This is a genomic window from Pseudomonas sp. Y5-11 (genome assembly GCF_022368695.1).
Taxonomy (GTDB): domain Bacteria; phylum Pseudomonadota; class Gammaproteobacteria; order Pseudomonadales; family Pseudomonadaceae; genus Aquipseudomonas; species Aquipseudomonas parakoreensis.
On sequence record NZ_CP058974.1, the window covers coordinates 3,905,523 to 3,963,193 of the forward strand.

The 57,671-nt window shown below is 57.1% G+C and carries 47 protein-coding genes (2 of these 47 cut by a window edge); 21 read left to right on the top strand and 26 right to left on the bottom strand.

What is annotated here, in order from left to right:
• Together HXW87_RS17220 and HXW87_RS17225 are read right to left on the bottom strand one after the other, a co-directional pair.
• A protein-coding gene (locus tag HXW87_RS17220) for a glucose/quinate/shikimate family membrane-bound PQQ-dependent dehydrogenase (protein WP_047294429.1) crosses the window boundary here: on the bottom strand, positions 1 to 1,295 show its 5' portion. It extends 1,111 nt beyond the left edge of the window; 1,295 of the gene's 2,406 nt are visible here — the first part of the coding sequence; it begins with the start codon at positions 1,293 to 1,295; its stop codon lies beyond the left edge, outside the window.
• Between the two features lie 367 nt (positions 1,296 to 1,662).
• A complete protein-coding gene (locus HXW87_RS17225) occupies positions 1,663 to 2,532 on the bottom strand; it encodes a LysR family transcriptional regulator (RefSeq protein WP_239776918.1) in 870 nt (289 codons plus the stop codon).
• Between the two features lie 182 nt (positions 2,533 to 2,714).
• Here HXW87_RS17225 and HXW87_RS17230 point away from each other — a divergent pair, with 182 nt between their 5' ends.
• The gene (locus HXW87_RS17230; protein WP_041063962.1) at positions 2,715 to 3,482 is read left to right on the top strand and encodes a TSUP family transporter; all 768 of its coding nucleotides are present in this window, start codon (positions 2,715 to 2,717) and stop codon (positions 3,480 to 3,482) included.
• Positions 3,483 to 3,533: 51 nt separating this feature from the next.
• Here HXW87_RS17230 and HXW87_RS17235 read toward each other — a convergent pair whose 3' ends face one another.
• The 9 genes from HXW87_RS17235 to HXW87_RS17275 all read right to left on the bottom strand — a co-directional run bounded on the left by HXW87_RS17235 (position 3,534) and on the right by HXW87_RS17275 (position 12,318).
• Positions 3,534 to 3,977: a TspO/MBR family protein gene (locus tag HXW87_RS17235; protein WP_047294693.1), complete on the bottom strand. Its 444-nt coding sequence runs from the start codon at positions 3,975 to 3,977 to the stop codon at positions 3,534 to 3,536.
• Between the two features lie 56 nt (positions 3,978 to 4,033).
• Positions 4,034 to 6,223, bottom strand: a complete 2,190-nt coding sequence (locus tag HXW87_RS17240; RefSeq protein ID WP_239776929.1) for an ATP-binding protein — start codon at positions 6,221 to 6,223, stop codon at positions 4,034 to 4,036.
• A 158-nt stretch (positions 6,224 to 6,381) separates the two neighbouring features.
• On the bottom strand, positions 6,382 to 7,920 hold the full coding sequence (locus tag HXW87_RS17245) for a cryptochrome/photolyase family protein (RefSeq protein WP_239776931.1): 1,539 nt from the start codon (positions 7,918 to 7,920) through the stop codon (positions 6,382 to 6,384).
• A gap of 25 nt (positions 7,921 to 7,945) precedes the next feature.
• The gene (locus HXW87_RS17250) at positions 7,946 to 8,251 is read right to left on the bottom strand and encodes a DUF6482 family protein (protein ID WP_047294422.1); all 306 of its coding nucleotides are present in this window, start codon (positions 8,249 to 8,251) and stop codon (positions 7,946 to 7,948) included.
• Between the two features lie 14 nt (positions 8,252 to 8,265).
• Positions 8,266 to 8,976 (bottom strand): SDR family NAD(P)-dependent oxidoreductase, encoded by a 711-nt coding sequence (locus HXW87_RS17255; protein ID WP_239776940.1) that lies wholly within the window; start codon positions 8,974 to 8,976, stop codon positions 8,266 to 8,268.
• Positions 8,973 to 9,515 carry a DUF3833 domain-containing protein gene (locus tag HXW87_RS17260; protein ID WP_239776942.1) on the bottom strand — a complete coding sequence of 181 codons (543 nt, stop codon included), beginning with the start codon at positions 9,513 to 9,515 and terminating at the stop codon, positions 8,973 to 8,975. Before HXW87_RS17260 ends, HXW87_RS17255 begins: the two co-directional genes overlap by 4 nt.
• A gap of 106 nt (positions 9,516 to 9,621) precedes the next feature.
• A complete protein-coding gene (gene folE / locus HXW87_RS17265; RefSeq protein ID WP_047294417.1) occupies positions 9,622 to 10,182 on the bottom strand; it encodes a GTP cyclohydrolase I FolE in 561 nt (186 codons plus the stop codon).
• A 238-nt stretch (positions 10,183 to 10,420) separates the two neighbouring features.
• A complete protein-coding gene (locus HXW87_RS17270; RefSeq protein WP_095669172.1) occupies positions 10,421 to 11,545 on the bottom strand; it encodes an alkene reductase in 1,125 nt (374 codons plus the stop codon).
• Positions 11,546 to 11,640: 95 nt separating this feature from the next.
• Positions 11,641 to 12,318, bottom strand: a complete 678-nt coding sequence (locus HXW87_RS17275; RefSeq protein WP_239776950.1) for a type 1 glutamine amidotransferase domain-containing protein — start codon at positions 12,316 to 12,318, stop codon at positions 11,641 to 11,643.
• 196 nt (positions 12,319 to 12,514) lie between these two features.
• Between HXW87_RS17275 and HXW87_RS17280 the strand changes: the two genes are divergently transcribed.
• On the top strand, positions 12,515 to 13,108 hold the full coding sequence (locus tag HXW87_RS17280) for a TetR/AcrR family transcriptional regulator (protein ID WP_095669313.1): 594 nt from the start codon (positions 12,515 to 12,517) through the stop codon (positions 13,106 to 13,108).
• A gap of 44 nt (positions 13,109 to 13,152) precedes the next feature.
• Here the strand turns inward: HXW87_RS17280 and HXW87_RS17285 are convergent, their stop codons facing one another.
• From HXW87_RS17285 to HXW87_RS17330, 10 genes are all read right to left on the bottom strand, one after another.
• Positions 13,153 to 14,058, bottom strand: a complete 906-nt coding sequence (locus tag HXW87_RS17285) for an amino acid ABC transporter substrate-binding protein (protein WP_239776952.1) — start codon at positions 14,056 to 14,058, stop codon at positions 13,153 to 13,155.
• Between the two features lie 48 nt (positions 14,059 to 14,106).
• Positions 14,107 to 15,447, bottom strand: a complete 1,341-nt coding sequence (gene potE / locus HXW87_RS17290) for a putrescine-ornithine antiporter (protein WP_131670424.1) — start codon at positions 15,445 to 15,447, stop codon at positions 14,107 to 14,109.
• Between the two features lie 67 nt (positions 15,448 to 15,514).
• The gene (locus HXW87_RS17295) at positions 15,515 to 16,942 is read right to left on the bottom strand and encodes an efflux transporter outer membrane subunit (protein ID WP_121185443.1); all 1,428 of its coding nucleotides are present in this window, start codon (positions 16,940 to 16,942) and stop codon (positions 15,515 to 15,517) included.
• On the bottom strand, positions 16,943 to 20,152 hold the full coding sequence (locus HXW87_RS17300) for a multidrug efflux RND transporter permease subunit (protein WP_041063938.1): 3,210 nt from the start codon (positions 20,150 to 20,152) through the stop codon (positions 16,943 to 16,945).
• Positions 20,149 to 21,234 carry an efflux RND transporter periplasmic adaptor subunit gene (locus HXW87_RS17305; protein ID WP_306453281.1) on the bottom strand — a complete coding sequence of 362 codons (1,086 nt, stop codon included), beginning with the start codon at positions 21,232 to 21,234 and terminating at the stop codon, positions 20,149 to 20,151. Before HXW87_RS17305 ends, HXW87_RS17300 begins: the two co-directional genes overlap by 4 nt.
• Before the next feature lie 223 nt (positions 21,235 to 21,457).
• Positions 21,458 to 22,648, bottom strand: a complete 1,191-nt coding sequence (locus HXW87_RS17310) for a cation:proton antiporter (RefSeq protein WP_239776966.1) — start codon at positions 22,646 to 22,648, stop codon at positions 21,458 to 21,460.
• A gap of 115 nt (positions 22,649 to 22,763) precedes the next feature.
• Positions 22,764 to 23,183 (bottom strand): DUF6691 family protein, encoded by a 420-nt coding sequence (locus HXW87_RS17315; RefSeq protein ID WP_121185434.1) that lies wholly within the window; start codon positions 23,181 to 23,183, stop codon positions 22,764 to 22,766.
• A 2-nt stretch (positions 23,184 to 23,185) separates the two neighbouring features.
• Entirely contained in the window at positions 23,186 to 23,620 is a 435-nt protein-coding gene (locus tag HXW87_RS17320) for a YeeE/YedE family protein (protein WP_095669180.1), read from the bottom strand.
• A gap of 40 nt (positions 23,621 to 23,660) precedes the next feature.
• Complete coding sequence (locus HXW87_RS17325) at positions 23,661 to 24,770, bottom strand: ArsO family NAD(P)H-dependent flavin-containing monooxygenase (protein ID WP_239776977.1); 1,110 nt, start codon at positions 24,768 to 24,770, stop codon at positions 23,661 to 23,663.
• 85 nt (positions 24,771 to 24,855) lie between these two features.
• Positions 24,856 to 25,779: a LysR family transcriptional regulator gene (locus HXW87_RS17330; protein ID WP_239779166.1), complete on the bottom strand. Its 924-nt coding sequence runs from the start codon at positions 25,777 to 25,779 to the stop codon at positions 24,856 to 24,858.
• Between the two features lie 201 nt (positions 25,780 to 25,980).
• Between HXW87_RS17330 and HXW87_RS17335 the strand changes: the two genes are divergently transcribed.
• Positions 25,981 to 26,193 (top strand): 4-oxalocrotonate tautomerase family protein, encoded by a 213-nt coding sequence (locus HXW87_RS17335; RefSeq protein ID WP_095669182.1) that lies wholly within the window; start codon positions 25,981 to 25,983, stop codon positions 26,191 to 26,193.
• Between the two features lie 46 nt (positions 26,194 to 26,239).
• Positions 26,240 to 26,953, top strand: coding sequence for an SDR family NAD(P)-dependent oxidoreductase (locus tag HXW87_RS17340; protein WP_239776979.1), 714 nt, complete (start codon positions 26,240 to 26,242; stop codon positions 26,951 to 26,953).
• Between the two features lie 37 nt (positions 26,954 to 26,990).
• Here HXW87_RS17340 and HXW87_RS17345 read toward each other — a convergent pair whose 3' ends face one another.
• On the bottom strand, positions 26,991 to 27,650 hold the full coding sequence (locus HXW87_RS17345; RefSeq protein WP_041063919.1) for a carbonic anhydrase: 660 nt from the start codon (positions 27,648 to 27,650) through the stop codon (positions 26,991 to 26,993).
• Between the two features lie 374 nt (positions 27,651 to 28,024).
• Here HXW87_RS17345 and HXW87_RS17350 point away from each other — a divergent pair, with 374 nt between their 5' ends.
• From HXW87_RS17350 to HXW87_RS17365, 4 genes are read left to right on the top strand one after another with little or no spacing between them, the layout of a single operon-like run.
• Positions 28,025 to 28,648, top strand: coding sequence for a hypothetical protein (locus tag HXW87_RS17350; RefSeq protein ID WP_023102086.1), 624 nt, complete (start codon positions 28,025 to 28,027; stop codon positions 28,646 to 28,648).
• Positions 28,641 to 30,515: a helix-turn-helix domain-containing protein gene (locus HXW87_RS17355; protein ID WP_033727105.1), complete on the top strand. Its 1,875-nt coding sequence runs from the start codon at positions 28,641 to 28,643 to the stop codon at positions 30,513 to 30,515. The genes HXW87_RS17350 and HXW87_RS17355 overlap by 8 nt, the downstream gene beginning before the upstream one ends.
• Before the next feature lie 13 nt (positions 30,516 to 30,528).
• Positions 30,529 to 31,515 carry an ATP-binding protein gene (locus HXW87_RS17360; RefSeq protein ID WP_004577540.1) on the top strand — a complete coding sequence of 329 codons (987 nt, stop codon included), beginning with the start codon at positions 30,529 to 30,531 and terminating at the stop codon, positions 31,513 to 31,515.
• Between the two features lie 29 nt (positions 31,516 to 31,544).
• The gene (locus HXW87_RS17365) at positions 31,545 to 32,942 is read left to right on the top strand and encodes a TniQ family protein (RefSeq protein WP_157404876.1); all 1,398 of its coding nucleotides are present in this window, start codon (positions 31,545 to 31,547) and stop codon (positions 32,940 to 32,942) included.
• A 7-nt stretch (positions 32,943 to 32,949) separates the two neighbouring features.
• Here the strand turns inward: HXW87_RS17365 and HXW87_RS17370 are convergent, their stop codons facing one another.
• From HXW87_RS17370 to HXW87_RS17380, 3 genes are all read right to left on the bottom strand, one after another.
• Entirely contained in the window at positions 32,950 to 34,179 is a 1,230-nt protein-coding gene (locus HXW87_RS17370) for a hypothetical protein (RefSeq protein WP_004577538.1), read from the bottom strand.
• A 550-nt stretch (positions 34,180 to 34,729) separates the two neighbouring features.
• Positions 34,730 to 35,563 (bottom strand): hypothetical protein, encoded by an 834-nt coding sequence (locus HXW87_RS17375; RefSeq protein ID WP_004577537.1) that lies wholly within the window; start codon positions 35,561 to 35,563, stop codon positions 34,730 to 34,732.
• Between the two features lie 4 nt (positions 35,564 to 35,567).
• Positions 35,568 to 36,134: a hypothetical protein gene (locus HXW87_RS17380; protein ID WP_004577536.1), complete on the bottom strand. Its 567-nt coding sequence runs from the start codon at positions 36,132 to 36,134 to the stop codon at positions 35,568 to 35,570.
• A gap of 555 nt (positions 36,135 to 36,689) precedes the next feature.
• Between HXW87_RS17380 and HXW87_RS17385 the strand changes: the two genes are divergently transcribed.
• On the top strand, positions 36,690 to 37,385 hold the full coding sequence (locus HXW87_RS17385) for a hypothetical protein (RefSeq protein WP_004577304.1): 696 nt from the start codon (positions 36,690 to 36,692) through the stop codon (positions 37,383 to 37,385).
• 172 nt (positions 37,386 to 37,557) lie between these two features.
• Positions 37,558 to 38,328, top strand: a complete 771-nt coding sequence (locus tag HXW87_RS17390; protein WP_004577305.1) for a DUF6602 domain-containing protein — start codon at positions 37,558 to 37,560, stop codon at positions 38,326 to 38,328.
• A 112-nt stretch (positions 38,329 to 38,440) separates the two neighbouring features.
• Here HXW87_RS17390 and HXW87_RS17395 read toward each other — a convergent pair whose 3' ends face one another.
• Positions 38,441 to 39,544 carry a site-specific integrase gene (locus tag HXW87_RS17395; protein ID WP_239776980.1) on the bottom strand — a complete coding sequence of 368 codons (1,104 nt, stop codon included), beginning with the start codon at positions 39,542 to 39,544 and terminating at the stop codon, positions 38,441 to 38,443.
• Between the two features lie 87 nt (positions 39,545 to 39,631).
• On the opposite strand from HXW87_RS17395, the gene HXW87_RS17400 reads away from it, so the two are divergent.
• From HXW87_RS17400 to HXW87_RS17450, 11 genes are all read left to right on the top strand, one after another.
• Positions 39,632 to 40,594, top strand: a complete 963-nt coding sequence (locus tag HXW87_RS17400; protein WP_004577307.1) for a DNA-binding protein — start codon at positions 39,632 to 39,634, stop codon at positions 40,592 to 40,594.
• Between the two features lie 241 nt (positions 40,595 to 40,835).
• The gene (locus HXW87_RS17405) at positions 40,836 to 42,218 is read left to right on the top strand and encodes a hypothetical protein (RefSeq protein WP_023102082.1); all 1,383 of its coding nucleotides are present in this window, start codon (positions 40,836 to 40,838) and stop codon (positions 42,216 to 42,218) included.
• Positions 42,215 to 44,173, top strand: a complete 1,959-nt coding sequence (locus tag HXW87_RS17410; protein ID WP_004577309.1) for a hypothetical protein — start codon at positions 42,215 to 42,217, stop codon at positions 44,171 to 44,173. Before HXW87_RS17405 ends, HXW87_RS17410 begins: the two co-directional genes overlap by 4 nt.
• Positions 44,170 to 46,896 (top strand): DEAD/DEAH box helicase, encoded by a 2,727-nt coding sequence (locus HXW87_RS17415; protein WP_004577310.1) that lies wholly within the window; start codon positions 44,170 to 44,172, stop codon positions 46,894 to 46,896. The genes HXW87_RS17410 and HXW87_RS17415 overlap by 4 nt, the downstream gene beginning before the upstream one ends.
• Before the next feature lie 365 nt (positions 46,897 to 47,261).
• Entirely contained in the window at positions 47,262 to 48,785 is a 1,524-nt protein-coding gene (locus HXW87_RS17420) for a hypothetical protein (RefSeq protein ID WP_023102079.1), read from the top strand.
• Between the two features lie 12 nt (positions 48,786 to 48,797).
• Entirely contained in the window at positions 48,798 to 49,298 is a 501-nt protein-coding gene (locus tag HXW87_RS17425) for a hypothetical protein (protein WP_004577312.1), read from the top strand.
• Between the two features lie 14 nt (positions 49,299 to 49,312).
• The gene (locus HXW87_RS17430; RefSeq protein WP_004577313.1) at positions 49,313 to 49,819 is read left to right on the top strand and encodes a hypothetical protein; all 507 of its coding nucleotides are present in this window, start codon (positions 49,313 to 49,315) and stop codon (positions 49,817 to 49,819) included.
• A 3-nt stretch (positions 49,820 to 49,822) separates the two neighbouring features.
• Positions 49,823 to 52,936 (top strand): AAA domain-containing protein, encoded by a 3,114-nt coding sequence (locus tag HXW87_RS17435; RefSeq protein ID WP_239776982.1) that lies wholly within the window; start codon positions 49,823 to 49,825, stop codon positions 52,934 to 52,936.
• A 720-nt stretch (positions 52,937 to 53,656) separates the two neighbouring features.
• Positions 53,657 to 54,943: a Druantia anti-phage system protein DruA gene (locus HXW87_RS17440; protein ID WP_228379868.1), complete on the top strand. Its 1,287-nt coding sequence runs from the start codon at positions 53,657 to 53,659 to the stop codon at positions 54,941 to 54,943.
• Between the two features lie 255 nt (positions 54,944 to 55,198).
• A complete protein-coding gene (locus tag HXW87_RS17445) occupies positions 55,199 to 56,629 on the top strand; it encodes a hypothetical protein (RefSeq protein WP_104443851.1) in 1,431 nt (476 codons plus the stop codon).
• On the top strand, positions 56,626 to 57,671 hold the 5' portion of the coding sequence (locus HXW87_RS17450; RefSeq protein WP_004577317.1) for a hypothetical protein. Its footprint extends 847 nt past the window's final position; only the first 1,046 of its 1,893 coding nucleotides appear in the window; its start codon is at positions 56,626 to 56,628; its stop codon lies beyond the right edge, outside the window. Before HXW87_RS17445 ends, HXW87_RS17450 begins: the two co-directional genes overlap by 4 nt.

The window sequence follows — 57,671 nt, forward strand, 5'->3', positions numbered from 1 at the left end:
GAGCTGCCCATCGGCAGGAACACGGTGTTGGTCGCCGGGTCGTAGGACATCGGCGCCCAGCTGTTCGGCGTGCTGCGCACATACGTGCTGCCATCGGCCGGGGCCTTTTTATCCTGCGGATTGCCCGGGTCGAACGCCCAGCGCATGGCGCCGGTGATCACATCAAAACCACGGATCACGCCACCCGGCATGTCGGTTTGCACGTTGTCGGCCACACGACCGCCGACCACCACAGTGGTACCGGCCATCAACGGAGCGGAGGAGAGCTGATAGTAGCTGTCCGGCACATCGCCCAGACCGGCCTTCAGATCAACCTGGCCATTGTTGCCGAAACCCTGGCAGAACTCGCCGGTGTCGGCATCGACCGCGATCAGGCGAGCGTCGATGGTGTTGGTCAGCAGACGGCGCTGGCAATTGGCGGCAGGCGCCGGTTTGGCTTCAATGATGCTCGAATTGCTTGGCTGAGCGATGGCTTTGGTGGCATCGAAATAAGCCATGCCACGGCAACGCTGCCAGACTTTCGATTTGGCGTTGATCGCGTTCTTCCACAGCTCTTTGCCAGTGTCAGCATCCAGCGCGATCAGGTTGTTGTGCGGGGTGCAGATGAACACCTTGTTGCCGATCTGCAGCGGGGTGAGCTGGTCTTCGGCACCGTTGCCATCGCTCTCGGCGACGTCACCGGTGTGGTAGGTCCACGCCACTTTCAGTTTGTCGACGTTGTTGCGGTTGATCTGGTCCAGCGCAGCAAAGCGGCTGCCGCCTTCGGTATTACCGTAATGCGCCCAGTCTTTTTGCGCCTTGTCTGGCTCAACCGGGGTCAGGCCCGGGCCCGTGCCGGTGGCAGCGACAGTCGGATGCGCGACGAACATGTTGCCGGCAGCCACCGCCAGCCCCACGGCCAGGACAGCGGCAACGCCGTAAGCGCCACGCCCCGGCACGCCACCGTTGGCGCGCTTGAGCAGCGGGTAGACCAGCGCCACCACCAGGCCTACGGCGCTGAACATGAACAGGCGGGAGAACACCGGCCAGAACACCAGCCCGGCATCGCTCACCGCCCAGATTGCGGTGCCCACCAGAAATGCCGCGAACAGCCAGGCGCCGGCCGTCTTGAAGCGAGCGATCAGCAAACCGGAAACGGCCATCACCAGACCGCCCACGAGGAAGTACCACGACCCTCCCAGGCTGACCAGCTTCACTCCGCCAGCCGCAAGTGCCAGGCCGAGCAGGGCGATGATCACCCCCAGCCCGACCAGAATGAATTTTGATATGCCCGAGAGGCGTTGACTCTGCTTCACGTTGAATGTCCCGTTGAAATGAGGCGTGCATTATATAGTTAGGTAACTACCTAGTTAAATCACTAATTCAGAATGAGGCATAGATCAACGCGGCTACGCGGGTTTGCGGGCAGTCCTGAGCGCTCACGGGACCGGCAAGGGCTGATCGAGCGTGAGGCAAAGTCGCAATTACGTCTGGTTGAATGGGATTTTTGACAGGTGTCAATCAACAGGAGGGAGAGTGAATCGATAAACGCCGATTCGACGTGCCAGGCATCAACCGACGTACGGCTGCTGCCGTTTCGACTCACGAGAACGAAGGCAAAGAAAGGACAACACGCCTGGCAGGCACTGAGATCAGTGGGCGCGCAAAACTGTAAAAATGACGTCAGACGTCCTTGAATTCCTCTACGAGCAGCTCCGCAAATTTTTCTTTTGCTCGATGAGGTCCACTGTTTTTATTCCATATAAAATAATTCTGTATTGGGTGCAGGTCGTCAAATACATGGCCGCTTATGTCACCGATCCTGCGAAACTGTTCAAAAACGCCTCTGGGCACTAACGAAACACCCGCTCTAGAGCTGACACACCCAAGAATGGTGCCGTAACTGGCGATGCTTGTTACAGGACTAACAACACCATGCGCTTGCAGCCAGTTTTCCAGCGCCTTTCTATAAGGACAGCCTTCAGGCCACATGAATATATCTGTGCCACTCAAGTCCTGCGGATTATGCACGTGCCCCGCAGCTGAAGAGGCAATCAATACCAGTTCTTCCATGTAGATTTCGATACTTTCAATATCAGGATGATCCGGATTGACAGCAATGATGGCACCGTCGAGTTTATGATCAACCACATCATTCAATAACTGCGACCAGTCACCTGTGCTGAACTGCATTTGCACAGACGGATAGAGTTGATGAAACTTTGAGAGCAACTTGGGCAGTCTGCCGGTGGCCGATGACTCTATTGCCCCGATCTTCAAGAGTCCTGACGGCGCCGCCGCAGGATCGAGCGCTCTTTGTGATTCCTGGCATAAAGACAGGATTTTGTTTGCGTACCCAAGAAATAATCTACCGGAAGGGCTGATAACAAGCCCCCGGCCTTTCCTGATAAACAAAGATACCCCAAGTTCTTTTTCCAGAAGTTTGATTCTGTTGGTAATGTTGGACGGCACACAGTGCAGTAATTCAGAGGCGCGAATGATACTTCCGTGATCCGCTACAGTCTTGAACATAGTAAGTTGAGAAAGCTCCATGCCATTGCTCACTTATGATGAATGATTTGATCACTATAAGTCACTTGTTGAAACCCATCAAGTCACCTATTTTTCAAAGTCTGATCTGATTGTTGAAATTTAAATCAGCGGGTTAGCGGGAAATGATCCGGAGATTTTCATGTTGCTTTGCGAAGAGTTTCAGTCCCGAAAGGATCTCCTGAATGGATTTTGAACAAGCGTTGTTCGCTTTAGGCTTTTTTGCATTCTGTGGTGGTTTGATAGATGCAGCGGTAGGTGGTGGCGGGCTTGTACAGCTGCCAGCACTTTTGCATGCGCTTCCTCAATATAGTTTGGCAACCGTATTTGGGACCAATAAGCTGGCGGTTCTTGCGGGCAATCTTTCTTCGATATACAGCTATACCAAAAGAATAAAAATTGTCTGGAAACTGATGCTGCCCACCATGCTGTCGGCATTCGTTTTTGCGTTCATTGGCGCGTTTTCAGTGTCAATCGTTCCCAAAAAAATCATGGAGTTCGTTGTTTTTTTTGTTTTGATAGCGATGGCGATCTATACGTTCGCGGAAAAAAGATTAGGCCTGATCAGCACTGAATTTCATTGCGGAACAAAGGAAATTGCGTGGGGCATTTTTTTTGGTGGCTTGATTGGTTTTTATGACGGCGTCTTCGGTCCGGGTAGCGGCAGCCTTCTGCTATTCATTTTCGTCAAATATTTTGGCTTTGATTTTTTAAATGCCTCCGCCTCCGCAAAGCTGGTCAATCTGGGCACGTTCTGCGCGGCGCTCATGTTTTTTGTACCAACGGGAAATGTTCTGTGGGCGGTAGGTGGCGTCGTAGCACTGTGCAATATTGCCGGCTCCCTGACTGGAGTTTTTCTGGCACTGCGGTATGGCAGTGGCTTTATTCGGATCTTTTTCCTGATTCTGCTGGTTTTCCTGATTGGCAGAATGGGGCTGTCTCTATTTTCATAGATGAAATCCAACCCCTTCAGCACTCCAATGAACATTGGCTGTTGCGCTTGATCACCCACGGTTGTTGCGCAAAATCGAGAAATTCAACGCCGCTGCCACACACAACCAGGCCAGATAAGGAAACAGGATCAGCCCGGTGATCACATCCAGGCGCATCGCCAGAAATACCATTGCCGCGACTACCAGCCACAACACCAACAGAATCACCATGGCGGCCAACACCTGATGCGCGCCGAAGAACACCGGCGTCCACAGCGTGTTCAAGGCGATCTGCGCGGCCCATAGCGCCAACACGGTCTGACTGCCGGGAATCAGGCTCAAGCGATAACCGGCCCAGGCCAGCAATAGATAGATAATCGTCCAGGCCACCGGAAACGCCCAATTGGGTGGGGTAAATCCGGGTTTATTCAGCCCTTCGTACCATGGCCCGGGTTTGAAAATCACCCCGGTACTTGCCGCAGCGCCGCACGCGATCAGAAAAATCAGAAACGTCACCATTTTTCACTCCTTGGCCGCAGCCACTCTCTCTGGATTCATACCGCCGCAGCGGATTATTCGGACTTCGTTGCCAGCAGGTCACTGACCCGCGCCACCAGCGTGTCGACGGCAAACGGCTTGGTCAGCACCTGCATGTTCGGGCCCAATTGACCGGCACCAATCACCGCGTTTTCTGCGTACCCGGTAATGAACAGGGTCTTCAGATTCTGGCGGATTTCCCGGCCGGCATCGGCCAGTTGCCGACCGTTCATGCCACCCGGCAAGCCGACGTCGGTGATCAGCAAGTCGATGTGAATGTCGGAGCGCAACATCTTCAGCCCGACCACGCTGTCAGCGGCCTCTATCAAGGTGTAGCCGAGATCGCCGAGCACGTCAGTCAGCAACGCACGCACCGTAGGCTCGTCGTCTACCACCAGAATGGTCTCGCCTGCCTTGGGCAAGGCGGCCGGCGCGTTGCCCTTGTGATCCTGATTCGGCACCGGTTCGCCATGGTAGCGAGGCAGATAAATGCACATTTCTGTGCCCCGGCCGACCTGCGAATGCACGCGCACCTGGCCGCCGGATTGCTTGGCGAAACCATAGATCATCGACAGTCCTAGCCCCGTGCCCTGGCCCAACGGTTTGGTGGTGAAGAAGGGGTCGAAGGCCTTGGCGATGACATCGGCGGTCATGCCGGTGCCGGTATCGGTCACGCACAGGCACAGGTATTCGCCCTCTGGCATGTCCAGGGTGCGCGCAGTCTCGCCGTCCAGCGTGCGGTTGGCGGTTTCGATGGTGATGCGCCCACCGTCCGGCATCGCATCGCGCGCGTTGATGCACAGATTGAGCAGAGCATTCTCCAACTGGCTGGCATCCACCAGCGTTGGCCAAAGCCCCGGCGCGGCGCGGGTTTCCAAGACGATGCTGGGGCCTACCGTACGCTGGATCAGTTCGGTCATGCCGGTCATCAGCGTGTTGACGTCGGTGGGACGCGGATCGAGGGTCTGGCGTCGGGAGAACGCCAGCAGCCGGTGGGTCAGGGCGGCTGCACGCTTGACCGCGCCCTGGGCGGTCATCATGTACTTGTCGACTTCGTTCAGTCGTCCCTGGCTGATGCGTGCGCCCATCAACTCCAGTGCACCGGAAATGCCGGCCAACAGATTATTGAAGTCATGCGCCAAGCCTCCGGTCAACTGGCCGACGGCCTCCATTTTCTGCGACTGACGCAGTTTCTCTTCGGCTTGCATCAGCTCTGAAGTGCGCGATGATACGCGCTGCTCCAGCGTATCGTTGAGCGCGCGCAACGCGGCGATGGCGCGGTCGCGCTCCGCTTCGACATTGCGCCGTTCCTCGACATCGATCAGCACGCCGGGAAAGCGCAGCGGCGTTCCATCGTCTGCACACTCAACCCGGCCGTTGGCCTCGATCCACTGGTACTTGCCGTCCGTGCGACGCACGCGGTACTGATGGGAGTAGGCGCCACCGCGGCCGATGGCTTCGTTGATCGCGCTGGTCAGTCCATCGCGGTCTTCGGGATGCACGGTCACCATCACTTGTTCGAGGCTGAGCCCTTCGCGGCCCAGTGCAGGGTCGAGGTCAAACACTCGGGCAAACGCCTCGTCCACGGCAAAGCGGTCGGTGAGCAGGTCCCAGTGCCAGGTGCCGATAATGGCCCCGGCGGCGAGCGCCAGTTGCACACGCTCGACGTTCTCCCGCGCGATGGCCTCGCTGGCTCGCAAACGCTCCTCGGCGTCACGCCGCTGGGTGACGTCGTTGAACAGAATGGCGATCTGCCGGTCGGCCGGATCGCCGACACGCACGGCGCGTACGTCGAACCAGCGCTCGAAGGTGTTGGCGTAATTCTCGAAGTTCGCCGGTTCCCCGGTCTTGGCTACATGGCCGTAGGTTTCAAACCAGAAGCTTTCCAGATTGGGCGCGAACTCGGTCACCCATTTACCGCGCAGGTTGACGCCGCACTGATGTTCGAACGCCGGATTGGCTTCGACAAAGTAGTAATCGACCGGCTTGTCGTCAGCGTCGAATTTGACCTTGACGATGGCAAACGCCGATTCGATGGTTTCCAGAATGGTGATGAAGCGAGCCTCGCTGCGGGCGAGTGCGTCCCGACTGGCTTGCAGTTGCGCCGCCATGTCGCGCTCGAGGTCAACGTCCTGGGTGTCGACCTGAGTGCTTTGAAGCGCCGCGCGCAATCGCCTGACTTCTGACTCGAGCGCTTCGCGACTAAGGTGTTCAAGGGTATCCATGTGACCTGCTTTGTTGAATGTTCAGGGGCTGGCTGCATAGAGCGCGTAAGCACAACACGAGCAGTGTCATTGCGCTCTCAGGGGACTCGAGCGCCGATCATCCGTTGACCGGGCGCGTTGTGCTTAAGTTTCACCACCGGCGCAAGCGAGCGCTCATTTCAGATCGATTCGCCTTTATCCAGACGCGCCAACAGGTTCTGCCCGCGTTGCCACAGCGCCTCCTGCTTAGCTGACGGCATGCGGTCGAGGTTCTTGTACATCATCGCCATGCGCTGATTGCCGCGCAGCTGCTCACCATGGCGCATCAGAAAATGCCAGTACAACGCATTGAACGGGCAGGCATTGTCCGCCGTACTTTCGCTGACTTTGTAGGCGCAGCCGCGGCAGTAGTCAGACATGCGATTGATGTATTGGCCACTGGCGCAATAGGGTTTGGAACCGAGGTAACCGCCGTCGGCATGCATGACCATGCCCAGCGTGTTGGGCAGTTCGACCCAGTCGAAGGCGTCCATATAGATCGCCAGGTACCATTCACAGATCTGGCTCGGCGCAATGCCGGCGAGCAGGGCGAAATTGCCGGTGACCATCAGCCGCTGAATGTGGTGCGCGTAGGCATGCTGCAGACTCTGGCCGATGGCCTGGCGCATGCAGTTCATCTGCGTGGCACCGGTCCAGTAGAACTCCGGCAGTGCACGGCTGTTGCCGAAGGCGTTGCCCAGTGCGTAGTCCGGCATTTTCAGCCAGTACACGCCGCGCACGTATTCCCGCCAGCCGATCAGTTGCCGAATGAAGCCTTCGGCAGCATTCAGGGCAATCCTGCCGGCCCAATAGGCCGACTCGACGTCGCTGCACAACCGCCGCAAATCCAGCAGGCCGATATTGAGCGCGGCGCTGATGCGTGCATGAAACAGGAACGGTTCGTCACTGGCCATGGCGTCCTGATAGTCACCGAAACCCGCCAGGCCATAATCGAGAAAATAGTCCCACAGCGCCTGCGCGTCGGCATGGGTGACCGGGTAATTGAAATCATCGAGTGCGCCGTAGTGCTGGCTGAAGCGCGCCTGCACCAGATCCAGCACCTCGCGGGTGATGACGTCGTTACTGAAACGGATCGGGTAGGGGGCTTTCACGCCTTTGGGCAGGGACTTGCGATTCTCGGCATCGAAGTTCCACGCACCGCCCACCGGCGTGCCGTCGCCATTGAGCAGCAAGCGACTCTTGCGGCGCATCTCGCGATAAAAGAACTCCATGCGCAACTGCTTTTTCCCCGCAGCCCAGGCGGCGAACTCGGCGCGACTGCACAAAAAACGCGAATCGGCGTGCCAACAAACGGGCAGGCCACAATCCTTGATCGATTGTTCCAGGCGCCAGTCACCGCACTCGGTGACGTGCACTTGCTCGACCTGCAAGCGCTGTTGCCAACGGCGTAATTCTCCCGGCACCGAACCGCTGTTGTGCGGATCATCCAGCGTCACGTATTCGACACGGATGCCCTGATCTCGCAACGACTGGGCGAAGTGGCGCATGGCGCTGAAGATCAGGGCAATCTTTTGCGGATGGTGCGGTACATGGCTGGCTTCTTCCATGACCTCGACCAGCAGCACGGTGTCGCGCTCGCTGTCGAGCGTCTGCAAGGAAGCCAGATCGAACGACAGCTGATCGCCCAGCACCAGGCACAACCGACGATTCGGGTTCATTCAGTGCAGTCCGGCAGGATTCGTTTCATAACGGCGTGGCCAGCGAAAAAGGAATGCGCAGCTCTTCGACCGGCCCGGTATCACGGCCACACATTTCGTCGTGCACGCATTGCTGCACCAGCACGCACGGGAATGCCGGCACGGTCTGCAGCAAGTCACGCAGATGGGTGATTGAACGCAGGTGCATGGGTTTGGCCGCGTCGTCGAGCAAGGTGAACTGACCGTGATCCAGGCGAACCCGGGCCAGATAAAAACCACCTTCGAGCGACAGCAACTCCAGCTCACGAATTTCGCTGTTGGCTGCACGTTCGGTCAGGGTTTGCAGATTCATGCTTCACTCCTTGCCTACCAGGGCAGGCGTTGTCCATCGTAGGCAAAGAACTGGCCGCTGTCGGCCGGCGTCAATTGGTCAATCAGGTTCAGTAGCTGTTCAGCGGCAACGTCCGCAGGGCGGGCGCTGGATGCCCCGCGAAAAGGTTGCGACAACCCCGACACGACCGTGCCCGGGTGCAGACTCAGCAAGCGGCTTTGCGGGCGGGTGCGGGCCAGTTCGATCGCTGCGGTCTTGATCAGCATGTTCAGCGCCGCCTTGGAGGCGCGATAGGCGTACCAGCCGCCCAATCGGTTGTCGCCGATGCTTCCGACCTTGGCCGAGAGCAGCGCCATCGCCCCTTGGGGATCAAGCAACGGCAGAAAATGCCGCAACACCATCGCCGGCCCCAGCGTGTTCACTTGAAACACGGCTTGCAGCGCATCGGCTTCGATCGCGCTGTAGCTCTTTTCCGGCTTGATCCGCTCACGATGCAGCAGGCCGGCAGCGTGCACGATCAATTGATAGGGCGCTTGCGCGGCCAGTTCAGCGGCGGCGCTGGCGATCGATTGCGGCTGCTCCAGATCCAGCGCTGGAACGGTATGGCGCCCCAGTTCACGAACGCCGGCACAGCGCGGGTCCTGACTGAGCTGCTGGCAAAACGCGCGGCCGATGGCGCCACTGGCGCCGATCACCAGGGCACGATAATCATCGCCCAGGGAGGCCATGCTGAACGCGCTGTTCATTGGCTGGCTCCGGCACCCTGACGGCGGAAGAACAAGGTCACCTGGCCGACTTCAACCCCGAGCTTGGACATGCGGGTGCGATTGATCAGCGTGTCCTCGTCCATCTGGTACATCCAGTCGTCCATGCTCATTTCATAGGTCGAGCCATCAACCGGCAGGTTCAGGCGATACCGCCAGTGCAGCGCATTGCCGGCCACCTGACCTGTGGCGACGCCCACTACATCACCCGCGCGCCCGCTCCAGCGTCCCTGGCCTTCGGGCGTCAGGGTCCAGACGCGGCGCTGGCGCGTACCGTCGCTGTACAGGAAGTGCTCATCAAGAATCAGGTTGTCACCTTCACGATGGCTGACGATGTTGACCTCGAAGCGCTTGACCACTTCCCCGGAACGCTTCTGAAACATCCCCCAGGCTTTCACCGGTTGGCTGAAAAAACGCTGCAGATCCAACGCCGGCTGCTGATCGGCGTAGCGACTTACATCGACGCTGCCGCAGCTCGCAACGCCGAGTATCAGAGCCAGCAAGAGCACAATTCGGGTCATTGACGTTCTCCCTGAATGCACAGGCAGGAGGGTGAAATTGGAAAGATCGTGCTTGTACAGCCTATTTGCTCTGTACAGGTTTATCGCACCCATCGAGGGTCGAACATCAACTTCGCCGCCCGATCAGTTGCAGAAACTCCTGACGCGTGGTGGTGCTGTCACGAAACGCGCCGAGCATCACCGAGGAAGTCATGATCGAATTCTGCTTTTCAACGCCGCGCATCATCATGCACATGTGCCTGGCCTCGATGACCACGGCCACGCCGGCGGCATCGGTGATCTGCTGGATGGCCTCGGCAATTTGCCGGGTGAGGTTTTCCTGGATCTGCAGGCGCCGGGCGAACATGTCCACCACGCGCGCCACTTTCGACAGCCCGAGCACCCTGCCGGTGGGGATGTACGCCACGTGCGCCTTGCCGATGAAAGGCAGCATGTGGTGCTCACACAAGGAATAGAGCTCGATGTCACTGACGATGACCATCTCATCGCTTTGCGATTCGAACAGGGCGCCGTTGGTGACGTCTTCCAGGCTCATGGTGTAGCCGTTGCACAGATACTGCATCGCTTTGGCCGCACGTTTGGGCGTGTCGAGCAGACCTTCACGCTCGGGGTTTTCCCCGACGCCGACGAGAATTTCACGGTAATGACTGGCTAGTAGTGGGTTCATTCAGGGGACTCGCAGCAGTGCTGTGCGTGAGGGCCAATCCGTAGCGCAAGAGTTGTACGAAATTAAGTTCTTTGTATAGGTTTTACTCAAGATAGGCTGAAAAAATCCGCCTGACAATGAATCGGCAATCTTTTTTATGCAGATGCGAACACCTCACATCGCAGCGTGCGAGGTTGCGCGTTTGGCGCAGAGGGGAAAGCGCTCCCGGGCAGTGGGAGCGCTGGGCGAATTCGCGGAATTATTCGCTGTAGGTCGGGTAATCCACATAGCCTTCGGCATTGCCGCCGTAGACCGTGGCGGGGTTCAGCGGATTGAGCGGCCAGTCATTGGCGATGCGCGCCGGCAGGTCCGGGTTGGCCATGAACGGACGGCCGAACGCCACCAGGTCCGCCAGCCCCGATTCGAGCAATTGCGCGCCGGATTCAGCGTTGTAGCGCCCGGCGTAGATGATGGCGCCGCTGAAGGTGTCGCGCACTGCGCGGCGGAACGTTTGCGGCATCGCGGGCGCGTCGTCCCAGTCCGCCTCGGCGATGGACAGGTAGGCAATCCCCACGTCCTCAAGCACCTTGATCGCTTCGATGTAAGTGGTGTGCGGGTCTTCCTCGACCATGCCCAGATAAGTGCGCGCTTCATCGGTGGTGGTGAACAGCGGCGCGAACCGCACGCCGACTTTTTCCTTGCCGATGCACTCGGCGACACCCGACACCACTTCGCGCAAAAAACGCAGGCGATTGTGCAGCGAGCCGCCGTATTGATCGGTGCGCACATTGCTGTGCGCAGAAATGAACTGGTTCACCAGATAGCCGTTGGCACAGTGCAGTTCGATCCCGTCAAAACCGGCGTCCATCGCATTGCGCGCAGCTTGAATATAAAGCTGAACCAGTGCCTGGACTTCATCAGTGCTCAGCGCTCGTGGTGCGGATGGCTTGACCAGCTCTCCAGCGCCCGGCGTGGTTTCAATGAACACGCTGACCCGTTCAGTCGCGATGGCAGAAGCGGATACCGGGGCCGCGCCGTCGGGTTGCAACGCGGTGTGGGACACACGTCCGACGTGCCACAGCTGGGCGAATATCACGCCGTTCCGGGCATGAACCGCTTCAGTGACTGTGCGCCATCCGGCAATTTGTTCCGGCGTATGAATGCCGGGGGTCCAGGCGTAGCCCTGACCGCGAGGCTCGATCTGCGTGCCTTCGGTGACCAGCAGACCGGCGCCGGCGCGCTGCTGGTAATACTCGGCCATCAATGCGTTGGCGACATTGCCCGGTTGCGTGCTGCGCTGGCGGGTGAGGGGCGGCAGGACGATGCGGTTTTTCAGGGTGTGCTGGCCCAGGGTGAAAGGCGTGAAGAAAGGGCTGTTTTTCATGGAATTCCTGTTTTGGCCTTATTAGACCAGTCGACTAGTAATGCGGCAAAAAAAACACCGTGCGTGATGAGCACGGTGTCTGGAGGCTCGGTGGCTCAGGCCAACAGCTTCAACAGCTTTTCAGCAACGGCTGCCGAGCTGGCAGGGTTTTGACCGGTCACCAGTTGGCCATCGGTCACCACGTGAACCTGCCAGTCAGCCACTTTGGCGTAGCGCCCGCCAAGACGCTGGAATTCGTCCTCAATCAGGAACGGCACAACATCCGTCAGGCCCACAGCGGCTTCTTCAGCGTTGGTGAAACCGGTGACGTCTCGGCCTTGAATCAACGATTTGCCATCGGCAGCCGTGACGTGGCGCAGCACGCCCGGCGCATGGCAGACGAAACCGTGGGGTTTGTTGCTGCGGTCGAAGGCTTCGATCAGTGCGATCGAGTGTTTGTCCTCGGCCAGATCCCACAGCGGGCCATGGCCACCCGGGTAGAACACAGCATCGAAATCCTCAGCGCTGACATCCGCCAGGCGCCCGGTGTTGGCCAGTGCCTGCTGGGCAGCAGTGTCCTGGCGGAAGCGCTCAGTTTCAGCGGTTTGCGCATCGGGCTCATCGCTTTTCGGATCAAGCGGCGGCTGGCCGCCAGCCGGCGATACCAGAGTGATCTGTGCACCGGCATCCTTGAAGGCGTAGTAGGGGGCCGCGAACTCTTCGAGCCAGAAGCCGGTTTTCTTGCCGGTGTTGCCAAGCTGATCGTGGGAAGTCAGAACCATCAAGATTTTCATAGAGCGCCCTGTGGTGGTCGGGTGTCCTCGACGGGTTCGTCTGCGACACCTTGGAAGGAATGACGGGCACAGCATAGATTCATATTAGACCGGTCGTCTAGTAAATTTTTACGGCGGTGTTTCCGCGCGATCTCTGTGGCAAACTCCTGCTCATCAGAAATATACGACTGGTCTAATGTTTGGTATTTTGCGCCCCATGAAACCGACCTACGACGATACCCGCCAACACCTGCTCGACACCGGCCACCGCATGATGGCCGAAAAGGGCTTCACCAGCGTTGGCCTGAGCGAGATCCTGCAGACCGCCGGTGTGCCCAAGGGCTCGTTCTATCACTACTTCAAATCCAAGGAACTCTACGGCCAGGCGTTGCTGGAGGATTACTTTGTCGGCTACCTCGCAGATATGGAGCGACGCCTGACACTGCCGGGGCTCAGTGCCTATGAGCGGCTGATGGATTACTGGCAGGGCTGGCAGAACCGCTGCACCCTGGAAGGTCACGGCGATGAATGCCTGGTGGTCAAGTTGAGCGCGGAAGTCGCCGACCTGTCCGAGTCGATGCGCCTCACCTTGCGTGACGGCGCCGAGCGCATCGTTGCGCGGATCACGACGTGCCTGGAAGAAGGGCAGCTGGATAAAAGTGTGCCGGATGCTGATGCTCGCCAGTTGGCAGAAACCCTTTACCAGCTCTGGTTGGGCGCCAGTCTGCTGAACAAGCTGCAGCGCACCGGGCAGTCATTGCAGACCTCGATGGTGATGACGAAGCGGCTTTTGCAGCGGCCATCAAACTGAAGCGCCCGTACTGTTGAGCGTCCCCGATCGTTGGGGCCTGGCTCTCAAGGTAGTGCGTAGATCTTGAACAGCTTCTTCGCCGCGTCGCCGGCGCCATCCAGGTAGTTGTCGTACGCCTGCTCGATGTCGCCGGCGCGGTACATCTCACTCAGCGCAGTGTCGACCAGCAGACGGAAATCTTCGTCGTTTCGATCCAGCGCCATGGCCGTCGGCGCGTACTCGAAAATCCGCTCCAGCAGCACCAGGTGACCTTCGGGGTCATTCCTGCTCAGCAGATGCTTGAGCACCATGCGTTCAGCAAAGAACGCACTGGCTTTGCCATCGGCAACCTGTTTGAGGCCTGCATCGGCGTTCTCCACCGTGACCAGCGTAGCCACCACGCCGAGCAAACGCATCTGCTGATGTATCCACGCCTCTGTCACACCACCGCCGATGGCAGCAAACGTTTGATTGGACAGCCCAAGGTTCGCAGTGGCACGCCACGTAGGCCCGGTATGGGCCACCTTGCCATTGAGCACATTAAGCAAAGGCTGGGAGGCGTCCTCGCGCACCACGGCCGAGAGACCGGCGGTGTAGACCGGCACCGAGTAGCTGACCTGCGAGCGCCGCGCCAGTGTCGGAGGGGTCGGCGTACAGAGAATGTCGATCTTCCCCGAATTGACGGCATTGATTTCGTCGTTGAGGGACACAGGCTGGTAGGCGATCTTCAGCGCGGGCAACGCCAGTTCGCTCTTGACCTTTTCGGCGATTTTCAAGCAGAGGTCGATGGCATATCCGCTGGCTTTATCGGCGACCTGCTCGCTGAATGGCGCGAAGTCCGGCAAGTAACCGAGAGTGAACGTGTGGCTCGTGCGGATGCGCTCAAGCGTGCTGCCGTGGGCCATGACTGGCAATAGCGTCAGTAGGCAGACGAGTAGCAGCGGGTGGGATTTGCTCAGTTTCACGTTCATGTGCGGGTTCCTCGAATTCAGCTGTCTGAGCCGTCACGAAGACGGCGGTCAAGGAGTGTCGGCCCGGGGGCGAACCGGCACAGGCACGTCGACAAAACGTTTGGCGAGGAAGCCGTAGAGCAGATAGCCGAACACCAGAACCAGAATGCCGCCGAACACCGCATCTTTGCCGCAGGCATACAACGCGTAGAGGGAGTACGCCACGGCCACCACCAACAGCAAGGTATTGCGGGTGTACACGCTGGCACTGACCTTGGCTTTGTACATCATGACCAGCAGCCCGGTGGCCGCCGTTACATAGGGAATCAGGTTGGTCACGGCGGCGAGGCTGACCAGTTTGCCGAACTGCGCACTGGCGTTCGGCGAAATGGTCGACAGCGCCATCAAGGTCTGCAGCACGCCGCAGACCAGCATCCCGACGATGGGGGCATTGCGGGCGCTGACCTTGCAGAACAGTTTGGGAAACATGCCCTGGTCAGCCGTCATCTTGGCGGTTTGCGCCAGGGTGAACTGCCAGCCCAACAGCGAGCCCACGCATGCCATCACTGCCAACGCCATGATGATGTGGCCGACCGTCGGGTTGAACATGTGCGCATAAACCAGCGCGAACGGCGCGGACGAGTTAGCCAGCTCGGCATTGGGAATGATCCCCTGAATGACGGTCGTCGAGAGCACATAGACAACCGCCGCTCCCAGGGTGCCGAACAGGCAGGCCAGCGGCACCGTGCGCGTGGGGTTTTCCACCGCGTCAGAGGCCTGCGCGGCCGATTCCATGCCGAGAAAGGCCCAGAGTGTCAGCGGAATTGCTTTGCTGATCGCTTCGGAAATGGGCAGGTGGTAAGGGTTCCAGGCGGCGATCAGTAGATCGGGTTTGAACCAGAACCATCCGATAAGGCTCAAGCCGGCGACCGGGATGATCACGCCCCAGACCGTAATCGCACCGATCTTGCCGGTAACGCCGGGGCCGCCAAAATTTGCCACGGTGGTTATCCAGAGCAAGCCGACCGTTCCGATGAACAAAGGAATGGCGCCGCTTCCCAGCCAAGGCATGAACGACGTCATGTATCCCACTGCGGAGATGGCCACCGCCACGTTGGCGATGGCCAGTGACAGGAAATACAGATACGAGCAGAGGAAAAATCCCGACTTTGCGTGCGCCTCTTCGGTGTAGGCGGATAACCCGCCCGAGCGTAGACAGAAGATGCCGCACTGGGAAAAACAATATGCAATGGCCATGGAACCGACAGCGGTGACGATCCATGACAACAACGAGACCGCCCCGAGTTGCGCCATGCTGGTCGGCAACATGATGATGCCCGAGCCCATCATGTTGACGGTCACCAAAGTGGTGAGTCCCGTCAGGCTCATTTTCTTGTTGGTGTCGGTCATCGAAACCCCCTCGGTCGGCGAAGTGCATCCGCGCCCAGCCCTTGAACGCACTGCAGCGTGGTCATGGTCAATGTTCGCCGACGGTTGAGGTCAACGTGTCTGCCTTGCTTATCCACCCTCCGCCCGTTGCCTTGTAAACATCGATCATGGCGGTGAACACCGAACCCCGGGTCCGGGTGTAGGTCAGCTCGGCGTCGAACAGACTACGCTCGGCATCCAGCACTTCTATGTAGCTGGTATAGCCGTTGTCGTAACGCAGCCGGGCAAACCGGGTGTAGGTGCGCAAGGCTTCGACCTGATTGCCTTGAGAAGTCATTTGCTCGCGGGATTTGCTCGCGGCAACCAGGGCGTTTTCAACATCCCTGAAGGCTGACTGGATCGACTGTTGGTAAGCCAACAAGGTTTGTTTTTGAACGGCCTCGGCCTGTTGCACCTGACCGGCGATCCCGCCAGCGGTGAAGAGCGGCATGCTGGCGGCGACCCCATATGACCAGGTGGCGGCCGGCCCGGTGAACAGGTTGGACAGTTGGTTACTGACCGAGCCCAACAATCCGGTCAGCGATATCGTCGGGAAATACAGCGCCTTGGCCGCACCGATTCGGGCGTTGGCGGAAACCAGATTCAACTCGGCTTGCCGCAGATCGGGGCGACGCTCAAGCAAGTCCGAAGGCAACCCGGCGGGTACCGATGGCAGCGACAGTTGTGTCAGCTCACGGCCTCTGATGATCGGGCCCGGATTGCGCCCAAGCAGCACAGCCAGATCATTTTCCTGTTGCGCCACCAGTGACTCGAATTGCGCAACGGACGCCTGGGTGCGCTGGAATTCCGAAAGGTTTTGCGCCAATTCCATTTCAGAAATGGTGCCGGCACCGAAACGCAGTTTGAAGATTTCGTAGGAGTCGCCACGGGCCTTGGCCGTGGTACGGGCGATTTCCAGTTGGCGGTCAAGATCGCGCAGCGCGATGTAACTCGATGCCACCGACGAGACCAGACTGAGTATCACCGTCCGCCGACCTTCTTCCGAGGCCAGCAAGTCAGCCCGTGCCGACTCATTGAGTCGCCGCAAGCGCCCCCAGACGTCAAGCTCCCAGCTCACACTCAGGGTGGCCTGATAATTCTGGTAAATCGGGTCGACGCCGGAGTCCAGCGGTACCGGACCATTGTCGCGTGGCGCCCGGGAACGACTGCCTTGCGCGGCGGCGCCGATTTGCGGAAACAGCTGCGAACGCGCCACACCGTAACGGCCCTGAAACTCCTCGACCCGGGCGGCGGCGATCTTGATGTCTTGGTTTTGCGCCAGCGCGCTGCGGATCAAGTCATTGAGCACCGGATCGTTGAACTGTTCCCACCACAACGCGTTGGACAGGTCGTTGGCCTCTTGCTCTGCGTAGCGATAGGCCGCCGGGGTGTCGGTGGCCGGGCGCTGGTAATCCGGGCCGAGCATGCAGCCGCTGAGCCCCAGACAAATCAACCACGACAAATGGCATGTGCGCATTCATTCCCCCTCATGTCTGTGCAGGGGAGCGCCACCGGGGATCTCTCCGGGCGATGTGAGTGAAGGCGGCGGGGTGGTCTGTTGCGGCGCGCCTTTTTTCTCGGTCAAGCGTTCAACCAGGTAGTAGAACAGCGGGATGAAGAAAATGGCGATGACTGTTGCCGCCAACATCCCGCCGATGACACCTGTGCCGATCGAGTGTCGGCTGTTTTCCGATGCACCGACGGCAATGGCCAATGGGACACACCCCAGAATGAACGCCAGGGACGTCATCACGATAGGCCGCAGCCGCTCCCTGGCGGCGGTCATTGCCGCATCGTAGGCAGACATGCCGCTTTCCCGGTTCAGTACCGCAAATTCGAAAATCAGGATGGCATTCTTCGCGGCCAGAGCGACCAGCATGGTCAAGCCGATCTGGAAGTAAACATCGTTGCTCAACCCGCGTATCAGTACCGCGAGCAGGGCACCGAACAACGCAAAGGGCACTGCCAGCAATACGCCGACGGGCAGGGACCATTTTTCGTACTGCGCGGCCAGGATCAGGAACACCATGACCAGGCCGAAGATGAACACCTGAGAGGAAGCGCCCCCGCTTTTTTTCTCCTCGAAGGCCTCGCCACTCAGGGCCAAGGCATAGTCATTGGTCATGATTTCAGCGCTGATCTCTTCCAGCGCCTTGAGTGCCTGACCGGAGCTGTAACCGGGTGCGGCGTTGGCGGTGAGCTTGACTGCCGGGAAGTTGTTGAAGCGCGTCAGCAGGTCGGGGCCGGTGACGTAGCGGGTGGTCAGCAGGGCTTTGAGCGGCACCATCCCCAGGTTCTTGCTGCGCACATAAATCTGCTGCAAGTCTTCAGCCTTGAGTCGGTAGCTCGGTTCAGCCTGCAGAATCACCTGCCACAGACGGCTGAACTTGTTGAATTGAGACACATACAGAGAACCGAACATGGTTTGCATGGTGCTGTACACGTCTTCCACCGGCACCCCCAGCGTCTCGGCCTTTTCGCGGTCGACATCGACCAGCAATTGCCGGGAAAACACATTGAAGGTCGAGGTAATGGCGCCGAGTTCCGGACGCTGCCTGGCTTTTGCGACAAGCATGCCGACCATCTCGGCCAGTTGCCCGACGCTGGCGTCGCCCTTGCTTTGAACCCACACCTCCATGCCGCCCGTGGTACCGAGGCCCGGTATGGATGGCGGGTTGACCGGCAAAATGATCCCGCCCTGTACCGTGGAAAAGGCCCGGGCCGCTTTCTGGATGAGCGCTGGAGCACTCTGTTCCTTGATGGTTTGCGAGTCCTTGTAACGCTCTTCGAAATCCTTGAACCCGACGAAAAAGGCACCGGCATTGTTCTTGTTCTGGCCATCGAGCAGGCTGTAGCCGTTAACGATTGCGACACCCTCGACGGCCTCGTCATGCATGAAGAAATCACTGGCGACCTTGCCCACTTCAGCGGTGCGATCCAGGCTGGCGGCATCGGGCATGATCAGCGCGCCCAGCAGATACCCCTGATCCTCCGGGGGCAGAAAGGCACTGGGAATGCGCTGCGCCATCAGCGCAATCAAAACGATCATGCCGGCGAACAGCAGCAACGCCAGCACAAAGCGTTTGATCATGAACGCCACGGCACGCGAATAGCCCTCGGTCATGCGTTCGAAGCTACGTTCGAACCAGCGGAAAAAAGCGTTTTTTTCGCCTTGGTGAGGTTTGAGCAGCAGGGCGGCCAGGGCTGGTGAAAGCGTCAACGCCACCAGGCCGGAGATCACCACGGAGATGGCGATGGTGATCGCAAACTGTTTGTAGAGCTGCCCGGTGATGCCCCCCATGAAAGCCACCGGGACGAACACAGCACACAACACCAGCACGATCGCGACCACCGGGCCGGCCACTTCATCCATGGCGCGTTTGGCGGCGTCCTTGGGGTTCATCTTGTGTACGTGCATATTGCGTTCGACGTTTTCAATCACCACGATCGCGTCGTCGACCACGATGCCGATCGCCAGCACCATGCCGAACAGCGTCAGCATGTTCACCGAAAACCCCAGGGCGGACATGCCGATAAAGGTGCCGACAATCGACACCGGTACGGCGAGTACCGGGATCAGCGTGGCGCGCAGACTCTGCAGAAAAATGAACACCACCACGACCACCAGCACCAACGCTTCGAAAAAGGTGTGAATCACCTCGGAAATCGACGCGCGGGTGAACGCGGTCGTGTCCATCACGATCTTGTATTCGATCCCTTCGGGAAATGTCGTTTTCATTTGTGCCAGGGTCGACGTCACCGCTGCCGAGACATCGAGGGCGTTTGCCCCCGGCTGCTGATACACCGCGATCAGCGTCGCGGGACGTCCTTGATAAGTGCTGCGCAGCGAATAGTCCTTCTGCCCGAGTTCGGCGCGCCCTACATCCTTCAGGCGGACGATGGCCGCGCCGTCGTTGCTGGCGCGCAAGATGATGTTCTCGAATTCCGCAGGCTCCGTCAGGCGGCCCTTGGTGGTCACCGCGAACGATTGCTCCACGGCCTGGCCGGTCGGCGATTGCCCGACACGGCCGACGGCGAATTGCTGGTTCTGGTTGGCGACCGCTGTCTGTACGTCAGCGGCGGTAATGCCCAGTTGCGCCATGCGATCGGGTTTGAGCCAGATCCGCATGGCGTAGTCCGGCGTGCCGAAAATACTCGCCTGGTTGGCCCCCGGAATGCGCTTGATTGCATCCAGAATGTAGAGGTTCGCGTAGTTGGCGACATAGGTGCTGTCATAGCGCTCGCCGGCCGAATACACGGCAAGCACCATCATGAACGCGGAAGATTTTTTCTGTACCTGAATGCCTTGGCTCTGGACGGCGGAGGGCAGTTGCGGCAAGGCCAGATTGACGCGGTTTTGCACATCGACCTGGGCAAGGGACGGGTCGGTGCCAATCTCGAAGAACACGTTGAGGGTCATGTTCCCCGTCGCCGAGCTCGACGAGTTCATGTAGATCATGTTGTCGGCGCCGTTGACCTGTTGCTCGATCGGCGCTGCCACGTTATTGGCCACCACCTGGGCATCGGCGCCGGGGTAGGTTGCCGAAACGGTAATTTGCGGCGGGGTAATATCCGGGTACTGGGCCACCGGCAATTTGGCCATGGCCACCGCGCCGGCCAGGGTGATGATGATTGAGATCACCGAAGCGAAAATGGGGCGATCAATGCAGTAGTGGGAAATACTCATGGGCTGCGCCCGGTGTCTTGCTGCGTGCTGGCAGCCATCGGTTTTGTCGGCGTCTGGTTAGCTGGCGGGGCAGGAGGGGCAATGATGTTCAGCGGCCCTCCGGGCGTGACTCTGATCGCACCGTCGACCACGATCCGTTCACCGGCCTGCAACCCTTGGGTAATGAACCAGTCATCGCCGTGCCAATCACCCACTTCGACCACCCGTTGTTCGGGCTTGCCCGCAGCATTGATCACCCAGACAAAGTGGCTCTTGGCCCCCTCCAGAACGGCCTTTTGCGGCACGACGATGGCGTTCGGCCTGGTAGCGCCGATGGCCCGCGCCCGTACGAACTGGCCGGGGCGCAACTGGCCATTGGGATTGGCGACCACGGCGCGGACGAGAAAGGTGCCGGTGTCCTGGCTGTAGGAGGGCGCGGCAAAATTCAGTCGCCCCTGTTCGGGCAACACCGAGCCGTCGGCCAATACCACTTCCACGACAAATTCACTGCGCAGCGGGAATATGAGGTGCCCGGAAGCAATCTCTTCGCGGAACTTGAGCGTCTCGTTTTCCGAAAGACTGAAGTTGACGTAAATCGGGTCCATCTGCGAGACGGTGGTCAGCAGTCCGGACTCACCGGGTGTGACGTAACTGCCTTCCTGCTTTTTGGCAAAGCTTGAAAGACCGGTAAGCGGGGAGGCGATGGTGGTGTAGCTGAGGTTCAGCTGTTCGGTTCGCACCGACCCTTCGGCGGCCAGCACGGCGGCTCTGGTCTGACGCTCATCGCCGACGGCATTGTCCAGGTCCATTTTGCTGACAGCATTCTGCGCCGCCAGCGGCCGGACACGGGCGAGGGTGGCTTTGGCCACCTCCCAGCGTGCCTGCTGTTGAGCCAGTTGCCCCTGGGCCGAGAGCAATGAAGCTTCAAAGGGCTTGCGGTCCATCTGAAACAGCGTCTGCCCGGTTTTTACCAGGTCCCCTTCGGTGTACAGCCGCTTTTCCAGGAACCCGGCAACCCGGGCGCGGATCTCCACTTCGCGGGAGCTTTGGGTTTGCGCAACGAATTCGAAGGTCACCGGTGTCGTGCGTGCGGTGACTGTCATGATCGTGACATCAGGCGCTTGGCGGGCGAGGGTCGGGGGTTCTTTGTCGCAGCCGGCGAGCAGGCTCAGGCTGCCGACGATAATGGCGACGGGCAAGCCCAGTTGCCTGCCAACACTCATGTTCCTGCCCATATTCTGCTCCGTGAAGGGTTCTCGGACAGACGCTTAGCCATTTGTTGATCACAACGCTAGCACCGGCATTCAGTGGCATTTCTGACAATTATCAAAGAACACGATTTGCCAGCCGCGAGACCCATGGGTTGGCACTCAAACCATGGAGCAGCACACTCAGTAAAACGGTACAGGCTGCTACAGCCACCAACGTACGACCGACTTGCAGAGGGTAGTCCAGAATCATCACGGCGAAGACAATACTTGCCAGGCCGCGCGGACCGAACCAGCCGATGAACAGCCGGGTTTCGAAATCGAAGTCGGTCCCTGCCAGACTGATGAGCACAGGCAGTACGCGAACCACGGTCAGGCTGAGCACTGCATACAACCAGATATTCAGCGTGAAACTGCTCCAGGCCCAAGGGATTACCTGCGCGCCAAACACCACCCAGGTAATGACGGAAAGCAGGCTGGCGAACTCTTCACTGGCCTTGAGCAGATCATGCTTTTGTTGAGCAAACAGATAACTGGCGAGCAGGCCGCCAACGAACGCCGCGATAAACCCGCTACCGCCTGATGCTTGCGCGGTGGCAAAGCAAACCAGCGCCAGTCCGGGTAGCGTCAGCTGTGACCACATGGGGGTTTGCCAATGGCGTTTCCCGGCGTAGCGCTGCAACAACCAGGCGATCAACGTCAGGGCGACGCCGACGAGCGCGCCAATGCCAAGCTCCTCGGCCACCAGCTCCACCGCCAGCGAGACGGGCGACCGCGTCTGTTCTTCGATCAACAGGGCCAGGAACATCAACAGCACCGGCACGCAGATGCCGTCATTGAGCCCGCTCTCCACGTTCAATCCTTCACGCACGGATGCCGCCACCTTCGGATTGCTCACGACAGCCTTGCCCAGTGCGGCATCCGTGGGCGCCAGAAGAGTCGCCAAGATGGCCAGTTCGATCGAGGGAATCTGCGGAAACAGCCAGATGCCGACCAGCCAGCCACCGAGCATGGTCAGCGGCAGCCCGATCAACAACAAGCGTAGCGGTAATCCTTCGTGGACTTTCAGCACCTTGAGATCAGCGTTGGCGGCATCGCTGAAGAGCACAATTGCCAAGGTCAGTTCGGCCAGGATCCGGAGGCCGTCCTTGTCGATCCGGGGCAGCAGCAGGCCCAGGAATGCCGGGCCAAGAATCAGCCCGGCGAGCATGAACATCAGAGGCCCATTGAGCAGGCGCGACTCGAAACGTCCGGCAAACAGGCTATAGACCAGCAGGAAAGCGGCAAGCAGTGCCAGGTTCTGATACATCGATCACCTGCCTGTCCGGGTTCAGAGAGAAGGGATAAGGCAGGTTTAATTCATTGCTCGTAGCGTCTTCTGATAAAAATCAATGGATGTGAGGATTCCCCCAGCAAGTACCTGATCAGCTCCTGCGTCGACGTTCCAATAGAGAGAACAGGTACATGCCGGCCAGCATGGCCAACACGAATACGATGATCTGCCCGTGCCCGGTAAGCACAATAGCGACGGCTGGCCCAGGGCAGATTCCCGCCATCCCCCAACCGATGCCGAACAGCAGGCTGCCGCCAATCAGGCGGGCATCCAGCTCCCGTTTCATCGGTAACTGCATGGGGGCTCCCAGCAAGGATTGCTTGTTGTTCCGCGCCCAGTTCAACGGGATAACCGCCACGGCGATGGCGCCTCCCATCACCAGAGCAAGTGACGGATCCCAGGCCCCGGCCACATCCAGGAAAGCCAGTACCTTGGCGGGGTTCGCCATGCCTGCCAGGAGCAGCCCCAGGCCGAAGATCAGTCCTGCGAAAAACGCGCTCAGCTTGATCATTTTCAAGCCCCCACGACATGACGAATGACGTACACCGTTGCAAAACCGGCGAGCATAAAGCACATCGTTGCCGTGATGGATCGGGCGGACAGTCGAGAGATCCCGCAAACCCCATGACCACTTGTGCAGCCAGAGCCGTAACGGGTGCCCACGCCGACGAACAATCCCGCAATGATCAGCGTCGGCCATTCTGCCTTGATCTCGATCTGCGGCAGTACGGCAAACACTCCCCACAACAGTGGCGCGAGCATCAGGCCAAGAAGAAACAGTGCCTTCTCGCTCCAGCCTTCACTGCCAAATTGCATCACGCTGCCAATCAAGCCACTGATGCCGGCGATGCGACCATTGGCGAGCACGAATACCCCGACCGCCAGGCCTATCAAGGCCCCTCCGCCCAGGGCAGTCCAAGGCGTAAAGTTCAGCCAGTCAATGCTCATTGGGTAGCTCCTGCACAGAAGTGCTGATAAAAGCCGTACATCACCGCGCGTGCCGTGGAGCTGCTGATTCGCTAGCCGGTGTATTTTGCGTCATTAAAAACCGCTCGATCTCCTCAACCGTACTTCGCGCCGTTCGGGTGACGCCGATCAGAGTCGCGGAAGCGGCACCTGTCCAGTCGCCATACCCCACCAGCCACAAGCGCGGCTCCTTGATCGAACGCGTACCTTCAACGACCACACGTCCATCGGCGGTACACACCCCCAGTGATGCCAGATAACCGAGGGCAGGGCGAAAACCGGTGCACCAGATCACTACGTCGACCGGCGTTTGCGAGCCATCGGCCCACGTCACCCCGGTTTCGGTGAAGCGCAGAAACGGCCGAACCGCATGCAGCACGCCGCGCTCTCGAGCTTCGACGACTGGCGGGACCATCACGATATCGCCCAGGCCTCCGACCGGTTGTTCAATGACGGTCCCGGCGAGCTGGGCTTTCCAGCGCTCGGTGGCGCGCTCGAACAGCACGCGGCCATCGACGTCATCGGCGAGAAATTCTGGCGGCTGCGGAGTAACCCAGGTGGCGTCGGCCACTTTTGAGACCTCAGCGAGGATCTGTGCACCGGAGTTGCCACCGCCCACCACCAGGACTTTTTTCCCCGCAAAAGGCTTCGCATTGACGTAATGGGCCGAATGCAAATGCTGGCCGGTAAAGGTTTCACTGCCGGGGTAATGTGGCAGGTAAGGATGACGCCAGGTGCCGGTCGCACTGACCACTGCGCGGGCCAGCCAGCAACGGCCCTGGGCTTTGACCTGAAGTCGATCGCCCTGGCGCTCAACAGCATCGACCCAATAAGGCCGTTCGACAGGAAACTGATAGCGTTGCTCATACTGGCGCAGGTAATCGATCACGTTGTCACGACTGGGATAGCCGTCGGTAACCGGCGGCATCATCCAGCCGGCGATGGAGCTCCAGGTCGAAGGTGAAAACAATCGCAGGGAATCCCAGCCATGCCGCCACGCACCACCCGGTGCGGCTTCGGCATCAATGATCACAAACGAGCGCCCGGTGCGACGCAGGAAGTAAGCCACGGCGAGTGCGGACTGACCGCCGCCAATAATCGCGACATCCACTTCGGTACAGTTGGCAGGCATTGGGAGAGTCCTTGAGGCAGCGCAAGTCAGGCCAGATTAGCGCATCCGAATCGGGGGTTTGTTGATGATCCTCAAATGGCGGTATCTAGATCGCCGCCCAATCGGTTCGATGCTGCAGCAGAAAATCGACGAATGCCCGGACCCGCTGAGGAACGTAGCGGCCATGAGGGTAGAGCAGGGTGTAAGGCCGGGAGCGCCCATTGTAGGGCTGGAGTACCTCGACGAGGCGCCCATCGGCCAATTCGTTCTCGACAATGAATCGGTAAGTCTGGAACAGACCAGCACTGTGTTTGGCCAGGGTGACGCCGCCCAGCACATCGTCCGAGCAGCAATAGCGGCCCTCTGTGAAGATCTCGCGATGTTTGCCATCGACCTCGAACAGCCATGAGATGCGACGGCCGCTGCTGGGCAGTTCAAATTGAATGCACTCGTGAGTGACAAGGTCATCCAGTGTCGTTGGCGTGCCGGCCTTGGTCAGGTATTCAGGTGTCGCGACCACGACCAGTTGTGCGTCCTCCAGCAAGCGGGCTACCAGGGTCGAGTCCGGTTGAGCCCGGACCCGAATCGCCAGATCGTAGCCCTCCGCCACAAAGTCGATATTTCGGTTACCCAAATGGACATCCACGCTGACGTCTGGATAAAGCGCCCGAAATTTCGGCAGAAGCGGCAAGATCCGGTGATGCCCATACGTGGTCGGAAGACTGATGCGCAACCGGCCTGAAGGCGTCGATTGAGCGCCCATGACTTCTTGCTGTGCTTCCACCAGTTGCGTCAGGGCCTGTCGGCATTGTTCATAGAACACCCGGCCCGGTTCAGTCATCCGGATGCTGCGTGTGGTTCTGACGAAAAGACGTGACCCCAGACGCTCTTCAAGACGCAAAATCGAGCGGCTTACTGCCGCAGGCGTCACACCGGCTACCTGCGCGGCTGCCGTAAAACTGCCCGTTTCCGAGGCCAGGCAAAATAGCTCGATGCTTCCTAGCTGCAGGTCATCAAAATGACGCTTCATATTCATCACACCGAGTATTCGCGAAGTGCCCAAAGCATACCGATGTCGATGACACAGTGGCGAGGACCGCGGCTTTTATTCATTACACGGCGTCATAAATGAAGTAACCGAGCGCGCATTTATTCATTCAAGGCCAGCTTATAGAGTTCATTCCACTTGCCGTCTCATCATGCCGATGAGACGCGAACTGGAGACTTTCCCGTGCCTTTCATCAACGTTCGGATCACCCGCGACGGCGTTACCAGCGAACAAAAAGCACAGGTGATCGCCGAGATCACACAAACCATGCAGACGGTGCTCAACAAGGACCCGCACCTGACGCACATCGTGATCGAGGAAGTCGATACCGATAACTGGGGCTACGCAGGAATAACCACGACCGAGTACCGCCAGTCGCTGGTGGAGCCCAGGTAATGCTGAGGCACTTGAAACCGCTTTTTTCAACTATCGAGGCATTATCATGAGCCATTCAAAAAAAGTCGTTGTGGTCACTGGCGCATCTCAGGGGCTGGGCGCGGGCATCGTCGAGGGTTTTCGTAAACTCGGTTATCAAGTGGTGGCGACTTCGCGCTCCATCCAGCCGTCACTGGATCCGGACATCCTGACCGTCGCCGGAGACATTGCCGATCCGGCGACGTCCGAGAAAATCATCCGAGAAGGCGTAGCACGTTTTGGCCGCATCGACACGTTGGTGAACAACGCCGGGATCTTCCTCGCCAAGCCGTTCACGGCCTATACCCGCGAAGAGTATGTAAATACCGTGGCCACCAACATGGGCAGCTTCTTCCATATGTCGCAGCAGGCGATTGCCCAGATGGAGAAGCAAGGCGAGGGCGGTCATGTGGTCAGCATCACCACATCGTTGGTCGATCACGCCATCGAGGGCGTGCCATCGGTGCTGGCGTCGCTGACCAAAGGCGGGATGAACGCCGCGACCAAATCCCTGGCGATCGAGTACGCCAAGCGCGGCATCCGCGTTAACGCGGTCTCGCCGGGCATCATCAAGACCCCGATGCATGGCGAGGAAAGCCACGCCGCACTGGGCCGCCTGCATCCGGTCGGCCACATGGGCGACGTGCAAGACATCGTCGCAGCGGTGTTGTATCTGGACAGCGCCCCATTCGTCACGGGCGAAATCCTGCACGTCGATGGCGGCCAAAGCGCCGGTCACTGATGGAGACGGCGGTCTGGCCAACCAAGCGACCGGCAATTCACATTTGAGGGGCGTTGCGAGCAGCGATCGCGACGGTGGTCGGCGAATCCGCAAGTGGAACGAATTGCCGTGTCGCGCCATCAAGTGCATCGATGCACCCGGCTTCGATGTCGTAAACCCAGCCGTGCAGATTCAGCCGCCCTTGCTCAAGCGCGAGGGCCACTGATGGATGCGTACGCAGATTCGCCAGTTGCGCGATCACGTTTTCACGCACAAGGCCATCGAGCTTGGCGCCGGGCGTGTCGAACTCATGCGCCGCGTTGATCGCTTTCGCGGCGTCCGCGTGACGGAGCCAGTTAGCAACCGCTGGCAGGTGGTCCAGACAAGTGCAGCGAGAAATCGCGCCCATCGCGCCGCAGTCCGAATGGCCGCAGATCACGATGTCCTGAACGCCGAGCACAGCGACCGCATATTCGACGGTGGCCGAAACGCCGCCGGGCTCGGGGCCGTAAGACGGCACAATATTGCCGGCATTACGAATCACGAACAGTTCGCCCGGTTCACGCTGCGTAAGGAGTTCCGGCACAACACGACTGTCCGAGCAGGTGACAAACAGCGCCTTGGGATTTTGTGCCGTCGCGAGCTGCTTGAACAGCTCGACACGCTGCGGATAAACCTCGCGCTGAAAGCGCAGAAAGCCGTCAATGATGTCACGCATGAAGTTCTCCAAACCCGATTAACAGATGGGGGCACCAGCACTCGATATGCTGTCGCGCCGCGGTGGCCGGTATTATCGCAAACGTTGCGCGTGTTAGCTGTATTTGACCTTGCGACTTCGAAAATTCGAGACTCTCAAAATTTGAAACTCAGCATTTGAAATGGATTCATCGTATTTAACAACCACGCCTAAGCATTTTCGCTGAGCTATTAATCCATTCTGGAATAAATAATATATTTTTATTCTTATAAAATATAGCGATGCGCTATCTGTCGCCCATAATCCCTCTCTAATTGTGAAACTATCGAGTGCATGTGCAATTTTGAAACTTCGTAACTTGTTGATTTCAATGGCATTATTCAAAAAGGTAGGCAATGGACCCACTCTCCCATCCTTCAAGACCAGCGGGCGCTCCAGAATTCGTGGTGTTCAGTCATAAGCAAAACGAGAAGGTCAGCTTGTTCTGCCGACCCACTCTATGGCGATTCGCCGAGGTGGAGTTTGATCCTTGGGTGAGCGATTTGACCGTGAACCAGCGTTTCATCGAATTGGACAAAGTTCGAATCCCGGTCGCGCTCGCTTTTGAGAATAGCCACGCGTCACTCATTGTGGTGTCCAAGTCATGCCTGGGTTCCAGCACGAGCGTTGAAGTCCAGAATTATGCCGACGATAACGGCTTTCTCTGCGAAATTTTAGATACTGATTTCCTGAAATCTGAACGTACCCGCTACGAAAACTACCTACTCATGCTTTCCTATATCAACAAGCAGAGAGATGCACTGACTGAGCGCAATCTTCGCGAAGTGATGAGACTCCTCCCAAGGCATGGACTTACGGTGAGCAGCGCTATGCAGGCGGTTGAGCAGGATTTTGGCGAGAAGGGCGCAGCTTTGGTGTTCGAGTTGGTCAGAAAGGGCCGATTAAACGTCAAGAATTTGAGTTCGACTAAATTGAGTGGGGCATCCCAATTAGGCCATGGAGATGCCCAGGATGAGTGATCAACGATTTTCTAGGTCCGAACGCGAACGAGAAGGCTATGATTGTGACAAGTGGCGTGCGGTTGACTTAACGGTCTTGCCGGACGCCCTTCGAGGTCCGACGGAGAATCGTATTAAAGCTATCCGGGCGTTCTTGAAGGAAGGCGCATCGCTAGAGGAAATTCAAGAAAAATATGGGATACCTCGCTCAACGCTTTATCGAGTCATCGACAAATGCGAAGCACTAGACAAGTCCGGAAGTCCCGCTGGCTGGGTGGCTGCAATACCTTATAAGCGCAGTGGTGAAAAAAAATACAATCGGAAAGCGCAGCCCGGCTCATCCGCTACGCAAGGCTATTCCGGCGCTTTTACGCATTTCGTTGAGCAACATCCAGATGTGGATGAGTGGCTGAAAGCTCAAGCCCGTAGATATAGACCCCGAAAATCTGGCGGCGACTACTTTATAGCGATTCATAAAGCGTTCGTGCGCAGGTGCATTGAGGCTGGAGTTGCCAGACATCAATACCCATTAAATCAAAAAACCGAAGGTATAAGCGGGCTTAGGAGGTGGTTGCAGGATAAACACCGAGAATTGAAAGCGGAGCAAGAACTGAAGTCCTCACAAGCTAACGAGAGCGTCCGAGATATTGATCCATCGGACATCTTGGAGCAAGTTGAAGCAGATGGACACAAATTGGATCTTCGCTTGGTTATTCGCGAAAGGGATGCCTATGGGGAGCCTGTTGAATATGAAATTCTCAGGGTCTGGTTAATTTGTCTAATCGAAAAATTTTCAAGGTGTGTGTTGGGGTATTCATTGGCACTGGGCCACCAGTATGATCAAGTAGACTTGCTTACGGCGATTTATAGAGCCCTGAGCCCGCACGTTCGTCCACCGCTGAATATTCCTGATACCCGTTATCGCGATGAAGGGGGATTCCCCTCAGAAAGTTCGGGGGCGTGGCAAACGTGGTCCACATTAAAACTGGATAATGCTTGGGCGCATAAGGCGAAGCATGTGATTGAGGTGCTAAATGATAGGCTTGGCTGTGTGGTGGAGTTCGGTAGACCGTACACCCCCAATGATCGCCCTATTGTGGAGCGTTTTTTTCTCTATTTGGTGCAAAACTTTTCTCACAAAATAATTGGTACCACGGGGAGTGAATCCACAGATGAGATCAAGGCACGTTTATCGCCAAAGTCCAAAAACCCTTTGAAGATGTTGCTGTCTCTAGAAGAGTTGGAAAGTTCCGTAGACATTGTGATCTCTGACTATAATGGTCGTCCGCACGCGTCAATCCAAGGCCACACCCCATTGGACTTGTTCCTCATGCGTATGGAGGCAAGGGCATTGCCGCCGAACACACTGCCTACCCGTTATCAAAATGAGGCAGCGTTTACGCGAATTCGCGAGCCAAAGATCGTTCAGTCAAATGCCAAATACGGGGGCGCGTTCATTAACTTTGCTTACCAGAAATACCGAAATCCGGATGTATTGCGGAGTAATTCGGCAGGACGGAAAATGATCATCGAGTATTCTCGTAGAGATGTATCTTCGATCAATTTGCTTGATGAGTCTGGTGCATTTGTTGGTGTGCTAACACCACCGCCACCCTACTCAAACACGCCACACAGCTACAGATTGCAGACTGAGATTTCAAAGGCCGTGAAGGACGGACAATTCCGCTTTACGGAAAATGAGTCATTCATTGAAGCTGTCCGTAGGTTTCAATTGAAAGGTAACAAAATGACTCGAGAGAGAGCGACTAGTCTCTACAAAAATACTGGCATGACTTCAGTAGGTTCGTCTGTCGAGGAAGAAACGTCTCCTCCGACATCGGAATCACAAGTCGACAGAGTAAAGCTGTTTAAAGTTTTCACTTTTTGAATAGAGGGTGCAAATGGACATCCAGGATACGCGACCCGTCGAGGTTGATCTTCATCCTGTCTGCAATCAGCGGTATTTGATCCCGACATTTTCGATCGGTGAGACTTACGCGCTTGTGCTTAAGGTTATTCGTCGCAGAGACTCTGGTTTAGTGATCTGGGGGCATACCCGTTACGGTAAGACTTGGGCAATGCTTTATTGTCAGCAATGCCTTGCACAAGATTTTCCTGATTTTCCTGTTGTTATTTACAATGCGAAGCGAGAAATATCAGCCACGAAAGGTAATTTTTATAACTCACTGCTGGCGGTTGTCGGTCACAAGCAGTGGAATGACAATGTTAGCCTCTCAAAAAAACATCTTCGGTTAGTGAATTTCATGGAGCAAGCGGCGCGCAGGGATTCACGGCAGGTCTTTATTCTATTCATGGATGAAGCTCAGCGGCTTCAGCAGCAGCATTTTGACTGGGTCAAGGATATCTATAATGACCTGCGGCTAAAGGGTGTGACATTGCTTCCCATCCTGGTAGGACAGCAGCAACTGCTTGATCAGAAGGAAGCCTTCCTCAAAACCGGGGTGGAGGGGGAGGCTATTGTTAATAGGTTCATGCTTTACGAGCACCCTTTCCGCGGCATACGCGAAAAAGAAGATTTCGCGACCTGCCTTGGCTTTTTTGACAGTACCCCTTATCCGGCCAATTCCACATGGACTTTCACCAAATTTTTTGTCCCACAGGCATATGCCAATGGCTTTAGGCTGGCGCAAGTGAAAGACATACTGTGGGATGCCTTTTGTGATGCTTACAAGGAATTAAAGCTAAAAAGCAAAATGGAAATACCGATGCAGTATTTCAGCAAAACGATAGAAATTATTTTGCGCGATAGTGTTGACATGGATCACCCAGGCTACACGATTACCAGGGAGTTCAGCTTGCGATCTATCCGTGAATCTTGGTTTCAAGCCGCAACGCGCAATAGTAAAGCTGCTGATCCGAGCGCCTGATGATGATAATCGTCCCGGATACTAAAACGATGAGCATCAATCCCAGGTATTGTCCGGTGGCCCCACTGTACATGGCTTACGAATCTGCGTATTCGATTCTAAGCCGGTTTGCACTTTATAACGTCATCCACGGAGATACACTGGTTAAAATCTTTGCGCCATCACAGAGAGAGGGTAATGGTAAGCGTAGCCGATTCCCAAACCTCGCCCACAGCGCGGCTGTGAATCCGGTAGCGATTCGCGAATGCTTTACCCTTGATAGAGCGCAACAAGATGCACTTTTCTTAGTACCTTCAGCTGTACCGAGCAATGATCACATTGCAGCCAATTTAAGAGTTTGTCCCGTATGCATGGTGCGTGGTGTGCACTACTCCCTATTTCAATACCTACTCATCAAGAAGTGCCCGATCCATCAGGTCGAGTTGAGCCAAGCGTGTCAGACCTGCGGCGGGGCGATGGATTACTCGTTAAACAGCAGGTTGTTCCGTGAACCATACGGCTGCAACTATTGTGGCCATCTGCTGCGACTCAAGGGAAGTCAAAGTGGCCGGTCCTATTTGAATAGATCCGGGCTGAACCGGCTGATTTTAGCCCATCGAATTTTTGAGCGCGGCAGGGATCGTCAGGTGTTTTTTGATATCAATCAGCCGACCAATATTTACTTTGATAATGCCGCTCAGTTTTCCTCGGCTATCACCGATTTTGCGGTGCATCAGCGTGCGCTGTTCAATGAGGTTCAGGCTAGGGCGGCATCAGGTCAGGGTGATAAAAAAGTGGGCTTTTACAGAATCAGTAACATCAGTCGTTGCTCGACAGTGAAAAGCTCGGTAATAGAGCTGACAGTCAATGACCTACTTCCGATTTTGAAGTGTATCTTCCGAAAAATTAGAAAGTGTTTTCTTCCTGAAATCAAACTGAGCAAGAAAAATCTTGCCGGAATTTGGCGAAGTATTGAGGAGTGTGATGTGCCCAGGCAAGGCTATCAACTCGTCGGCTATCTTGACTGGCTATGTTTTTGGTACGGAGTTAAAACGCCATCCGACTTGTGCGCGAAAGCAAGGTCATGTGTCAAAAAAAAACTGGGAGCCTGGCTTGAATCGAAACGGACGCACGAAGTATTTGCTTCACTCAAAGGGGAGCGCGAAAAAAATTGGCTGATGACGAAAATACTAGCTCATGAAATTATTTTTTTCATGACCAGGCAGATACGCCGGCTATCCGAATCGGATCTAACCTGCTCTAGGACGACCCCCAGTCAAGTGGTCTATCGCCGGTGGGTAGGGCCCGCTGCGTGGGCGCTGATTGTCCTTCCCCAGCAGTCCGCTTGTGAATTCCATTTTACAGCCCGCTCCGTTTTCGCTGAACTCGGTCGGTCAAAGGTGAGCAAACCGGCGCAGCGAGAGACGTATGCGTCGCTGTCACAGTAATAAGCGATTAGTCTACGCCCCAATTGGCCCAGGCCGCTTCATCGATGCCTTCCCCGGCAATCAGCACGCGCTTCTGTCGCAGGTTGGCATTTTGCGTCTCGGCAGGTCTTTCAGTGGCGTGTAAATCCTCCGGCTCTGTCAATGCTAGTCGAGAGTTACGAATCGCAGCGTCCCAATCTTCGTAAAAGTATTGGTCTTCTGAGGCTGCTGAGGTGGGGCGCTCAAGTGCTTTATCAAAGTCGGCCGTAAATTGGAGGTTGACGGCCTTGTGGATTTTTCCAAGGTGTGGAGTGGGTGCGGCACGTTCACTGACAAATCCTTCCGGGAAGGGCGTGGCGACAGGGTCGTAAAGATTGGCAACCGATAGGCAGTTCACACTGCTCAGCATTAGCGCAAAGCGGTAGCGGCGTTCCAATACGACTTCTACCTCGTGGGCACTCATCTCGAACTCGACCCCAACGTCTCCCATGCTGAACAATTGTTGGTGACCAGCGCGATATTTCTCCAAATGATGATGTCGGCCGAGTAACACCTGCAGGAGGGTCGCGCTCCCTTCGCTGAGGCAGATCTTCTTATCCTTGCCGAATTGGAAATACCACTCATCATTGTATCCGTAAAGAAGATCGGTGCATTTTGCTTTGGCCAGATCCGATGTGGTGCATCCTGTTTCTTGTAACAAACGAAGCATCGCGAGATCCCTCACCCAGTGCTCCACACCTCTGCAGGTTCCGCAAATCAGTTCCAGGCTTTCGCCTGAGTACAGTTTTGTGTGTGCTGTGAGTTCAGTAGCATGGGCAAAGCGAGTGGCTTGACGGTAGAGCTTCTTCATCTGGGAACGCAGGGGGTCCAGATTTTCGCCGAAGCGATGTTCCTGCCAGTTCATGGCCGCGGCGATTCTGGAAGCGGCCTGGCGATTGCTCAGTCGACCCAAGCCTTTCAGTTCACGCTGGATGAGCAAGTCATCAATGTAGACTGGAAGGTAGTAATTCCTGGGCTCTGTGGGTTCTGCCGGTCCGGGGTATACAGTGATATGTGAAAGATAAAAATACACATAGGCCTCTAGCGGCAGCAGGCTATCACTGAGCGACTTGTACTGTGTGTGGCGCAACCATAAGTCGACATGCTGAAGGTAACGCGCCACTTTACGCCGTCTACGTAGGGGTACGGTTTGCAACAGAAAATCGGTGATTTCCTGACCGAGACAGGGGATGAAATAGAGAGTTTGCAGTAGTGCCATGGGCTGCTCCGACAGGCAATCATCACTGATGAGTCGTGCACGGGGGGCTTTCAGTTGCACAGATTCGCACGTCGCGGATCAAGCGAAGCGTATTGCAGCAGGGTTTCTTTGAAACCATGGACTTATGAACGGTCGTGCTCACAGGGCGGTCGTTGCGGTCCAGAAGCACACTAATCCTAGGCCTGCTGACTGGATACCCCGAGGCAGCGGCGCACGATGTGCTAAGTGGTGATCATTGAGTGCGTTAGCGCTCATGCTAAATCCCTGCGTTGCGCCTGACTGAGATCTAGTTCTAGCCTAGCAAACGGAAGAAATCACGCAACGTGCAAGCCGCCCGCTGTCACATCATCTTCAAGCGATAAGCAACGATGCACTGGTACATTCGCCAACTATGTCTGTTCGTACTTTCGCTTTACGGGCAGTTGCCGTAAGGCTGAGGATCCGTTTCGCTGGTTTCCTTAGCGCGTCTACTCTCCCGTAGGCGAGAGTGCCTCAAAAAATGGAAGATCTCGCTATCATCAGATTTGCTTTTTACATCGTCTCGGGCACATCAGCCAAGGGCCTGAACTGAGTTGGCCAGTCTTTTCTCTTGTCCGAATTGGGTGGTATAGAACCGTTGTTCAATGCCATAAATAAGGAGTTTCAGTTCATTGTCTGTCGAAATTTCGAACTGACCACTGTTGGCATTAAAGACGAGTTGTTGGCCGCAGTAGCCATCAATGTAGGTCAGCATTCCTGCTTTATCTTGTTCGGGTAACGCCTCTAATGTCGCCATCGCCAAAGCAATACGCTTGCGATTCGGTTTGGAAACCTTCTCCGCTGCAAAATCGTTGGATAAGGTGATAAATGGTTTATCAAGGAACTGCTCAACCTCCTCTTGCGTTGCTTCTTTGTACAGTTCATCGATCCCGGGGAAAATACTGGAAATAGTGGCTAGGTTTTTGAAGATAAGGGTGTCAGAAGCTCTGAGGTAGACAGCATCTGGCTGAGCATTAATCACTAAGCGGCTCTGGGACTCTTCAATCTCCGCAACCTCGCCGAAGACTACAGTCTTCCGTTTAAGAAAAAGTGAAGGTGTGACTTTCTGAAAATAAAAATCTTCCCCTTGGCTCGCCACTAGGTAAGAGATGTCATTAAACTGTCGCTTGGCCAGATCGTCATACACTTTTGCGTCAAAATCGCCCTTCAGCATCTCCACACAAAATGTTTGTGCGGAAAACTCCTCAACTTTGAACCAAGAATCCTCGTCCAGATTGTGATCAGGACAGTAATTTACACAAGCGGCGGGATCAATGCCCAAGTCGTCGAAAAGCGTGTAATCAGAAATCAACTTGAAGAATGGTTTTTTTCTGAGTTTTTTCACCTTTACCAGTACGCAATCCATATGCTCAGCCTTTTTCTATGAATGTGTAGTTATTGATTCTATAAGCTTTTTCGATCACGACGTCATCCGGTAACTTGTACCCGGCTCGTGAGATTAGGAAAATTGACGCGCGCGCTGTAGTGGTTATGTTATAAAATTCGTAGCCATACAATAAAAACAGCGGATTGAAATACAGTGCTTGCGAGCGGTAGGTGAAAACAAACAAAACGCCGTATACAAAGAGCAGGGTTTCCCAATTTGGAACGCTGAGCGCCACGAAAAAATATCCGAGATAGCTCGGTAAAAAACTATTATTAGCATGATCAATGGAGTCAACTTGGCCTGGCTTGAACTCATCCTTGCCCAGCGATGGACTTAGCACCAAGCTTAAGCCTGTGAGCAGCACGGGGACGCAGAGATAGAGGCCGTACGACACGAAATTGGGAAGCGCAACAACAAGGCCATGCTCAGGAAAAAAAGACCCCAGCACGTAGCCCTTCTGAACCAAAAATACGATTACTAGGAGAGACGTCGCATTGAAGGTCAGTAGCAACCGGAAAGGAACGTTAAGGTCGAGTTTCGGCCACTCCATGGCATCTCCAGTGCGTGACGCCGACTGTGGATGTCGACAGGTGCGAGATAGGGCTCTGGACGATATCAAATAGCCACGCTTCACGTCCACAACGAATACTTCACCAAGTGCGGCTGCGCGAACCATAAACGCGCGGTCTCGGGAGAGACAACAAGGTTCTGGTGACCACCTTTCTAGCGCAGGGTCTGAGTCTAAGATTGTCCAAACGGCAGTAGTGGGCAATCCTGCAGGGCTCGTCGAGCATTGCTGTGACACGACGCATCACGATCTCTAAATGGTCGGAGGCGATACAGGCAATTGCTCGATTCATGACTGTGATCGCTTCTATCCTAGCGGCAGCGTCCGTCAGTTCCATCCGCGATACGGTGTAACGACGATTCTTGTGTAGGTCATTCGGCTTTCCGGGCGACCACTATTTGTGGTCAGCCTTGCTTACCTACAGTGGCAAACAACAGATGCTCGCTTGGTGCCAAAAGAGCAGCGCCGTGTTATTTTCCGTGTTCTGAAAAGTAAGCGATTACCCGGTGCCAGCGCTGGCGTCTCACGGGAGAGATCATGGTGTTGCAATGGATTCGCAAGTGGTTCTCCACGGTCGCTGCGGGTGCACCTTCGGAAGAAGGCGTCAGTCGCGCTGGCCGCTTTGATCTGTATGTCAACGGAGCTGCACCACTTCCGTTCGGCCGGTTTGCGTCGTTGAAACAGGCCGAGGTCTTGGCTCAGCGCAGTTTCAAGGGCCAGCACTACCGGATTGTGGATACTTACACCGGGGACGCCGTAGTCTTCAACTACAAGAAAACTGCACTGCTTCCGGAGCCGTTCCTCCAAGGAATTGACATTACAGGTCAGGTGACGCCTACGCCGGCGTTCATCCGGGAGCTGCACGCCAGGAAGCCGATGCTCACTCAGCCCACTTTCTGTTGGCAAAACTGTTTGCTCACCATCCTGAGTCTTCAGGCCTCACATCCGCAGCTTCGTTATGCACTGTCACTCATTCATCACCCGGAGGCAGGGGTCGAGGGGCATGCACTGATCGAGCACGCAGGGCAGTTTCACGATCCCACCCTGGAGCATCAGTCTTTACTCCGTCCGCTGGTCACCTACCGGCTCCTGGAAGTACTGGAGCCCGATCAGCTATTTGGGCAGATTCTCGCGCGATTTGGTGAGGACGGCCTCAAGGAAATGCGCCAAGGACGGCGGGCGTGGTCAAATTTCCGCGTGGATGCTGGCGGTTCGCGGATCTTCGACCTTTGAATTCCGCGTAATTTTTGGAAGCCACTGCGTTGGCGCTGCAGGATGAGCTGCCGCAGGCGTACAACTGCCAGCGCGGCGGCGTCTCGTCGAGATGGCGCGTCATACCGACAATCGATGGGGATTGGCCGGCGGCGGCCATCAGCTTTGCAGCTTACCTTTAAAGGGAGAAGGCATGAGTCACTACTTTGATCATGCGAGTCAGGAACTCAACAGCAAGATCGCCCAGGCCAAGGTGTACATCACCCGGCACAACCCGACCACTGGCGCACTGGCCGAAGCGGTGCTTCGCCAGTTCCTCAAAGACCACCTGCCGGGGGCGGTCAGCGTGGAGCAGGGCTTCATCATCGACAGTGCGGGCGGTTTATCCAAGCAGTGCGACATTCTGATTTACGACTCGCACCGGTATGCCCCGTTCTATCGAGTAGAGGGTGTGGTTGTGGTGCCGGCGGAGGCGGTGATTGCTATTATCGAAGTAAAAACCTCGATCAACCGAGCCGGATTTCATGAGGTGATTCGCTATTTCCAGAGTTTCCAGAACCTGCGATTGGCGGCGAGGACGTACTTGTTCATGTTCAACGCTCCGACGTTGGGGACTGTCAGCAGGCACTTTCATTCATTTCGACACCCAGGCAGCTATCAGGAGTTCGATCATGATACTTTCCAGTTCCTCCCGGACGAAATCACCGGCCTAGATCATTCCTACCATTTGCATAGAGACATGGTTATCCACGACCGCGATGCCATGGGCTATCTCTCGTACTTCTACGAGGATCACGAAGGTACCGCGATCAACGCACTGGAGCGGTTCTTCCTCTCTGTGTATGCCTGCGTCGAACGCCACTTGAGAAGTAGTCTGCCCGTGGGTGTGTTGGTGCCGCGAGTGTCCTATCACAACAGTACTCCCAGCAAAACTATTTTCGCCATTGACTTGTTCCCCATGTAACCTCAGGTATGCGCTGCACTTGCTTACATCGTTCAGTGGCACAACCGCTTCAGTGTTTCGCGTTTGTCATGGTTGAGACGCAGAAGGCGCCCCCCCCTTTTGACCTGGCTGCTTATTCTGGTGGGGGTTCGCTCGCGCCCGGTGTCGATCCGAGCAGCTTACTGGCCCGACTGTCAAGCAGGGCGCCCGCCTGGAAGTAGCCCATCACCGTGCTCACACTGCGGTGCTCGGTCATTGCCATCACCTCACCGAGCGGCACGCCCTGGCGTCCTGCCTCGGTGACGAAGCCTGAGCGCAGACTGTGCGCTGCCCAGTTCCCATCAAGACCTGCCATCGCCGCGCGGCGTTTGACTATCCGCGCGACTTGGTCGCCGGACAGTCCATGCGGTGCGACCCGGCCACCTTTGTACAGGCGGCGAAACAGCGGGCCGCGGCAGGCCGGTGCTGCTTCCAGCCAGGCACTCAGTGCCTGCGCCGCCGGCCCCTGCAGCGGTTTTTCTCGGCGTACGCCGCCAGTGTCGGTCTTGGTCGCCCCAAGTGTGTACAGCCAGGTGTCGGCATCCAGCCGGCGCAGGTCTTCGATCTGCAGGCCGATCACCTCCGAGCGGCGTCGGCCGCCACCGCTCCAGGCCAACAGCAGTAGGGCGCGATCGCGCACGCCGCGTACGCCGTCGCTGCAGGTGGCGAGCATTGCCTGCAATGGCTCCAGGACCACGGCAGTTTTCTTGCGCTGTGCCACCCCCTGGCGCACTTGGGCCTTGCGCGCTTCCCGCAGCAAGGTCTTCACCGCCGGCGTCTCGGTTGGGTTGTCCCATTGCTTCAACCGGTGCCACTTGGCCAGCACGGCGAGACGATGACTGACCGTACTGAACGCGAGTGCTCCCAACTTGCCCTTGACTCCCATTGCGACCAGGGCGGCATCGAGGTCTGCGGGCAGCAGGTGGCTCCAGCCGCCGTCAGCGCCCGGGCGGGCAAGGTGATCAACGATGAATTGCACTGCGACCTCCGGCGGCAAGGCAGCGTCGCCGAGCGCGCGCCGGTAACGCAGGCGCAGCCAGGCTGACCAGTAGGCGAGGGCGCTCTGGTAGCTGCGCACCGTGTTGGCGGCGGTGCCGGCGGCGATGAACGCCTCGGCGGCGGCGCGGGTGCTGGCCGCCAACTCGTGCGGCGCCAGTGGCGTGTCAATCGATGGCTGCAATGATTCTGTATTATTCATTACGTTCTACGTATTATTAATTTAGATTCAATCTAATAAGGTCGGATAATCATTCATTATCAGACCTAATATAGCGGAGGGCAGGGCATGGCGGTAGGCGTACCGGAAAGCGAGGTGTTTGCCGCGGCAGACGCGGTGCTGGCCCGTGGCGAGCGGCCGACGGTAGAACGGGTGCGCCTGGAACTGGGTCGCGGCAGCCCGGCGCGGGTCGGCGCCTTGCTCGACCAATGGTGGGAACAGTTGGCCGGCCGCCTGCGCGGTGAAACGCGGTTGCCCGGACTGCCGGCGGAAGTGGCCCAGGCCTTTGTCGCTATCTGGCAGCAGGCGACCACCTTGGCTCAAGGCGTGGTCGAGCAGTCACTGGCCAGCCAGCGGCAGGTGCTCGCGGAGGAAAGAGAGGAGCTCCTAGCATTGGATACCCGCGCCCGGCTGGACGTTGCTCAGGCGCGACAGCAGACGGCAGAGGCAATATCTGTGCGGCAGAGCGCTGAAACCCGCCTGACCGATCTAGAGCTACTGCTGGCCCAGCGTCAGGCGCAGATTAAGGATCTGCAGGAACAACGTGGCGCCTTGCAATTGGCCTGCGACACCTTGCAACAGCAGTTGCATGGTCTGCAGGCCGAACAGCACGACACCCTGCATCAAGTCGAGCAGGCTCGGCTGGCACAAGAAGCCTACGTGCGCGGTGTCGAGGAGCGCGCCTACCGCGAAATTGACCGAGCGCGCGAGGAGAGCAAAACACGCCAGGTTGAACGCCGAGAGCTCCAGCGCCAGTTCGACCAACTTCAGCAACGATCGGAGCAAGACCGTCACGTCTTGAGCGAGACGCAGCGCCAGGCAGCCACCCAGCAGGCGCGGGCCGAAGTGGCGGCGGAGCAGGGCGAGCAGCAGCGGCAAGCTCTGGAAGGCCGCTTACATGCCATGCAGCAAATGCTTGACGAGGTGCGACATACGGCCGCGGCCCAGCAGGCGCGTGCTGACACGCTGGAGCAGCAACTGGTCCAGCAGCAGGCGCCGAAGCTGCGTAAGTCCAGAATCAAGGAGCGGTGATGGGTCGGGGAGGAGCACCGCAAGCGGTCGCAATACCATGTCTAGAGTGCAACAGGGCTGCGCGACTGACGCGAGGCGTGGTGTCGGCGATCCGTACAAGGTGCGTCGAAGGCCTTGCACCCGCGCCTGCCCTGTAGCCCGCAGCACCTAACCCTCGCTTGAAATCTGTATCGTGAGACTGGCGTAGCATAATCTCAGCTGCTCGGTCGCGTTGTTGATATCCTTTGTCTTGAGAAACCTCATGCGGTTGAGCCAATACCTGACTGAATACGATGAAGACCTCAGTGGCGACAGCCAGATTGATCCGTTGGGTGTACTGACCATCTGGTCTGCCTTTGGCCAGGAAATCTTTCGCAACCGGGTCAATTCGGTTTCGAACGACGTACGAAACTACACGCTCAATCTGCTGCATCATGCAGTGATTAAGGACCTGTTCGACGATGTTGATACCGGCCCGAGCAAAGCATTGCGTGAGCAGTCAGGAGGACGTCATGGGCTGGCGCTGTGCCAGGCTTGTCTAGTCTATCTGGAGAACATATTCACGTATGCCATGGTGACTGCTGCGCCCGATACCGGCGTTGACAGTCAAGGCGTGCTGGGCGCCAGCAAGGCTCGTGCACGTCTGGAGGTCGACAGTAACCCATTTCTGCGCTTCACCCATCAACCAGCCGGACACCTGTTGGTGCGTCAGTTGGGCTTGGGTGTGAGTGGGCGCTATAAGACACCGTTCATGCAGATAGGCTTCTTCAACGACCGCTACAACTACCACCACAGTCAAGAAGCAGGACTGTTGTGGGTGAAAGTTAAGGGGATGATTCAAACTCACGAGCCGTTTCACAGGTTGTTCCAAGAAGCGCGCATGCATTTGCAGGGGATTTTCCTGCGCTTCAAAGCAGGTGGCGGAAGCGCGCTCAAGCAAGTACCGGGCAGTCTGATCAAGGCCTACCGAAGAGCACTGCCGAACTCCGCGCAAGTAGGCGCTGCCACGCGCGACTTCTGGCTAGCCTTGACTGGCCTCGACACGGGCGCTGCGGGTGCACTGCTGCGGGTGATGGATGATCAAGTTCAACACAATCCAGACGGCCACCTGCCGATCCAGCAGTTGTTCGCCCTGGCCGAAAAAAACTGCAGCGAAACGCCCGAGCGACGCAAGCTCGTGCACGTGCAGCAGGTCGAACCACTCCTTGCTCAGGTCGATCTGCTGTTTACCCTGGCCTGTCATGGCCGGCACCAGAGCCTTGGCGAAATCGAGGCGCACTGGCAAGGGCTGGGGCGCGATGCCGCAACCTTGCCGGCGGCCGCCGCGCGTATCGATGCGCATTCAGAACTGCTCGGCATTCTTTCGCACACCGGCCGCCGACGGCTGGAGCGACTCATGAGCTTGGCGCGTCAGGAACGCTTCAGTGACCAGTTTCTCGGCATGGTGGACTACCACGCGACGGTGATGCGCGAGCGTGGCCAGATACCCTGGGTTCAAATCGACCAGGCCGAGAAGGTCAAGCTCAGTGCTCGTACCAGGGCATTGCCTGAGGCGCAGGATACGCCCATGCAGCGCTGGGTGAACACGTACTACATTCCCCAGTTTGACCATTTGGTGACCGGTTATCGGGGCGGCCAGGCATGAAACTGCATTCAGCATTCAGCGAGCAAGTGAAGGCCTGCGGCCGGTTGCGCAGGGTTTGGCTTACCAGCTTCAACATCGATATCGAATTCATCGAAACCTATGTGTTGCCAACCGTACTGGGTGCCGAGACTCCCCGCACACGCATGGAGTACGAGGCGCTTCAGTTGGCGCTGACGGAGCAGCAAATCGACCTCAGGGTCTTTTGTGACCGGCGTTTCATCGGTGCCGACCAGAACAAGCGCACGGCGCTCCAGGTGCACGGTGTCTGTACTGCGCAAAAAACGGAATGGAGCTACCCAGGTGTTGGCGAAGACAGCTTGTTGCATGCAAAGGTGATCTATCTGGAAGGTGAGCAGGGGCGCGTGCTCGGCGCGGGCAGTGCCAACCTCACACTTAGCGGATGGGCGCGCAATCAGGAGGTATTCCACTTCCAGCCGATCAATGCGCTTTCGCTTTACCAGTCCGTTAAAGCGTTCTTCCAGGCACTGTTCACAAATGTGGGCGTACCGTGCCCCTTGGAAAATAGGCGCAGTAGCTCGTTCGCCAGCGCTGAGTCAGCCGTGCGGTTCTGCCACAGTTTTCAGAGGCAACCGTTTCTCGTCCAGTTGCTGGGCGAGCGTGCTTGCCATCACCTGGCAGTCTGGTCCCCTTATCTGCCGAAGGATCTGGCTCTGTTCGTCAGCCACCTGAGGAGCAGCTACGAGCAGGCGCGCATGAAGGTCAGCCTGGTGCCGGACCGGCTCGATGGGCAGTTCCTGCGTACCGGTTGGACCGAGGCGCTTGGAGACCTGCTGGCAAACGATGAGTTGCGCTTGCGGCACAACCCGACCACGGTCGATGAGCGCACACCGATGACCCATGCCAAGCTTTGGAAAACCTCCACGCACCTGGCCATCGGCTCGTGGAACTTCACTCGGGCGGGCAGCAATTCGCTGCTCGACTCACGGGGTAAAAGGCTACCCGGCAACAACATCGAGGCGGGCTTTATCTTGCCGAACAACAGTGCAGTGGAAAGCGTCCTCGGCGCCACGATGGACACCAGCCCGGCATTGTTCTTGAGCGACGAAGCATTACAGGCGCAAGCGTTGAAAATCCCGCAGAACCTTCCCTTTGACATCGTGGTGGAGTTCGACTGGGCGGAGCAGGTTTACCAACTGCGCGGCCAATGGCATATAGGGCAAGAACCGGATCAGGGATATAGGATCAAGTTGCCGGATATCGACGCTGCATTCGCGCTCGACTGGAAACCACGAAGCCACGGATTGAAGGCGTGCAGAGTGCCGGTGGCGCACGTGCATGCACTGTTGTTCGATCACAGCTTCCAGGTGCTCAAGGACGGCCGGGAGTGCTTCGTCGGCATGTTGCTGGAGACTACCCCCGAGTTCCGACGCGCGCAGCGGTACGACGACTTGGTTGGCCTGGTCGACGCCATGGCGCAAATCGATATTGTGCCCAATCAGGATGATGTCGGATTTCGTGTCCGCGAATCTGCAACGGGTGAGCCACAGGTTGATGGGCTGAGCGCCGACCTAGGCGCCGTGGCAAGCGAGCAAGACGGTTCAGACTCTGCGCATATCAGCTACTTTCGGTTATTCACGGCCAGCTACCAATTCGCGGCCCGGTTGCGTGGGGTTGAACGATTGTCAGTGCTTGAACACTGGGTGTTCGTGCGACCGGGATGCCTGCAGGAATGGGTAGACAAGACCCGCCAGCGACTTCGTGGATCTACGCCCAATGTTTTCGACTGGTTCCTGGTCCAGGAGGTTAACGCGCTCTGCAAGTTGGCGCTGGCACTCCGTCAACGCTTGCCCAAGGATGACAGCAGGATTGCCTTGTCGCGTTGGCGGACACTGAAGGTCGATATGCCACCGTTACCTGCCGAGACCAATGATGATTTTCGGCAAATGCTTGAGCAGGAGCTCGGCGGATTGGAAAGCAAGTGGGGTGGGACATGAGTCGATTTGAAGAGGGTGTGCTCATCCCTGAAACCGTATCCCAGTGGATCAACTTCAAAGGGCGTAAGGATTCCAACTGGACCTATCAGGCAGATGATCGCGAATCCATGGCGGCCAAGCAGACCGAAGGGGTGGCCTACCTGTGGAACCTGTTGGTAGCGGGCAAAGTGGCGCTACTGGCGGATGAAGTCGGCATGGGCAAGACCTTCCAGGCGTTGGGTGTGGCTGCATGGCTGTGGAAAAACAAGCCTGATGCCAAGGTGCTGGTAATGGCGCCCAATCGACATTTGTGCGGGCATTGGCGCAGGGAGTTCGAAGGCTTCATTCGTGAGCACATTCGCCAAGCCGATGACCGAGTTAAAACCGAAGATGGCATGCCCGTAGCCACGGTCTGTGAGTGCTACCAGCTGGAGCACCTGGTGCAGTCGGTGCAAAACAATGAGGGGCAGCTTTACCTCACCACGGTCTACGCGCTCAGTGGCTTGCTCGGCCCCGAGCGGCGCGCGGAAGGCCCCGAGGGCGCAGGCAGTATCGCGGCCAATTGCCATCATCGATTAAAGCAGCACTTGGGGCCCTCGGGCTTTGACCTGATCATCGTCGATGAGGCGCATTACCTGCGCAACGTCTCGGGTGGATCGCAGCGTGTGAGTGCCGCAAAAGCGCTGTTTGGCAACGCTGACAGCCGGCTGGGTGTCTGGAACCTATTGCTCACTGCGACGCCCAGCCATACCCGGTTGGATGATGTGCAGAACATCCTGGGTTATTTTACCCAGCTCGATCGTGATCCTGCCCTTGAAGCCATGAGCGGCGCCGAGCGCACGCGTCAGTTGCTGCAACGGTATGCCTTGCGGCGTCTGCGGTTGATGGAGGGACAGGGCGGTTTGTACGGCAAGCGGCACTACCGCCACGAAAAAGCCGTACCTGCGAGCTTCGATGGGCGTCCGGATGCCGAGATGTTTTTTGCTCTGTATCAGAAGCGGCTGGTGGCCGACCTGGGCCGGCAGAAGGAGAACAAGAGTCTCACTTATGGCTACCTGGAAGGGTTCGAGTCGTTTGGCTGGAAACCGCAGATCGATTCTGGTGCCGATGCGGATTATCAGGATGCGGTCGAAGACCGGATGGTGGAGGATTTCTCAAAGGCTACCGATACCGAGCTGTTGCGCGACCTTACCCGTCGCTATCGCGACCAGTTTCACACCTTCCCGGATCACCCCAAGTACGGCTTGATGATCGACCAGTGCGTGCCGAAGGCGGCTGATGGCCTCGGCACTGCGCTCGAGGACTTGAAGCACCTGATTTTCGTTCGGCGTATACCTTCTGTTCGTGAACTGACCCAGCGCATCAACGAGCGCTACGACGAGTTGTTGGCCGGAATGATCGTCAATGCATGGGGCAAGCAAGCGGACGATCCCGCAGTCAGGCATTGGCGTCATCAGGGTTGGTCACGCGATGGCTATGCCCAGTTTCATGAAGGCGTGAAGCACTCGCTTGCCGAAGTGGACGCGCACGAGGAGGCAGGGCAAGACGAGGGCGAGGGGGAGGGTACGCAGTTGGCATCGCGCATCGCCGAGCTGTTCGTGGTCAAGAAAGGCTCAGGTGGGCAAACCGATTGCGCCAATGTGCGCCTGCGCTTCAGCAAGCCGGAAAGCGTCTTTGCACTGTTCCTCGAGCCGGCATCGGACTACCTGACTGGCGGTTACTCCGCGTTCTACGCCAAGGCGGAGACAGGTCGGATCGACTATGCCAATGCCGCCAAGTACGTACGCTTGCACGGTTGGGACGTGCCGGGGGTCCACGATGCCGCCGCCCGCATGCGAGGTGCACCGCGCGACCGCCTGGAACATCCGCTCCACAGCGTCTGGTCGCTGTTGGTACCGCGCCTGCCGCCGGCGTTGTATCGCAAGCTCGAAGGCTGGGCGCGCGACAACAAGGCGATTGCGGAGAACTTCGCGAACTACATCAAGGCCGGGTTTCTTTATGCGAGCCCTGTCGTCGTCGAGCTCTACGCCTGGTTTGTCGAATACCGGCAGCAGACCCGCGAGCGTGAGGTGCAGCGTGCGTACCGTGGTTTTCATGACTGGGTAAGCCTACGGGTCGATGGCTCGTTGATGCTGCGCTATTTCACCGCCGCGTTGGAAACGTTTGACACGCTATGCGGCAAGATCATCGACCATGGCCTGGATCAATGGGACGAGGAGTGGCGCAGCCTCAAGCGCCTCACCAGCCCATGCTGGTACGCCAGTGGAGACAACAGCGAAGGTCGTCAGCGTCTCATCCTCGGCTTCAATAGCCCGTTCTATCCCAACGTGTTGGTGTCCACTTCGGTACTCCAGGAAGGGGTCAACCTGCATTTGCAGTGCCACCAGATCCATCACTACGGCCTAGCCGGCTCACCCGGTGACAATGAGCAGCGCGTGGGCCGGTTGGATCGCCTGTTTGGCTGCGTGAACCAGCGGCTGCAGCGGTCAGGTAACGCGGAGTTGAGCATTCACTATCCGTTTCTGCAGGGATCGGTTGATGAAGACCAGGTTGCTTCGTTCATCGAGCGCAAGCATCAGGTGGAAGAGCAAATGGATGCGTGCGTACAGGTGCACTTCGACAAACAGCTAAGGATCAGTGACGCGCAGCAGTGGCGTAGCTTTCTGCGCAGACCGCTACCCATCAGCGATGAGCGTTTGCAGGATCCTTATGGTGCCGTGTTTACCAAGCTGGGCCAACAGTAGCTGCAAGCACATGAGGATCTGATTGTGTGCGCCTGAAACCTGATGCATGACCGTGCGTTGGTTGTGGGTATGGCAGAAAGCCTCTAACATAAGGCTTGCAATGCGCTTGCCCGAACTCCACCACAGTAGTGGGGTGAATGAATCATCCTTCTGCCAATCCAGCACAAGCCCAATGCGGCTTGCGTGAGGATTGAAAAGTGCGTTTTAGTACTTTTCACAACCGTACATTGCGGAGGGCAAATGCGAGTCGATAGCCGTTAGCGGATGCTGAAGGCCCGAGTGCGAAAACCGCACCGGCAGTCCACAACATGATGCGATGATGCGGATGGCAATCTTTATCAGCCTTCAATGGACGGAGACGCTGCTTGCTCGATTTTCTTTCACGATTACTGAACGCGTTTGAGCCGTCTCTATCGGGGCGTAATTCTCAACCGGAGCGCACGCATCGCGCGGCTTCCCCCTCACGTCCTCCCAAGGGGCCGAGTACTTCGCTTGGTGCGGAGAACTGTGGAAGGATCGTTGCAGGTAGCGTTGTCAAGATCTTGCCGAAATCTGTATTGATACAGTACCAAGACACGACCGTACTGATTCCTCAACATGAATTGTTGAGCCCAAACGCCAAGTTCGAGAACCCGGTCAGTCTATTCAGCGTAGGCGACAATGTGGAGTTCGTGCTGACCAGCCGGGACCAGAGGGGCTGGCGGGGCAGCGTTCACGCGCTGACCGAGGCCCGGCTGCGTAACGCTTTGGGCAACCTGCAGCCAGGCACGGCAGTGCGTGCGCGGGTCGAGCGTTTTGATGATCGAGGCGCCTGGCTGTTGGCTGGCGCGCTTGTGCTCCGGGTGCCATTGGCCGAGATCAGTTGGAGCTGGATAGATCATCCTTCAGAGGTGCTGGACCTTGCTCAAGAATACATTGTGCAGATCAGTACTATTTTGCTTGAGGAAAATTGGCTGACGGAGAAGCGTGCTCGCAACGGGCGTGTTACTGCCAGCATCAAGGCTTGCTTGCCACAGCCTGAGTCGCCACGAATCACGTTGTATTTCAAAGCAACCGAGTTTCAGGTGCGCACGTTCGCGCGGGTCCCCAGACGCTGCGACGCGGTTGCACTGTTCGCACTTGAGGCGTTGAACCAGCATTTGAGCGTGAGTGAAATCGCCGAACTGACTGGCCTTCCGTTGGTTTCAATCCAGGAGATTGTGGCGTTGCTTGGAGAAGAGGGGCTGGCGGCCGGTGAGACCATCACTCAATCAGGCGAGCGATTATTAGCAGGCGTGGCTACTTCAAAACTGCTCAATGACTCTGGCGTCGCTGGATTGTTTGCAAGCGCGGCACCTGCAGAGCAGCAAGTTCATCCCATTGACGCTGTGGCTCAAACGTACCCTCGACATTTGCCCACCCCAGTATTCAGCCACAAACAACAGAGCCGTTTCATGCGATTGAGGGGGGACGAGTTGCCTGATGGTCTGCTGCTCCGCGCTCAGATCGGCGAGGTGCAACGTGAACAGCTTACGGCCATGCTCCGCAACCCCCATGTCCACTTGTTCCTGTCGCATACCCCCAACTGGAGAGCCTTGAAACTTGAGGTATCCCAGCATTGGGTGCTCGCAGGGCTGTGGAAGAGTTTTCACGCTGTAGGGCGACCACCGTTCAGGCCACCTCCCAAGGAGAGAGGGTGTGACGCGTTGCTCATGGTGCGTTATCGGGATTCAGCGCAACAGCTCTACTGGGAGCCTGCAACGGGCACGCTCTGGGCGCCGCGCGAGGGCGGCGTCAAGGCCCAGGAGGCTTCAGTGTGTGCGGAGGATTTCATTCAACACATGCCTGACGACATCGCTCAGCGCTTGGCAAAGGCAGGCCCTGGTACATGGTGTTGGGTTCAGCTTTGACGTGGAAGGACTATGGGCACTCAGTTACCAAGGCATGCGTTCTACTTTACAAAAACCTTCATCTCGGCGGCCAGTCGACATGGCATTGCGGGAGGCCTGAAGAAAGCCACTGCAGGCGCCAACCCGGTGCTCATGAGCATTGAAGCAGCATCAGCGGTACTCGGGGCGATCGACTCCTACTTGACTTTACGCCAAGCCCAGGTGCACCGCGACGGCTTGAAGGCTCTGATCCCCAAGGAGGAAAAGCGTCTGGAGCTTGAGCGTGAGGCACTTGCCCAGGATATTGATCTGGCGCGAAGGGAGATGACACAAGCAGCCGCTGTTCGTCAGGTTGTGGGGCGGATGACGCTGCGTTGCGTTCAACTGACCCGCCATTGCCTGGATGAATTGGCGCTGATCAGGAAAGGCGACCTGCCTGATGTTCAGTCATTTGAAACGGCTCTGGAGCGGTTAATGGAGGCTGATCAAGGCTTGCGTCGTAGCGTGGAATACTTCAACACCAGTGTTGCTTGACCGGAGTCTCAACCATGACCAATGAACGATTCAAACTACCCGCCAGTCTTGCCAAGGCTACACCCCGCAGCAAGTCCACCAACGGGGGCAATGATGCCCTCGACCTGGCCAAGGAGCAGACGCGCCAGGCGCGGATCAAGCGTGATACCGCCATGAGTGGCGATCGCGCCCAAGTGCTTACCGAGGGTATTGGTCTACTTCGTGATCTGGTTGGTGTATTGCATTCGGCGGTGGAACTGCACAAAACCTCTATTGAATGGAAGGGACGCGTAAGCCTGGCCGAGGCGCAAGTGCAACATGCACAAAAAGAGCTCGAAAAAATCCAGGCGCAGAATGCGCCCGAGCTTCAGCGGTTGAACCAAGTTGACGATGTGCTCAAGCCCCTTCTGAGAGTATTCGAGAAGCTTGAAGCCGTCATGGATCCGTCCTTGATCAACGATGATCACCAGCGCGAGGTGCGGGCGAGCATGGAGGTTCTGGTAGGTCGCCTGGTCGAATTAGTCCAACCAGGGAAACGCTGATCAATGTTCATGCTACTGCTGGCTGGCATCACTCTGACTTCCACTGCCATCAGTTGGTGGAATGGGAAACGTCTGGATGATGTAAATACTGAGATTGAAGCATTAGAAGCTGAACTGGCTGCTATTCATGGTGCACATGAACGCAAAACTGCTGCGCTGATTCGTCCCTACCTGGTTCAACTCGTGAAGATGTTTGAAAGAGAGTTGGCGATGCGGTCCGAAATCGCCAGTGAGTTGGAACGGGCGCACGCACGGGCCAGACAGATACTGAAAGCCCGCTTTGGCGCGCGTGAATCAGCTAGCTTCCGTCAGATGATGCTTGAAATTGAGCTTGCCCGGGGGCGCGTCACAGCCGAACGCGCCTACCTTCAAACCACCGCGCAGTATATTCGCACCTTATTTGGTGAGGTGCCCGCACAGTTGCCGACCGTTGCCTGGCTGGAAATGCCTGCGGACTACCCTTGCGAGGGCGCCGTGATTTCGTTGCCACACGGTCTACGCGGGCGTCTGCAGAATTATACCGTCGAGGCCGAAGCGTTTGATGGTCGAGGAGTATTCTATGCGATTGATCATGAAGCACGCTTCGCCCGCATTGGCAGTGCCAAAGTGAAATTGTTGGATGCAGCAAGAGGCAGCAGTGGCGAGCCGTTGACAGCGACAGTCGTGCGCCTGGATAACAATGAGGCCCAGTTGCAGATGCAGGATGCCACCTTGCGTTTGCCACTTGGCAGGCAGGAAGGGCAATGGATTAAACCAGGCGCGGAGTTGGAAGTATTTGCGGACGGCTGGACGCTCACCGACGTGCTCGGTGATTCGCGGTCCCACAGTTTGCCGGTGAGATTGCACCCTCGTATCTCAGGCCTGGAAGAGTATTGGTGGCCAGTCGCCCTGGGCATCTGTGATGAGCACATCCCCCTGATCCATCAGATGTGGGACTATTTTCAAACACCGGCAATCCAGGATAGGCCTTGGCACATTTATGAGAATGATGACGGCCGTCTTGTCTTTCAGTTGGGCCGTTATGCCCTAGTCACTGAGGCCGATGCCGAGCAGCGATGTTTTCGGTTGCTGGACGCGCTTGAGGCTCGTGAGTCGCCTGAAGACGTTTTGCGGTGCTACGTGGCCCTTACCCCCGTCCTCATAGGGAGTACGGATGAAGAGTTGGCCAACCGCAATCGTTTCCAGTCCTTTGTGTGTGCCTTGAATGAAGAGCGCCTTGGCCAGCGCGAGGCTGCCCGTCAACGACAGGTTGCCCTGCATTTACGCAAACTCTCGTTGGTGTACCGTGAGCAGCAGCTCTACCTGGAGCAAAGTGCAAGCTGTGGTTTTCTTCCCGGCCAGGTCGAGGAAAACGGGCGTAAGGTGACAGGCTTGCTCGGTTCCCAAGGTGTTCCTGGCTGGTTGAAGGACGCGTTGGGCGAGCAAGGCTCACCTCGCCTACGAGCAGTCGGGCGAGATCGTGTATGGCCTCTGCAGTCGTTCAAGCTTTTGGATGCCCAACTTGGTATTTGCGAATTCATCCTGGACACGCATAAGCGGATGAGCGAAGCCGAGATCAACCCTTTCGATTTGTTTCGGCTTGAATTGGTCAGGGAGGGCAATCAAAAAGAAACGCTATCCAAAGCTCTTGAGAAAGCGATCACTGGTGATTTTGTGGCACCCTCGGTTCACAACGCCATCTTTACACTCAGCCCGGAGCCTGGCGAGACGTTGAATCTGGGGCAGGACGCTGTGCTTCAAGTATTGGCGTCGCGCGAGCCCGTAGTGGCGGTGTGGGGACCTCCAGGTGCCGGGAAGACAACCACGCTGGTTCAGTGGCTCAAGACACTGTTCCCGGAACAAGCTCCCCACCTCTGGCCGCGTATCCTGATTACCGGCCCTACTCACGTCGCGGTGACCAAGCTGATCGAGGATCTGCTTGAGGCAGCAGAGTATTTGCGGCCAGTTACAGTGCGTTACGGAAAACAGGACAAGATTAGTGAAGCGCTTGAGCCCAATTGGCATCAAATTAAAGTCGATGCTTTGAGCGCGGGAGATGCAGAAATCAGTCCTCAATTGCACGAAGCTTGGCTGTCTCTGCTGAAGTCGCGCAAGGGGCGTGAGGCTGCTAGCCGCTGGACATTCCGTGACAAATTGATCCACGGTGCTACCTGCACGGGCATGGCGCGTACTGATTTCGCCTTGTTGAAGGAACCTTTCGATTGCGTGATTGTGGACGAAGCAGGCAAGGCCTTTGCTGCCGAACTGATGATCCCGGCGGCCATTGCTCGGCGGGTAGTCCTGGTCGGGGATCACAACCAGTTGCCGCCAACGGTGACCACTGATGTGCTGGATGAGCGCATCGGGTATACGTTGCCGCTGGCGGAGGTCGAAACCCTGCTGCGCAAGAACTTTTTCCAGGAACTGTATGAGGGGCTAGGACCGCAAGCCAAGGGCATGCTAACCGTGCAATACCGGATGCATGAAAACATTGGTGACCTAGTCAGTACTCTGTTTTACCAGAAGCAACTGACGTCTCATCGCAAAGCGGGGAACTGGTCCCTGACCGATGCCCGCGCACTGTTTGTAGATTTCTCCAAGATGCAGAATTACCGGCATAGGAAGGCAGGTACGGGAGACACGCCTAACTCGTTGGTCAACTCCACAGAGCGCGCCGCGCTCTATCAATTGCTCAATGCTCTGCACAAAAGGGTTAGTGCAGCGAGAGTCTCCTTGAAGCTGTTGGTTATCTGCCCATACAAGGGGCAACTGGAAATTGTCACGCGTGATACGGCGGATAAGCACTATGCGTTCCAGTTGTCCGTTGCAACTGTCGATGCTGTACAGGGGGGAGAAGCTGACATGGTGATCCTGTTGATGACCAGAGCAAGTGGGGACACCCAGTTTCTCTTGGATCGCCATCGATTGAATGTGGCGCTCTCCAGAGCGCGTGACTCAGTCATCATCCTGGGGCACCTAGACTGTCTGGCAGCCGGCGGCGCGGGACCGATGGCAGAACTGATCGCGGCGGGGCGCGCCAAGAACAGCCTGAAGGTCATCTCGCTTCCCGACGGAGCAAAGTTTTCGAAGGATCTGGTGCCGGCGGTGTTCCCAGTGTCAACGGCTTCGGCGATTTGATGTAGCCGTTCGGCCAACACACTTTCCGATGCCCCCGTCGAAGGCCATGGTATTGCCTATTGGGGACTCATTATATGGTCTGGGGAGGTCTGCGAAACCCAGGGGCTATTCGCCCTGATCAAAGCGCGGACACTGCTGGAGCATGTCGAACAGTTCCGGCTGGCCGCAGGGGAGGCGGACCGAGCAGCACGATGTCGTGCAGCAGCGCTCGTTGCGTTGCGAGGTCGGCCTGGCTGGCGCTAGTGAGCAGTGTGCTGCTGGCTGTACACGTGCCGACACGCTTGCTGAGCAATTCGAACGTTGCCCATCGCTTTGGCGGGTAGGTGCTTCGCGTCCGCCTCGTCAAGCTGGGGCGAAAGCCCTGTGGGCGGCGGAGTGAGAACGCTGGGCAATTACCGCTTGGTGCGGCAGCTCTGGGTTGCGTTCAAGATCTGGATGAGGCGTGCCTCAGGATGGCCTTGGTCGGGGCGGTCGATCGGGCTGATTCCGGCGCTACCCTTATCGTCTCGGCAATGGGGCAGGAGAATGGTTGCTCCATTCTGCATACAGGCGAACTCGGTGCCGGTAATGTCAGTTTGCCTGTACGCCTCTTCATAAAATGGCGGGGGCGGTGTAGGATCGGACCTCGTGCGGCAGTGACCCGTATTCCCCCTCGACGCGCGGTGCTTTTGGCGTCTGTGCGCATTACTTTTGAGGGCGGCAGAAGCGAAACAGCATGGCTTGTATTTCGCCTACCTCGTTGAGATAAACTCCAAGCAGGGATGCAACAGTATGCCAACCGGCAGTGCGATTATTATTGGAGTTAATCCGAGAGAAGCGAATCTCAAGCGAAAAGTGCGAGAGCATTTGCACCAGCTAGGTTTCACTAAAACCCAGGAAGGTGCTCTTTGCCCACCTGGAAATGGCAAAGAGGCGATCCGCGCATTGCATGGGGCCCAACGAGAAGAACGGCTCTCCGCCAGTGAAGCCTTCGTTGTACGCAGCGGCGCCAAGCTAATGCAGTACTTTGCCGATGGCCGAGAGGTGGTGCCAGAAAAAATTTCCCCTGTTCTTGAGCGCGTCTCGTCAGGTACGTGGCAGAGCGAACTCTTTCGGCTCGCATCGTTGTCGTGGTCTGTGCCCGTGTCCAATGGTTTTGGCAGGCGCTTGCGTTACCTAGTCTGGGACCAGGCGAATGGCAAACTGATGGGGTTGATCGCCATAGGGGATCCGGTTTTCAACCTTGGCGTAAGAGACAAATTCATCGGCTGGAATACTAATGACCGAGCTGCCCGACTGGTCAACCTGATGGATGCATATGTCCTTGGCGCGATCCCACCCTATAACGCCTTGCTGGGCGGTAAGCTGATTGCTTGTCTCCTTCGCAGTCGGGACATTTATGATGATTTTGCCAGTGCCTACGGCGGGTCCACCGGCATTATCTCGCAGGCGGAAAAAAATGCGCGTCTGTTGGCGGTCGTGACGACCTCATCCATGGGGCGCTCCGCGGTCTACAACCGATTGAAGCTGGGTGGCACGCAATACCTCAAGTCCATTGGCTTTACCGGCGGCTGGGGCCATTTCCATATACCCGACTGGTTGTTTGTTGAGCTTCGAGATTATCTCCGAGATCTCGATCATCAATATGCAGACCAGCACGCCTTTGGCCAAGGTCCTAACTGGCGGTTGCGCACCACGCGAGCGGCGCTTAAGGCGCTAGGATTCAAGGACGACCTCATGCGCCACGGCATCCAGCGTGAAGTATTTATTTGTCAATTGGCAACCAACGCCGCGAAGCTTCTCCACAGCGGCAGCGGAAAGCCGGATACCCAATCACTGTTGTCAGTCCGTGAAATCGGTGAGTTAGCACTGAATCGGTGGTTGATCCCGCGTTCAATGAACAGGCCTGACTTTCGCTGTTGGAAATCTACGGATCTCATCCACCTCTACGGCCATCAGGCACGGCTTTTCGCGGCTCACGGTCATTTAGCCACTGAGCCGCGGCGTATTATCAGTTTGCGCGGATGAATGCGAAGGGTATGAGCGATGGATTACGCCATAGATCGAGTGACGAATAAACCGGTTACCGCAGATTTAGCGACACGCTCCGGATATTATATTTGTTCTTTCTGCCGCATGCGGGTGGGGCTTCGCTCAGGGCCATCGCGGAAAAACTACTTCGCCCACTGGCGTGGCGTGTCCTCCAGTTCCTGCGCTTATTTCATGTCCGGGCCACTGAGCCATGTCAACTCTGATAAGGCTCAACCAGCATCGATGCGGCAGATGGATCTGCGCTTGATGATAAAAAAAGGTGAGAACGCAGGGGCGTGGTGGATTGAATTAGTCTTGCCTCCCTGTCGTACATGTCACGCTTACATCAACCTCGATGTCGGCGGCAGGGTGCAGAAGCTTAATATGCGCGGGATGGGCTCAGGTTTCAGGGTAACCGCAGAGCCCACAGCAAACGACTACAAAATCATTTCCTTCGAAGGCAAGCCGGACCCTTTGTTCGTATCAGGCGTTGCCAGGACATGCCCAGGCCTATCTGCGGTGGGTGCAGCCGTGTTCACCGCCATTGGTCGGGATGGCGACAGCGGCTTCCCCCGCGCGCAGGTGTTAAGTCGCTCCGAGACTTATGCCCTGTTATGGTCAGTACCGGCGACACCAGTCTTCCCTGAGGAACTGCTGGTGGACAGGTTCAAGTCAAGGCATGGATGGCAGTTGGCCCTGGTAACGGTTCCGGATACCCCGTCAGAGGCCTGCATAAAGTGGTTGGAAGAATTTACCCAACTGAGCGTTATGCCTGCGACACCCTCGATCACAACCATTTGGCCGTTCCTTACCCGTTACTCCAGCATCAATACGGTTGAATACATCGAGTCTGAAGCGGTCATCCTCGCCGCTCACCGGATGCCGGGAGGAGCACACGACGGCGGGCCAACCTTGCAAGCCGTTAACCAGAATGATCGCATTTCTGTAACGGCGCCCGATCGGTCACCTGCGCTATTCACTGTGATACGCGAAGGAAGCGATGATTTCAGGATCGGAAAAACCGGGCATCCGGATGTCGATAAGTATTTTTCCAAGAATAATTCGCTGGCGCGAAGCTACAAACACCCTACGGTAGACTTGGTTTTCATTGACGATAAAGGGGAACGTGTTGTTGCCCCATTGCACCGCAGGGGATGCCAAACCTATGTCATGGCGACGAGAGCACAGGAACTGTGTTTCGATTCTCTGGCAATGCCGATGGGCACCAGGGGAAGGCTAGAGGCTATTTCACCTAATGGGCATAGGGAGAGCCGGCACCTTGTGTCTAGCGACGTGACGGATGACCACACCTCGCAGAAATGCCAGTTGTCCCCTGCGTTGAATAGCCTGCTCAAACTTTATATCACCGACCCCAAATACCAGATCTACCTGGATTTCGGCGGGTTCGGACGGTTGTCCATCGGCGCTACGCAGCCGATGGACAACCCAACAACCGTACTGCTTTCGCTTGGGCGGTCTTTAAGATTGCGCCTGCGTTGTTTTCTATCTCAGCTACACGCTGGCGGAGCGATTGCACTCTCTGGCAGTGACCAAGGGTTGGTCAACGCCTTCTTGGCCGCGCGTCCCAATCCGGGACTGGTACCGAATTATCGGCAATTGGCGGCTGATGTGCGTGCACGTGGATTTGATATTCGATCTTCAGGAGATGGGGTCTCGCGATGAGTTACCTGTACAGCCAAGAGGCAAGAGAGCGGATCTCGGCGCTCGGAACAATGATGATTACCGAGTTCATCGAAGAGGTACCCCATGCCTTTCGCAAGTCGTTCTTTGATCGTCAAGCCTCAATTCCCGGCTTTAGGCGAGGATCCCCACCTGAATTCAAGGAAAAGCAGAGGCGCTTGATCGGGCATCTGGCGCATCCACAGCCCGGACATAAAAGCGAGGCTGACTGGCAAGCCTTCGCTAGCCTGTGGGTAGCGTGGGCCAAAAGCCGCTTGGACAGTGCCTTTCCCACCGCAGACACCTCCCCCCAATTGGCGGATGCGGGTGCTGGCTTCTTCAAGCGCTTAGCCGAGTTGTATCCTGATGCCTCAAGGGAAACGGTAGAGCGGCTGGCGACGTACAGTGGTTTCGCCGAAGATCCTGCCATGCAGGCCGCCCTGAATAGCTTTCATCCGGCTTCCACCCTCGCCAGGGATCGGATGATTGATGGTTTGCCGGGCCGTTTGGATAAAATTGAGGGTTATTTTGACTTAGCTGAAACGGCGGCCGAGGAAATCGCCGAGCGCATTGACCAACTTGAACTGACGGCGACAGTAACCACCGAAGCGGTTGAGCAGATGACGGCCAACCTCAGTGGTGTTCACAAGGATATCGCTGAGTGGCGTACCGCACTGCAAAGCGTCGATCTGCGCTTGGAGCAGGTAAGCGAACTGGCTCAGTCAACGGGTAGCGCGCAGCAGGAGGCGTCGACAGCACTGGCTGACTCAGACGTGCGCGGCGAGCTCATTTCGGAGAGGGTAAGCGCCCTAGCTGCCCAGGTAGAGAACTTGGTTGCCGAGCGTGCGCGGGTTTTAGTGCTCGAGGAAGCACTGGCGATCCTCAACGCCCGGGGTCTCGACTGGGATGCCGCGGCAGCCAACCTTGCTTCACTGCACGCGCGCGTCAACACCCAGGAGTCTCGAGTCGTCGGACCGAGCCATGAAGTCGGGGGTCAATCACGCGTCCGCTTGATCGAGAACGAAGCAACAGGTCCGTTCGTCGA

What these genes read in the sequence shown, in the direction of transcription:
- HXW87_RS17355 (WP_033727105.1), top strand. Translation starts at nt 28,641, where the DNA reads ATGAGTGATCAACGATTTTCTAGGTCCGAACGCGAACGAGAAGGCTAT.
- HXW87_RS17325 (WP_239776977.1), bottom strand. Translation starts at nt 24,770, where the DNA reads ATGCCTGCCAACTGTACCGAAGTGGATGTCGCGATTATTGGCGGCGGT.
- HXW87_RS17260 (WP_239776942.1), bottom strand. Translation starts at nt 9,515, where the DNA reads ATGACCCGAATTGTGCTCTTGCTGGCTCTGATACTCGGCGTTGCGAGC.
- HXW87_RS17230 (WP_041063962.1), top strand. Translation starts at nt 2,715, where the DNA reads ATGGATTTTGAACAAGCGTTGTTCGCTTTAGGCTTTTTTGCATTCTGT.
- HXW87_RS17365 (WP_157404876.1), top strand. Translation starts at nt 31,545, where the DNA reads ATGAGCATCAATCCCAGGTATTGTCCGGTGGCCCCACTGTACATGGCT.
- HXW87_RS17275 (WP_239776950.1), bottom strand. Translation starts at nt 12,318, where the DNA reads ATGAAAATCTTGATGGTTCTGACTTCCCACGATCAGCTTGGCAACACC.
- HXW87_RS17280 (WP_095669313.1), top strand. Translation starts at nt 12,515, where the DNA reads ATGAAACCGACCTACGACGATACCCGCCAACACCTGCTCGACACCGGC.
- HXW87_RS17405 (WP_023102082.1), top strand. Translation starts at nt 40,836, where the DNA reads ATGCGGTTGAGCCAATACCTGACTGAATACGATGAAGACCTCAGTGGC.
- HXW87_RS17360 (WP_004577540.1), top strand. Translation starts at nt 30,529, where the DNA reads ATGGACATCCAGGATACGCGACCCGTCGAGGTTGATCTTCATCCTGTC.
- HXW87_RS17270 (WP_095669172.1), bottom strand. Translation starts at nt 11,545, where the DNA reads ATGAAAAACAGCCCTTTCTTCACGCCTTTCACCCTGGGCCAGCACACC.
- HXW87_RS17385 (WP_004577304.1), top strand. Translation starts at nt 36,690, where the DNA reads ATGGTGTTGCAATGGATTCGCAAGTGGTTCTCCACGGTCGCTGCGGGT.
- HXW87_RS17330 (WP_239779166.1), bottom strand. Translation starts at nt 25,779, where the DNA reads ATGAAGCGTCATTTTGATGACCTGCAGCTAGGAAGCATCGAGCTATTT.
- HXW87_RS17300 (WP_041063938.1), bottom strand. Translation starts at nt 20,152, where the DNA reads ATGAGTATTTCCCACTACTGCATTGATCGCCCCATTTTCGCTTCGGTG.
- HXW87_RS17245 (WP_239776931.1), bottom strand. Translation starts at nt 7,920, where the DNA reads ATGAACCCGAATCGTCGGTTGTGCCTGGTGCTGGGCGATCAGCTGTCG.
- HXW87_RS17375 (WP_004577537.1), bottom strand. Translation starts at nt 35,563, where the DNA reads ATGGATTGCGTACTGGTAAAGGTGAAAAAACTCAGAAAAAAACCATTC.
- HXW87_RS17320 (WP_095669180.1), bottom strand. Translation starts at nt 23,620, where the DNA reads ATGAGCATTGACTGGCTGAACTTTACGCCTTGGACTGCCCTGGGCGGA.
- HXW87_RS17285 (WP_239776952.1), bottom strand. Translation starts at nt 14,058, where the DNA reads ATGAACGTGAAACTGAGCAAATCCCACCCGCTGCTACTCGTCTGCCTA.
- HXW87_RS17380 (WP_004577536.1), bottom strand. Translation starts at nt 36,134, where the DNA reads ATGGAGTGGCCGAAACTCGACCTTAACGTTCCTTTCCGGTTGCTACTG.
- HXW87_RS17400 (WP_004577307.1), top strand. Translation starts at nt 39,632, where the DNA reads ATGGCGGTAGGCGTACCGGAAAGCGAGGTGTTTGCCGCGGCAGACGCG.
- folE (WP_047294417.1), bottom strand. Translation starts at nt 10,182, where the DNA reads ATGAACCCACTACTAGCCAGTCATTACCGTGAAATTCTCGTCGGCGTC.
- HXW87_RS17225 (WP_239776918.1), bottom strand. Translation starts at nt 2,532, where the DNA reads ATGGAGCTTTCTCAACTTACTATGTTCAAGACTGTAGCGGATCACGGA.
- HXW87_RS17295 (WP_121185443.1), bottom strand. Translation starts at nt 16,942, where the DNA reads ATGCGCACATGCCATTTGTCGTGGTTGATTTGTCTGGGGCTCAGCGGC.
- HXW87_RS17240 (WP_239776929.1), bottom strand. Translation starts at nt 6,223, where the DNA reads ATGGATACCCTTGAACACCTTAGTCGCGAAGCGCTCGAGTCAGAAGTC.
- HXW87_RS17310 (WP_239776966.1), bottom strand. Translation starts at nt 22,648, where the DNA reads ATGTATCAGAACCTGGCACTGCTTGCCGCTTTCCTGCTGGTCTATAGC.
- HXW87_RS17315 (WP_121185434.1), bottom strand. Translation starts at nt 23,183, where the DNA reads ATGATCAAGCTGAGCGCGTTTTTCGCAGGACTGATCTTCGGCCTGGGG.
- HXW87_RS17425 (WP_004577312.1), top strand. Translation starts at nt 48,798, where the DNA reads ATGGGCACTCAGTTACCAAGGCATGCGTTCTACTTTACAAAAACCTTC.
- HXW87_RS17410 (WP_004577309.1), top strand. Translation starts at nt 42,215, where the DNA reads ATGAAACTGCATTCAGCATTCAGCGAGCAAGTGAAGGCCTGCGGCCGG.
- HXW87_RS17430 (WP_004577313.1), top strand. Translation starts at nt 49,313, where the DNA reads ATGACCAATGAACGATTCAAACTACCCGCCAGTCTTGCCAAGGCTACA.
- HXW87_RS17435 (WP_239776982.1), top strand. Translation starts at nt 49,823, where the DNA reads ATGTTCATGCTACTGCTGGCTGGCATCACTCTGACTTCCACTGCCATC.
- HXW87_RS17345 (WP_041063919.1), bottom strand. Translation starts at nt 27,650, where the DNA reads ATGCGTGACATCATTGACGGCTTTCTGCGCTTTCAGCGCGAGGTTTAT.
- potE (WP_131670424.1), bottom strand. Translation starts at nt 15,447, where the DNA reads ATGACCGACACCAACAAGAAAATGAGCCTGACGGGACTCACCACTTTG.
- HXW87_RS17250 (WP_047294422.1), bottom strand. Translation starts at nt 8,251, where the DNA reads ATGAATCTGCAAACCCTGACCGAACGTGCAGCCAACAGCGAAATTCGT.
- HXW87_RS17350 (WP_023102086.1), top strand. Translation starts at nt 28,025, where the DNA reads ATGGACCCACTCTCCCATCCTTCAAGACCAGCGGGCGCTCCAGAATTC.
- HXW87_RS17340 (WP_239776979.1), top strand. Translation starts at nt 26,240, where the DNA reads ATGAGCCATTCAAAAAAAGTCGTTGTGGTCACTGGCGCATCTCAGGGG.
- HXW87_RS17390 (WP_004577305.1), top strand. Translation starts at nt 37,558, where the DNA reads ATGAGTCACTACTTTGATCATGCGAGTCAGGAACTCAACAGCAAGATC.
- HXW87_RS17395 (WP_239776980.1), bottom strand. Translation starts at nt 39,544, where the DNA reads ATGAATAATACAGAATCATTGCAGCCATCGATTGACACGCCACTGGCG.
- HXW87_RS17415 (WP_004577310.1), top strand. Translation starts at nt 44,170, where the DNA reads ATGAGTCGATTTGAAGAGGGTGTGCTCATCCCTGAAACCGTATCCCAG.
- HXW87_RS17255 (WP_239776940.1), bottom strand. Translation starts at nt 8,976, where the DNA reads ATGAACAGCGCGTTCAGCATGGCCTCCCTGGGCGATGATTATCGTGCC.
- HXW87_RS17445 (WP_104443851.1), top strand. Translation starts at nt 55,199, where the DNA reads ATGGATCTGCGCTTGATGATAAAAAAAGGTGAGAACGCAGGGGCGTGG.
- HXW87_RS17370 (WP_004577538.1), bottom strand. Translation starts at nt 34,179, where the DNA reads ATGGCACTACTGCAAACTCTCTATTTCATCCCCTGTCTCGGTCAGGAA.
- HXW87_RS17305 (WP_306453281.1), bottom strand. Translation starts at nt 21,234, where the DNA reads ATGACAGTCACCGCACGCACGACACCGGTGACCTTCGAATTCGTTGCG.